This window comes from Arthrobacter sp. 2MCAF14 (assembly GCF_052115645.1).
In the GTDB taxonomy this organism is placed as follows: Bacteria; Actinomycetota; Actinomycetes; order Actinomycetales; family Micrococcaceae; genus Arthrobacter.
Window position 1 is genome coordinate 57672 of the sequence record NZ_JBFRHB010000009.1, and the last position, 57671, is coordinate 115342.

Genomic DNA, 57671 nt, shown 5'->3' on the forward strand with positions numbered 1-57671 from the left:
CAAGTACGGGACTCATGCGGGCAGGCTCACCCAGCAGTTTGCCGGAAACATTGTCCAGCCTGATGGGAGCCGCCAGATCCAGGCGTACAGCGTCTACTCCGATGACCACGGCAAGACGTGGAACATGGGTACACCCACTGGAACAGGCATGGATGAGAACAAGACGGTGGAACTCTCCGACGGCCGCGTCATGTTGAACTCGCGGGACAGCACAGGCGCCAATCCGCACTTCCGCAAGGTGGCGTATTCCTCCGACGGCGGTGTCACGTACGGCACGCCGGTTGCCGAGGCCCAGCTCCCGGATCCGCGCAACAACGGCTCCATTACGCGGATGTATCCGGACGCGGCTGCGGGATCGGCCGATGCCAAGAAACTGCTGTTCTCCAACTCGCCCACACCCACCGCCGGCGGTGCACGCGTGGACGGAACGGTCCGCTACTCCGCCGACGACGGCAAGACGTGGGGCTCCTCGCGCGTCTTCAAGCCCGGAAGCATGTCCTACTCCACCTTGAGCGCCCTGTCGGACGGTACTTTCGGCGTCCTGTACGAAGGCGACAACAACACCATCACCTTCGGGAAATTCGACACGGCCTGGCTTAACCCGGTTGCCGCCGTCGTTGTCCCCGGCGCCGCCACCGTCACGAACGGTGGGAGCACCCAGCTCAGTGTGACCGTCACCAACAAGGACAGTTCACCGTTTCCCGCTTCGACCGTCAGCCTCGACGCCCTGCAGGATTGGACGTCGACGACGGCGCAGCTCGCCTCCCTCGATCCGGGCGCCTCGGCGACTGTCCAGCTGACTGTCACGGCGCCGTCGTACGCCAAGGCAGGTGCGGTACCCCTGACCGCAAGGTTGAACGTCGGGGCGTCATCGATTACCGCGCCCGTCTCGGTGACGGTTGCGGGTGGTTCCGCCAGCAACGTGGTGGGCGCCTACATTTTCGGCGCCCGCAACGACGCCGGAAGGGACCTGGCAACCAAGCCGTATGTGGCAGGGAACACCGTGCCCTACAAGTTCCGGGTGTACAGCACCGGCAATGTGACGGAATCCGTTGTCCCGCAGTCCGGCAACTTCCAGCCGTTCCTGCCGCCGGGTTCGGGCAACTGCCGGTTCAGCTCCCTTGGCGTGTGGGGAAATTACCTCTGCGGCACCCCGCAGCACACCGTGACGGCAGACGAAGTGGCCCAGGGATTCTTCGTCCCCAGAACCGTCTGGCAGGTAACGGGGAGTGGGGCTGCCACCCAGAATTACACCGTTACGGGCGACGAGGTGGACCTGCTGGTCCGCAATCCCCAGTTGAGCGGAGCGGTGGTGTCCACGTTCAACGATGTGGACGGAGACGGGTTTGCCGGTCCGGGCGATACGGTGACCTTCGCCTACACGGTCACCAACAGCGGCAATGTGGCGTTGACGGACCTTTCGGCTCCGGCCATTGGATTGTCCAAGCCAACCCTGGCCTTGGCTGAGTCGGTCAGCCTCACCTCCACTTACACTCTGAGCGACGCCGACATCGCGGCAAAGCAACTCCCGGCGATGACCGTCCCGGTCAATGCGAACAACGGCGCCAAGGTTACGTCCCTTCAATTGGCCAGGCAAGCGCTCGCGCTGAAGGTCAAGCCGGCAATGCCCGGCTCGGAGCCTGCCTTGGCTGCCCAGGATCTCATCGGCACGAATCCGCCGCTGGACTTGGGGCTCGGAACGGATAAATACCGTACTGGACAAGCCGTGACGGTCCACAACGTCGAGTATGGCCAGTGGTACTACGTCTACCTGAACAAGCGTGGATACCGTCTGGGCTGGTTCTTCCCCACGCAGCAAAACACCCTTTCCTTCGTGCTGCCCAACGATGTCAAAAACGGAATGGACAGCCTCGTCGTGCTGGACTCGGAAGGCCACCAAGTGTCATTCGGAGACTTCCAAGTGACGCCCTTTGGGGGCAAACAGCCCGCGAGGGAGCATGGAGTGACAAGCTGGGCCGGGCTCTTGGGGGAGCCCGGCCCGGTCTTGTTGTGGGGAGTTTGGTGGTCTTTGTTGGTGTAAACAAGTGATGCATATAAGGCAACTTTGAGTGTATGATTGGTGTCACAGTCACTGTCCGATCCACCTATTCACAAAGGAGTGGCGCATTTTGGAAGAGCTTCGTATTGAGGCCAACGGCAACCTTGGTCCTATTGATTCGGCCCGAATCCCGCGCTATGCCGGTGCTGCCACCTATGCCCGCTTGCCCCGCCTGGACCAGGTGTCCAAGGCCGATGTGACGGTGGTCGGCGTCCCCTTCGACTCCGGTGTTTCCTACCGCCCCGGCGCCCGCTTCGGCGCCAACCACGTGCGTGAAGCCAGCCGTTTGCTGCGCCCGTACAACCCGGCCTGGGACGTCAGCCCCTTCGAGAACATCCAGGTTGCCGATGCCGGCGACATGGCCGTGAACCCGTTCAACATCAACGAGGCGATCGAGACCATCCAGCAGAACGCACTGGATCTGACGGCCAACGGAAGCAAGCTCGTGACCCTCGGTGGCGACCACACCATCGCCCTGCCCCTGCTCCGCGCCGCCGCAGAACGCGCCGGCGAGCCGGTTGCCATGCTGCACTTCGACGCCCACCTCGACACCTGGGACACCTACTTCGGCGCCGAATACACGCACGGCACCCCGTTCCGCCGCGCCGTCGAAGAAGGCATCCTGGATACCGAGGCCATCAGCCACATCGGTACCCGCGGCCCTCTTTACGGCAAGAAGGACCTCGACGACGACCACCGCTTCGGCTTCGGCATCGTCACCTCGGCGGACGTCTACTACCAGGGCGTCCTCGAAACCGTGGCAAAGATCCGGGACCGCATCGGCAACCGCCCGCTGTACATTTCCGTGGACATCGACGTCCTGGATCCGGCCCACGCCCCGGGTACCGGCACGCCTGAAGCAGGCGGCATCACCAGCCGCGAGCTCCTCGAAATCATCCGCGGTTTCCGTGGCATGAACCTCGTGGGCGCAGACATCGTCGAGGTCGCCCCGGCGTATGACCACGCTGAGATCACAGGTGTCGCGGCCAGCCACGTTGCCTACGAACTCGTCACCCTCATGGCGGACAACGCAGTCGAAGGCAACCGCCACGGCGCCCCGAACGGCTACGCCGCACAGGCCCTTGGCCAGGAATCCCGGCGCCCGGCCGGTTTCGCCGCGGCGGTCACGAAGTGACGGACCAGCGCAACGGCGGGGACCTCGTCGTCGAGACTCTCGAGGCGCTCGGCGCGAAGACGGTCTTCGGGATCCCTGGCCAGCACGCCCTGGGCCTGTTCGACGCGATGGGCCGCGGCAATCTGCATTTCGTGTCCTCCCGAGTGGAGAACAACTCCGCTTTCGCCGCGGACGGGTATTCCCGTGCCACGGGCGAGGTCGGCGTGCTGTTCCTGTCCACCGGTCCGGGCGCGTTGACGTCCCTGGCCGGCTTGCAGGAAGCGTACGCGAGCGGCGTGCCGATGGTGGTCGTGGCGAGCCAGATCCCCTTGGAGGGTTTGGGTGCGCGCCGGAAAGGCATGCTCCACCAGCTCGATGACCAGAAGGCCTCGGCCGCGAACGTCACCAAGAGCCAGCGCCTCATCCAGCACGCTTCCGGGATTCCCTCGGCCATCCAGGATGCCTGGACCGAGGCCATTTCCTCCCCGCAGGGTCCGGTGTGGATCGAGATTCCGCAGAACGTGCTCCTGGACCCCATCATGGTCCCGCCGGTGGAGGACGCCCTCGCCGAAGCGGCCGACAACCCGCCGCGTGTGGAGCTGATCCGGGAAGCGGTCAAATGGCTCTCGACGGCGGAGCGTCCGGCCATCATCGCCGGCGGCGGCACGCGCCGTGGCCGGGCCGAGAAGTCGCTCCTATCGATCGCCGAGAAACTCCGCGCCCCGGTGATTTGCACGCCCGGTGGCAACGGAGCGTTCCCGTGGACCCACGAGCTGTCCCTGCAGTCCTGGATCGAAGACCGCCACATGACGGACGTCCTCGAAGATGCCGACGTGCTGATCGTCATTGGTTCCTCCCTGGGCGAGGTGACGTCCAACTACTTCACCTTTGAGCCGCGCGGGCGCATCATCCAGATCGACGCCGAACCGAGAGTCCTGGAGTCCAACCGGCCCGGCCTGGGCATCCGCGCCGACGCCGGCCAGGCGCTTGCCGCGCTCGACTCTGCCTTGGATGAGGCGTTGTCTGCGACGGCGGCGGTACCGGATTGGCACGGCACTACGCCCGAGGACCTCGTCAAGGAGTCCCTCGCGAAGGTCAAGGCTCGCCTTGAAGAGCAGGACCTCGGCAAGGAACTGAAGTTCATGGCCGATATCCGCGAAGCCGTTCCGGCGGACATGCAGACCTTCTGGGACATGACGATCTCCGCGTACTGGGGATGGAGCTGCTGGGATTCCCGCGAGGGCCAGTTCCACTCGGCCCAGGGCGCCGGCGGCCTCGGCTACGGCTTCCCGGCGGCTATCGGCGGTGCCGTGGGACTGGAAACGGTGGGCAAACCCAGTCGCGTGCTGGCCGTCTCCGGCGATGGATCCTCCATGTATTCGATCTCCGAGCTGGCCACCGCCAAGCAGCACAACGTCCCGGTCACGTGGCTGATCGTGGACGACGGCGGCTACGGCATCCTGCGCGAATACATGGTGGGTGCCTTCGGCAAGGCCACGGCCACGGAACTCGCCCGCCCGGACTTCGTCAAGCTCGCCGAGGCCTTCGGTGTCCCGGCCCGCAGGGTGGACCCGGGCGACGTCGGGGACGCGCTCAAGGAAAGCTTCGCCGCGGACGGCCCCAACGTCGTCGTGGTTGAAACCCTCCTGAAGATGTTCGGCCCCACGCACTTGGGCGACTGACACTCCGGACGCCTCAAATCCCAGCGCGAGCTGGCAGATAATGACCCCTTTTTCGAAAGATGAGGGCATTACCTGCCAGTTCGCGCTTGGTGTTTAACGCACCTCACACATCATTAGTTTCCCAAAGCAATCAGTTTCGCGTATAGTTGCTTTAGGCAAACAAAAGTGAGGTGTCTTCCATGGCTGTCGCATCGAGCACAGCAACCGAACTCGTCCATCAGATTTTCGATCTGCAGCGGGTGTTGCGTTGCATCGTGACCGCGAACATCGCGAAAGATGCCGACGTCGGGTTCGCCCTGCAGGGTGTCATGCGCTTCATCGGCGAGGGGGAGTCCCGGGCCACGAAGCTCGCATCCCGACTTGGCGTCAGCCCCCCGGTGCTCAGCAGGCACATCGCCGAACTGGAGGAACTCGGTTTGGTGGTCCGGCGTCCCGATCCCGCCGACGGCCGCGCACAATTGGTGGCCCTCTCCGAATCCGGGATTGAGAAGGTCCGGGACTTCGAAGAACAGCGCAGCCTCAATCTACGGGCCTACCTCGCGGAGTGGAGCGAGGAAGACGCCCTGGAGGCAGGGCAGGTCCTGGAGAAATTGACCACATCACTCAACCACTCAGTCCGGGCAACGGCGGCCGGCTCCCACCACTCGAACCACACAGCTTAGGAGCAGCAGCAATGGCAACCCGAATACAAGAACGTTCGACGGCGGTGCCGGCGTCATCCGCGCCCATGACGCACCGCCAGATCATGGAAGCCTTGACCGGCCTCCTCGCGGCATTCTTCACCGCTATCCTGAGCAGCACCATCGTGGCCAACGCGCTGCCGACCATCATGTCCGATCTCCACGGCACGCAAACGGACTTCGCGTGGGTCATCACGGCCGCACTGCTGGCCAACGCCGCCACCACGCCCATCTGGGGCAAGCTCGCCGACCTCTTCGACAAGAAGCTCCTGGTCCAACTGAGCATCGTGATCTTCGTGGCCGGCTCGGTCATGGCCGGGTTCTCCATGAGCATTCCCTTCCTGCTGACCGCCCGCGTCATCCAGGGCATCGCCTTGGGCGGCCTCACCGCACTGGCCCAAGCGATCATCGGCACCATGATTCCGCCGCGTGACCGTGGCAAGTACTCGGGCTACATGGGCGCAGTCATGGCAGTCGGTACCGCAGGCGGCCCGCTCCTCGGCGGCTTCATCGTTGACAGCTCGCTCGGCTGGCGCTGGACGTTCTTCGTCTGTGTGCCGCTCGCCGTCGTCGCGCTCATTCTGCTCCAGGTGACCCTCAAGATCCAGCACATCAAGCGCCCGGCCAAGATCGACTGGCTTGGCTCCATCCTGCTGACATCGGGCGTGAGCCTGCTCCTGATCTGGGTTTCCTTCGCCGGCAACCCGGACTACTACGACTGGATCTCCTGGCAGTCAGCCCTCATGGTAGGCGGCGGCGTGCTTCTGCTGGCACTGCTGGTACTGGTCGAATCAAAGGTGGCCCAGCCCATCATCCCGCTGAAGATCATCTCCCAGCGCACCACCGCCTTGGCGATCCTGGCCTCCGTGGCCGTCGGTATCGCGATGTTCAGCTCCTCGACATTCCTGGGCCAGTACTTCCAGGTTGCCCGCGGCGCCACGCCCACCGAGGCAGGCCTTCTCACGCTGCCCATGATTGCCGGCAACCTCTTGGGCTCGGTGGCTTCCGGCCAGCTCATCAGCCGCTTCGGCAAGTGGAAGCGCTTCCTCCTGGCGGGCACCGTGTTGCTGGCGGGGGGCCTTGCCTTCACCGGCACCATCGACCACACCACTGAACTGTGGATCACCTGCTGCTACACCGCCATCTTCGGCCTGGGCCTTGGCTTGCTCATGCAGAACCTGGTCCTCGCGGTCCAGAACACCGTCCGCGCCCAGGACATCGGCACGGCCAGCGCGTCCGTGGCGTTCTTCCGCTCCGTCGGCGGTGCGATCGGCGTTTCGGTGCTCGGTGCCATCATGGCCACGCACGTCAAGGACCTTGCCGCCCAAGGCCTCGCTGCGGCACACATCCCGGTCAGCGGCGGCTCCAGCAACGCGAGCATGGATCTGACGGACTTGCCCGCCCCGATCCGCGACATCATGCGTGCCGCCTATGGCGACGCGACCGCCCAGATCTTCCTCATCTCCGCAGTCATTGCCCTGGTCGCGTTCATCGCCGTGCTGTTCATCAAAGAAGTTCCGCTGCGGAAGACCGTGGATGCATCGCCGGAGAAGGAGCTGTTGGCAAACGCCTCCGGCGAGGCCGGCATGACTCTGGACACCTCCGCGCTTCCTGTTGTCGAATCCGCTGAGTTTGCCCAAGCAGCCGACGACGGCGGCACCCCCTTGGGGGCCAGCCGCGCCCGTGCGGCGGCCGAGAAGGAGCACGATGACCTGGACCTGGAGTTTGCCCGGATCCTGACGCAGGAACGGCCTGATCCTGCCGCCGGCCTGCGCGAGGTCCAGGACCAGCTTGCCCGCACCCAACGGCTGCTGGCCGAGCAACAGCTTCAGCTAAGCAGGGCGCAGCGCGAGCTCCAGGTACGCGTGCAAGAACAACTTGCCACCGCCGTCGAGCAGTCGCGGATCGCCGAGGAGTTGGCCGCGCTGCGCAAGGAACTCAAGCGTGAACGCCGTCGCCAGGAAAGGGCTGCCTTGCTGCTCCTCGCCGGCGACGCCTCGAGGGCAGGGGAAACCGGGCGGCACGCCGGCTAAGCGCCGGCGGGCAACCGCCCCGGAATGTGTGGCGGGAGCCGCTGCAGCGAGTTTGGAAGCGCTGCAGCGGCTCAGCTACGCCGCAAGGATGATATTCGGCTATCGATATTTCGCTGAGGCAACGGATTTCGTAGAGTTGAGGGACTAATACTGTCAGCGCCTGCTGCTACCTATGTATTTAGTCATTCGCAGCATTTAGTCATTCGCATTAATTCATTCGCGCACTCTCATTAAGGATCCGTGGGCATGCTTGTCACCCTGATACGGCGCTACTCCAAGCCGTATTTGCCGCAGATACTGGCCGTCATCATCTTCCAGTTGGCGTCTACCATTGCCACCCTTTACCTTCCAAGCCTCAACGCAAAAATCATCGATGAAGGGGTATCCCGGGGGGATACCAACTACATCTGGCAAACCGGAGCCCTGATGCTCGCGGTCGCGCTCGGTCAGGTCATTGCGGCCATCGCGGGGGTCTATTTCGGATCCCGCGTTGCCATGGCCATGGGCCGCGACCTGCGCAGGGACGTCTTCCGCAAGGTCAGCAGCTTCTCGGCCAAGGACGTCAACAGCTTCGGCGCACCCACGTTGATCACCCGCGGCACCAATGACGTCCAGCAAGTCCAGATGCTCATGCTCATGGGCCTGAACTTCATGGTGTCCACGCCCATCATGTGCGTCGGCGGCATCATCATGGCCTTGCGCGAAGACCTCAGCCTCTCGTGGCTCGTCTGGGTCTCGGTGCCTGTCCTCGTGGCGGTGGTTGGTTACATCGTGGTCAGGCTCATGCCGCTCTTCCGCTCCATGCAGAAGAAGATCGACGTTATCAACGGCGTCCTGCGCGAACAGATCATCGGCATCCGCGTGGTCCGGGCCTTCGTTCGTGAACCGTACGAGGCTAAGCGCTTCGGCGACGCCAACAAGGACCTCACCCTGGTTTCCGTCAAGATCGGCAACCTTTTTGTCTTGATGTTCCCGGCCATCGGAATGATCCTGCACCTTTCCACAGCGGCAGTGCTGTGGTTCGGCGGCCAAAGGGTGGATGCGGGCAACATGCAGGTGGGTTCCTTGACGGCCTTCCTGCAGTACCTCCTGCAGATCCTCATGGCCGTCATGATGGGTACCTTCATGGCCATGATGATCCCGCGCGCCTCCGTGTGCGCGGACCGCATCGGCGAGGTCCTCGACGTCGAACCCTCCATCCACGATCCAAAGGCGCCCGTAGCCCCTGCGGAAAAGAAGGGGCGCGTCGAATTCCGCGATGTCACCTTCAAATACCCCGGCGCCGAAGCTCCCGTGTTGAGCAACATTTCCTTCACCGCGGAACCGGGCCAGACCCTCGCCATCATTGGCTCCACCGGCGCAGGCAAGACCACCTTGGTGTCGCTCCTGCCGCGCCTGTACGACGTCGCGTCCGGCGATGTATTGCTCGACGGCGTTCCGGTCACCAGCCTGGACCGCGATGAAATCACCAGTCGGGTGGCCGCCGTGCCGCAGAAGCCGTACTTGTTCTCCGGAACCATCGAGCACAACCTGCGCTTCGGCAAGACTGACGCCACGGACCAGGAACTCTGGGATGCGCTGGAAACCGCCCAGGCCAAGGACTTCGTCATGGAAAAGTCCTCCGGCCTCAACCGTCGGGTCGCGCAGGGCGGAACCAACGTCTCCGGTGGCCAGAGGCAGCGCCTCTGCATCGCCCGGGCCTTGGTGACACAGCCCAAGGTCTACCTCTTTGACGACTCCTTCTCGGCCTTGGATGTGGCCACGGACGCCCGCCTTCGCAGGGCGCTCAAGGAAAAGACGCAGGATGCCACGGTCATCATCGTGGCCCAGCGCGTCTCCACCATTGCGGACGCGGACCAGATCCTGGTCCTGGACAACGGCAGAATCGTTGACCGCGGCACCCATGAAGAACTCCTGGAAACGTCACCCACGTACCAAGAGATCGTCGAATCCCAGCTGAGCGCGGAGGAAGTGGCATGAGCGAACAGAATCAGCAAAAGCGCGGCTGGGCCGCGAAGGCCGAAGCAGCGAAGGCTGCCCGCGAAGCCGCGGAAGCAAACGATGCCGACGCAGCCGGTACCGTAACGGCCGTGGAAGATGACGACATCGAAGAAACCGAATACACCCCGGGCGAAGCCGACGGCGGCATGTTCGGCAACCTGCCGGCCAAGAAAGCCAAGGCTTTCGGACCGTCGGCCAAGCGGCTTCTCGGGCTGCTCAAGCCGGAGGCTGCCGGGGTAGTTTTCGTCATCGGCCTCGTGGTGGTCTCCGTCGTCCTGAACGTCATCGCCCCGAAGATCCTCGGCAGCGCCATGGACGTCATCTTCGGCGGCGTCATGGGCAAGCAATTGCCTCCCGGCGTGAGCCAAGCGGCCTTCGCCGAAGGACTCCGCCAAGCCGGCCAGAACAACTTCGCCGACATGGTCTCCAAAATGGAGCTCACCAACGGGATCAACTTCTCCAAGCTCACGTTCCTGATCTCGATTGTGCTCTTGATGTACTTCGTGGCCAACATCTTCCTGTGGGCCCAGGGCTACATCCTGAACAAGATCGTCATGAAGGTCATCAACCGGCTCCGCAATGACGTCCAGGCCAAGCTCAACCGCTTGCCCCTGAACTACTTCGACACCCGGCAGCGCGGCGACATCCTCTCCCGCGTGACCAACGACGTCGACAACGTCCAGCAAGGACTGCAGCAGGCGTTCGCGCAACTGGTCAGCTCGGTGCTGACAGTCTTCGGCATCACCATCATGATGTTCATCGTGTCCTGGCAGCTCGCCCTGATCGCACTGGTTGCCTTGCCGCTCTCCGGCGTCCTTGCCGGCGTGATCGGCTCGCGCAGCCAGAAGCTCTTCGCCGCCCAATGGAAGAACACCGGCTCGCTCAACGGCCAGATCGAGGAATCGTTCTCCGGCCACGAGCTCGTCAAGGTCTTCGGGCGTGACGCGGACATGCTGGAGCGTTTCGACGAACGCAACGAAGCCCTCTACAAGGCCTCGTTCGGGGCACAGTTTGTTTCGGGCATCATCTTCCCGGCGATGAACTTCGTCTCGTACCTCAGCTACGTGGGCATCGCCGTCGTCGGGGGTTTGCGTGTGGCCTCGGGTTCCATGAGCCTCGGCGACGCCACGGCGTTCATCCAGTACTCGCGTGAATTCACCCAGCCGCTCGGCCAGATCGCCGGCATGGCCAACATGCTCCAGTCCGGTGTGGCTTCGGCTGAGCGTGTTTTCGAGTTCCTGGATGCCGATGAGGAAATGCCGGAGAACGCGGTCCGTCACTTGCCCCCGCGCACGGACGGCCATGTCGAGTTCGAGAGCGTGTCCTTTAGCTACGTTGCCGACAAGCCGCTCATCGAGAACCTTTCCCTCAGCGCGGAGCCCGGACACACCGTGGCGATTGTCGGCCCCACTGGCGCGGGCAAGACCACCCTGGTCAACCTCGTCATGCGGTTCTACGAGCTCAATTCAGGGCGAATCACCTTGGACGGGGTGGACATCAAGGAGCTGAGCCGTTCCGAGCTTCGTTCCAAGGTGGGAATGGTGCTCCAGGATGCCTGGTTATTCGGCGGCACCATTTACGACAACATCAAGTACGGCAACCTCGACGCCACCGAGGAACAGATCATGGAGGCGGCCAAGGCCACGTACGTGGACCGATTCGTGCGTGCCCTGCCGGATGGCTACCAGACCATCATCGACGAGGAAGGCAACAACGTCAGCGCGGGCGAGAAGCAGCTCATCACCATCGCGCGGGCCTTCGTTTCCGATCCCTCGCTGTTGATCCTCGACGAGGCCACAAGCTCCGTTGACACCCGTACCGAGCTGCTCTTGCAGAAGGCCATGGCTGCCCTCCGCACCGATCGCACCAGCTTTGTCATCGCCCACCGTTTGTCCACCATCCGCGACGCCGACACCATCCTGGTGATGGAAAACGGCAGCATCGTGGAGCAGGGCAACCACAACCAACTGCTCACATTGCAAGGCGCTTACTATCGCCTCTACATGTCGCAGTTTGCTGGTGAGGATGCCGGGGAAGCCGTTGTGGATGACTCGACGGCGGTGCACAGCTGAGCGCGCGAATTACGGTCCAGGTGCCGATGCGTTGGGGAGACATGGACGCGTACGGGCACATCAACAACGTCCAGATCGTGCGCATGCTCGAAGAGGCCCGCATCGCGGCTTTCGGTCCGCCCCGCGGTGCCGGACTCCCCGGAGTGGAAGCGCCGGTCTCCGTCTTCGACTCGGTTGAAGACGGGGTCATAACCCTTGTGGTGGAGCACAAGGTCCGGTACGTCCGGACCTTGGAATACCGGAACATACCGGCCGTTGTCGAGATCTGGGTAGGCGCCGTGAAGGGGGCAAGCTTTGACCTCCATTACGTCATCAAGGATCCCGTTACCGGCCAGGACTGCGTCAACGCGAGTACCCATCTGGCGTTCGTCGATGAGTCCACGGGCCGTGTCCGCAGGCTCACTCCCGAGCAGAAGGAGCAGTTGGCGCCCTATCGGGCCTAGCGTGTCCGCTCGAGATCGTGGGTGCGGGCCGTGGACTGGGTTCCCGCCCGAACGCAGTCCACGGGCCACATCCACGGTCTCGGCACCACCCACGCCCTGTGCATCCCGGTGGCCGTAGAGTTTCCCCATGAAACTCGAGATCGTCGCCGTCGGTGCCCAGGGCGCTGCCGTTGCCGCTGAAGAAGGCGCGGACCGGATCGAACTTTGCAGCGCCTTGGAGCTCGGGGGACTGACCCCGAGCCAAGGGCTGATGGAAGCGGCGCAGGAGGCTGCCAATGGGCGGCTGGAGATCCACCCGTTGATCCGTAGTCGGCCGGGAGATTTCCTGTATTCCGGCGCGGATCTGGACACGATGGACCGCGAGATCCGGTTCTTGCTCACCCAAGGGGCTCACGGAGTGGTGATCGGAGTCCTCACGGCCGCCGGTGATATCGACGTCCAAGCCACGCGAAAGCTCGTCGTCACCGCCTTGGAGACCAACCCCGACGCCCAACTGACCTTCCACCGGGCCATCGACCACACCCCGGACCCGGCGGCCGCCGTCGAGCAGCTCGTGGAACTTGGGTTCACGCGGGTGCTCAGCTCCGGCGGCGCCGCGACGGTGGGGGCGGGGATCGCGACCCTCGAGCGTATGGTCCAGCGGGCAGCGGGCCGGCTTGAAGTCATGGCAGGCGGCGGACTCGCCCTGGACGATATCCCCGCCCTGCACGCGGCAGGACTGAGCGCGGTCCATTTGTCAGCCAAGACCACGGTTTCGACGTGGAAGAACCGGGGGGACTCCATCGGTACACCCGGCGATTCGGACCCGACGGCGTACATGGTCACCAACCGGGACCTGGTAAGGGCCGCACGCGCCGCCTCCCGGTGACATGCCCAACTCACTGGCAGTTGATGCCGTTTTGGGCGCTGTAAACGACATTAACTGCGAGCTAGTTGGGTGGTTCCCTTTACACAGCGGTGACTTGGGTCAAAGATGGGTGAAGCATTGCGATCGAAAATAGCCCCCAGGAGTCGCAAAGATGCAAAACCTGAGCTTCTCCACTATCACCCTGAACATGGCGGAGTTGGGCCCCAAGAGCCCGTTGCCCGTGGTCACGGCTGAACTGGACCAGCCCTACAGAATCGGCGACGGGGTTCCGGAGGAGCTGCAGGCCGCGGCCCGCTACGGCCAAGTGCCGAACATGTTCCCGTACCTGATGCAGGACGGCTACTCGCGCGAGCGGACCGCCCACGAAGTGCCCGCCGTCGTGCTTGAGAACAGCAGACTGCGCGCCGTTGTCCTTCCCACCTTGGGCGGCCGGCTGTGGGAGCTCTTCGACAAAGGGTCGGGAAAGCAACTCCTCCACACCCACGGGACCCTGCAATTCGCCAACATCGCCCTGCGCAAGGCCTGGTTCGCCGGCGGGCTCGAATGGAACATCGGCACCCGCGGGCACTCGCCCACTACATGCGATCCGGTGCACACTGCCATCGTCAAGACTCCCGAAGGCCACGACGTCCTGCGCATGTGGGAGTTCGAACGCCTCCGCGAGGTGGTTTTCCAAGTGGACATGTGGCTTCCCGAGGACTCGGACGTCCTCCTCACGGCGGTCCGGATCCGGAACCCCCATGACCACGAGGTCCCCATGTACTGGTGGAGCAACGCGGCCGTTCCCGAGACGGCGGAAACGCGCGTGATCGCGCCCGCGACGGAGGCTTTCGGCAGCGATTACACCACCGACATCGCCCGCGTCCGGCCCACGGAACACCAAGGCACGGATGCCACTTGGCTCGTGAACAGCCCGCACGCAGCGGATTTTTTCTTCGACATCCAGCCGGGCCATCGGCACTGGATCGCCGCGGTAGACAACGACGGCGACGGCCTCGCCATGCTGTCTACCAGCCTCCTGCGCGGGAAGAAGTTATTCGTCTGGGGTCAGGGCGACGGCGGGAAACGCTGGCAGGAATGGCTCAGCCCCGGGGCCGGCCCCTACGCAGAGATCCAGGCCGGGCTCGCGCAGACCCAGTTCGAGCATCTGGCCATGCCTGCCGGCGCCGAGTGGAGTTGGGTGGAGGCCTATGGCAACGCGAAGCTGGATCCGCTGACGTCGCACGGCCAGGATTGGGACGCAGCCGTGACCCACGCCAGCGCTCGGCTCGAAGAGCTCGTCCCGGACGAGGAGCTCGAAGTCGCCCTCGCCGAAGCCGCACGGAACTATGCCCTGCCTCCGGACGAGATGCTGGCGCGCGGCAGCGCTTGGGGTGCTTTGGAGAGTGCCCGACGGCGACACTCAGGCCGCGCGTGGCTGGACGAAATCGGCACTCCCTTCGCCGACGATGCAACCCCTGAGGCCATCGAGGAAACGGGCCCGTGGCACAGCCTGCTGGATGGGGCCAGCTTCCTGGGCGCCGGGACCTTCGTGACTGGAGCCGATTGGGAAGAACTGCTGGCAAAGGATGGCGGAGCGGAAGCGCAGTTCCACCTGGCCACGATGAAGCACGCCCGCCAGGACCTCGCCGGTGCGATCGCCGGGTACGGTTCCGCCTTGGTTGCCGAGGACCTCTCGCCCCGTTCCAAGGTCCTCGCCACAAGGGGCCACGCCCTAGCGCTGCTTGCCAGCAACAAGACTGACGAGGGCCTGGCTGAGCTTGCGGCAGCGAGCCGGTTGGAGCCCTCCAACCTCCCTTTGCTGAGCGAAGTGATGACCCTCAGTATCCGGCACGGAAACGCCGCCCAAGCACTCGCCCTGGCGAGCGAGGCACCTGCCGGAATGTCCGACGTCGGGCGCATCCGTTTCCTGACGGCGCTCGCCCTCGCGGGCGTCGGCAAAGGCCAGGAGGCCGCACGGATGTTGCGGGACGGCGTCGAGATACCAGACATCCGGGAAGGCGAGGACGGGATCGCCGAGCTGTGGCAGGAAGTGTGCCCCGGGGAGCCGGTGCCCGCCAGCTACCGCTTCGGAATGCACTGACTTCCGGGGGTGCGCCGGCTCGGTGCGCATGCGGCAGGAGGCAAGATGTGGGACGCATGTGGCAGAACGCAAGAGGCGGGACGCATGTGGCGGGGGTGCCGACTTTGCTGATGCCAGCACCAAGATAAACCATGTAAGTTGGCATGGTGACTCCCTCCACCAAAACCCCACTGACCCGCGCCCCCGGTATCTCCAAGGAGATCGAAGATGCGGCCTGGTTCGTGCTGGGCCCGGGGCTTCAAGGCAAGGCTTCGGCGCTCGACGCCAGTACCCGCACTTGGACGGTGGACGCCGCCGGCGAGCTCCTGGAGCGCCTCGAACGCGGCGTCGGAGACGCCAAAGCGCCCATGATGACCAACCTGCGCCAAAACCTGGAAGGGGCCTCGCGTGAGGCCAAGTTGCTCGCCGTCGAACTCCTCTTCCTGCAGTCTCTGCCCCTGGCACACGAGGTCAAATCGCTCAAGGTGAAGCGTGCCCGCGTTGCCGAAGCCGCGTCCTGGCTCGATCCCGAGCTCGAGCTCCCCAAGGAGCTCTACCAGGGGATGACCGATCACGGCGTCATCCGTGACCGGACAGCCGAATTCAACTGGACCATCTGGGACCATCTGACGTGGCTGTGCCGCTTCGTGGCGCACGTCGATGGCCAGTCCAACGCGAGCATCAACAAGGCCCTCAAGGACCCGCTGAAATTCCACGAACTCGCGGCGGCAACCCCCGAGGACCAGCCGGCCATCCGGCGCAGCATCGAATACTTGGCGTGGCCCAGCTACTTCGAGCCAGTGGTCGCCGACGTTGAACGGCGCGAAATCCGGGACGCTTTCGCCTCGCTCGTTGGTGGCGCCCACGGCGAAACGGAAACCGACATCACCGCGGACGTGCACCGCATCCGGCTGTACCTGGACGAACAGGCCGGCCAGCGCATCGACTGGTACGATCGCCAGCTCGTCAGCCAATGGCGCAAAGTGGGAGATCCCGGACGCCGCGCCTGGCTGCTGCGCACGCACCAGGACTCCGCCGAGCTCCTCGCCGCTTGGCGGGACGAGGAAAAGGCAACACTCGACGTCGAACACCTCCGCGAACTCACCCCCGGCGTGACGGCAGGCCTCGTCCAGCATGCGGTGGACGAGGACTACAAGCACCTCGGCTACGTGGAGCGGGAAGACACCAAGACCGCTGTTTTCGCGTTCCTGACCGTGATGAAGCCCGGCGACCTCGCACTGTTCCAGAACTCAGGAGCTATCAGGATCGGCGTGGTCCTGGGCGAACCGGAACACAACGAGGACAACCGCCGGCTCCGCCGCAAGGTGCGTTGGTTCGATGAGACCCACCCGATTTCCGAGGCTCCGCGGCACGTCCAGCGCCAGCTCTCCACTTCGGGGATCGTCGTGGACGTCACCAGGGTCATCCAGTCTCTGCAGTCCCTCCTGCCCGCCGAAGCCGAATCCGACGGCGAGGAAACCGCCGCCCCGGACGCCGTCGTCGAGCCCGTGATTGAAGGGTTCCGGCCCCTCACTGAAGAGTTCGCAGCTTCCCTCCACATGGAGCTCGAGCCACTCACCGAGATCGCCGAACTCCTCGAGGAGAACCGCCAACTAGTGCTCTACGGCCCTCCGGGAACGGGAAAGACCTACCTCGCCAAGCACTTGGCGGCCCAGCTCGCCGGCGACAGTACCGACGAGCGCGTCAAGCTGGTCCAGTTCCACCCGTCCTATGCGTACGAGGACTTCTTCGAGGGGTACCGGCCGGACAAGACCGATGACGGCCAGGTGTCGTTCAAGCTCGTGGCCGGGCCGCTGCGTCGCCTCGCTGAAGAAGCTGCGAAGCCCGGGAACTCCAACAAGCCGTACTTCCTCATCATCGACGAGATGAACCGGGCCAACCTGGCGAAGGTATTCGGTGAGCTGTACTTCCTGCTGGAATACCGCGACGACCGCATCTACCTGCAGTACAGCCCCAACGAACCGTTCAGCCTGCCGGACAACCTCTACATCATCGGCACCATGAACACGGCGGACCGCTCTATCGCCATGATGGATGCGGCCATCCGCCGCCGCTTCGCGTTCGTGGAACTGCACCCGAAGGTGGAACCGATCCGCGGTTCCCTCCGACGCTTCCTCACGGCCCGCGGCCTGGACACCCTCAACGCGGACCTGCTTGACGCCCTGAACGGCTCCATCGACGACTGGGACCGGGACCTGATGATCGGCCCCTCCTACTTCATGAAGAACGCGGCCCAGAACCCTGCCGGGCTGCGCAGGATCTGGAAGTACGAACTCATGCCACTCCTGGAGGAGCATTACCACGGTCAATTGAACCGGGCCCAGCTGGAGGATCGCTTCGGTCTGGACCAGTTGTTGGGTCGACTTGCGGTCCGCTAAGACCGCGCCACCGCGGCCGGCCCGAGCGCCGGGCATCGGAAAGCCAGCGGTCCGCGCTTCCACGAAGGCTCCGGCTGTGCGGCACATCGTCATGGACGAGCTCTCCGGTGGCCTCGTGGACAAGCTTGATCCGGACGCCGCCGCCCTCCTCAACTCGAGCGGGCTCGCGAAGGCCTCGCCCATGGGAATGGGCCTCTACCGCATCGAGCCTGTGGGCAAGGTCGGGTCTGTGCGGACGCCGACCGTCCAGTTCGAGGTACGGCCCAAGGACCGCTTGGGCTTGAACCGGCTGCTCTTTCTGCTCAGCTACGCCGGGGACCAGGGATTCCGCGAGGATTCCGTGGCCGCCGTCGAGCACAAGGACTTGTGGAGCGCCCTCGCGGAGTCCCTCGCCCAGTTGGCGGAGCGGGCCCTCAGCAGGGGTCCGCTGCAGGGGTACCTCACCGTGGACGAGTCCCTCAGGACGGTCAAGGGCCGCATCCGGATCTCCGACCAGATCTCACGCCGCCCCGGGATGCTTGTTCCGCTGGAAGTCTCCTATGACGAATTCACCGAGGACATTGCCGAGAACCGCATCCTGCGTGCCGCGCTTGAGCGGATGGGCAAGGTTCCCGGCGTGCGGCAAAACGTCCTGAGCCGCTTGCGGCAGCTCAAGGGAAAGCTCGACGCCGTCACGCGGCTGCAGTCCGGAGCGCCCCTCCCGCGGTGGCAGGCCAACCGGATGAACCTTCGCTACCATCCCGTCCTCCGCTTGGCCGAGCTCATCCTGCGGAACGCCTCTGCCGAAGCGGGAGAGGGCAAACAACAGACCGCCTCGTTTGTCGTGGACATGTCCACTGTGTTTGAGGAATTCGTGGGCGTGGCTTTGCGGGCGGCCATGCGGGCACATCCGGGTGAAATGCGGCTCCAATACGGCGCCACCCTCAACGAAGCTGTCCGGGATTCGGACCGGCTCACAGTGCGCCCCGACGCCGTGCATTTCCTGGGAGGCAGGCCCGTAGTGGTCTACGACTCCAAATACGCCTCGGCCACGGATTCCGGGGCTTCGCTGAACGCGGACCACTACCAACTCCTGGCCTACTGCACCGCGCTGCAAGTTCCCACGGCGTGGCTGGTCTACGCGGGCAAGGGAGAGATGAAGCTGCGGCGGATCCTCAACACGGACATCGACATTGTGGAGTACCCGCTGGACTTGTCCCGGCCACCGGCGGAGATCCTTGCCGCCGTCACCGACTTGGCCCAGCAGTCCTGGGGAGAAGTGGTCCGCCAGGCGCGACTATAAGGGGCCTCCTCAGCAGGGCGGTGGGGACCGGTTCCGTCCGGGCGGTGGGCGGACTAGCCTGAGAGAGCAAGTCACCGCAGATGGAGGCATCATGCACGGCAAGAAAAAGAAGAAGTCCTGGAAGGACATGACCCCTGGGCAACGGGTGGGCATGCTCGTGGTGGGTGCAGGACAGTTGGCGTTGCTGGTCGCGGCACAACGCAGCATTTCCAAGACCCCCGCGGCCCAGATCAGGGGTAACAAAGCCGTATGGCGGGCCGCAAGCTTTATCAATTTCTTTGGGCCGCTGAGCTACTTCCTGTTCGGCCGCCGTCGAGGAACTGCGTGAGCTGATTCTCCAAAGCCGAACGGTCCCGCAGTTCGCATTCCCACACGGTGAGAACCTCCCAACCTGAGGCTCTCAGCAGTTCGCGCTGTCCGGCGTCGCGCTCCCGGGTGCGATTGCGCTTCGCTGCCCAGAAATCCGCGTTACCGCTCGGTGCGTGCTGGCCTGCCTTGCAATCGTGGAAATGCCAGAAGCATCCGTTCACGAAAATCACCTTGCGCCGGCCGGCGAACACGAGATCCGGGCTGCCGGGCAACTTCCCGCCCGCGGCCCGGCCATGGAGCCGGTACCGGTAACCCTTGGCATGCAGGAGCCGACGGACCAAGAGCTCGGGCTTGGTGTTCTTGCCCCGGATCTTGGACATGTTCAGGCTGCGTTGCTCAGGCGTCAGCAGGTCGCGGCTCTCGCCCATATCCTCAGTCTACGCAGCGCACCCTGCGACGCTCGCTCACATATGCGGGTCCTTCCTCGACGTTCGCTCACGTATGTGGGTCTTTCCTCGGACGCTCGCTCACGTATGGCGCCCAAAACCAAAAGGGGGCCGCAGTTTGTGAGCGAGCGTTGGTTGGGGGTGGCTTGTTTGTGAGCGAGGGTCAGGCCGGAACGCGGAATGTGAAGGTTGTTCCTTCGCCGGGGATACTCTCAAGGCCGATGGTCCCGCCGTGGGCATCGACGATTGCCTTGCAGATGGAAAGACCCAAACCGACCCCGTGAATGGCCGTATTGCGGACGTTTCCGGCCCTGAAGTACCGAGTGAAGGCGTCCGCCTGGTCCTGCTTGTCCATACCCATGCCGGTGTCTTTGACGTGGCATACCACCGCGCTTTCCTCCTGCAGCAGCGTGACGCGGACGTCGCCGCCGTCGGGGGAGTATTTGATGGCGTTGGAGATGAGGTTGTCCAGCACCTGGGAAATGCGGTTGGCATCCACGTGCGCCTCGAGGCGTTCGGGGGCGTCGACGTGAAGCCGCACTCCGCCGTCGTTCGCTTTCGGCTCGGCCGAGGCGACACTCGACTTGACCAGTTCGGATACGTCCACCGCGTGTGGCTGGACGATCATGTGGCCCGAACGGACTGCCAAGAGGTCGGAGACGAGGGAGAGGAGCCGGTCCGCGTTTCGTTGCACAATCTCAAGTTGCTGCACCGCCCAGGTCGGGAGGTTTTCAGCCTCCTCCAGCACAAGGTCCACGTACCCTGTGATGGACGTCAGCGGGGTGCGGAACTCATGGGAGACGTTTGAGACGAAGTCGTCCCTCGCAGCGAGAGCGTCCACAAGTGCCGTGACATCGCCGAAAACGACCACTGAACCCAGATAGCTGCCGTCGCAGTCCTTCATGGACCGCGCGCTGGTGGTGAAAGCGCGCTGTTCCCTGCCCGTCCCAACCCAGACGAGGTAGTCAGTGAACTCCTGCCGCAACGCAGCACGGCGCATCGGCTGGCGATCCGACGCCGTGGGGGTCACGCGGTCGGCGTCGAAAACCAAGAGCTCTGGCTCGCCGTGGCGATCGGTGTCCCCAGAAGCCTCGAGCACTTGGTTCTCCCGCTGCTTGCGGTTCGCCATCATTTCGCGGCCGTCGGCGTCAATAGCCACGACACCAAGGTGGACGGTTTCAAGAACCGTGTTGAGCAGTCGTTCCTTCTCCTGGCTGTCCGCCAAGGCGCGGAGCAGCGCGGCGTCCCTTTCCTCAAGACGGTTCTGCTGGGCGACCATGCTTTGGGTCATCACGCCGATGGAAACGCCGATGCCGAGCATCATGATGGGCAGCAGCAACCCGCGTAGCAGATCCTGCGGTGTGTACGTTCCATGGATGAATTGCGGCGTCCAAATCATGGCGAGCGGCCCCAGGAAGGAAACAACCAGGGCAGAGCGTAGATACAACCCCGAGGCGCAAAGCCAAATGACGGGAAAGACGGTCAGGAGGCTGATTCCGATGGGACTGTCTTGTCCTCCCTCCCGCCCTAGCCCGATGGACACCAAGTCGAGGAGCGGGATGGCCAGGAATGTCGGAAAGGGGAGTCTGTCCCACGGAACTGCGTAGCAGAGCACCCACGCTGCCGCTTGGGTAGCCAGGAAGATGACAAAGAGGGGGTTGCCGAGGGTTGCGGGGAAGTAAAGGCCAACCAGGACCGCAGTGAGGCACACCGTCACGGTCAGCGGCAATTGGCTGAGCGCGACGCGATCCTTGAGTGAGTACTCATGGAAGGCATGTTGAAAGAACATCACCCGGCCGCTTTTGGCATCCCATTCAAACGGACGTTTCATAAGGCCAAAATTCGCAATTGTTCAAGGTCGCGTCGCATGCCAGAAAGGATACCGGCAGCCCGATATACTTCCATTCGTAGCGGGCTGGGAGGGCTGCAAATGACTGAATTACGGGTTGGGCTTGTCATAGAAGACGATCACGACATCCGGGAATTGGTCCGCGTTGTCCTCAGCCAAGCTGGCTTCGAGGTTCATATGGCGACGAGCGGGGCAGCCGGTATCCGGGCAGCGCGTGATTTGCAGCCACATGTCATCACCCTGGACTTGGGCTTGCCTGATATCGATGGCTTCGAGGTGGCACGCCAGGTCCGGAACTTTTCCGATGCATATATCGTCATGTTGACGGCCAAGGCCGACGAGCTGGATACCCTCCTGGGCTTGGAGTCCGGCGCCGATGACTATTTGACCAAGCCTTTCCGGCCCCGGGAGCTTCGCGCCAGGGTGGCCGCGATGATGCGTCGCCCGCGCTCAGGAGCCACGCCAATCCATCAAGGGGAGGCTCCGCCTTCCCAACGGACTTTCCGGCACAACGGGCTGGTATTCAGTTATGCGACGCGGACCGTTTCCATCGACGGCCAGGACGTACGGCTGACCCCCACGGAGTTCGATCTCCTGTACTCCTTGCTTGAGGCAGGTTGCACGGTCTTGAGCAAAGCGGACCTTGTGCGCGGCCTCCGGAACGAACCTTACGACGTCGGGATCTACACGAGCGACGCCGAAGAACGGTCCGTCGAAGTCCACATTGGAAACCTTCGCCGCAAGCTCGGCGACGACCCGCAGAACCCGCGTTGGCTGCAAACAGTACGCGGCGTGGGATATCGGCTGGCTCCGGCAAGGACTTGAACGCCTTCGGCAACCCATAAGTAAATCTTGGGGCACGGACGCGCGCTCGTCAGATGTGAGCGAGCGTTGGGGAATTTGCCGTTAGATGTGAGCGAGCGTCCGGGAATTTGCCGTTAGATGTGAGCGAGCGTTGGGGAATTTGGGGTCCACCGACTTCCTCAAATCTCGACGCTGACCGTCCTCGGCGCTTGGAAGGACAACAGGCGGAGCCACTCGGGGTTCGGATCTGCCAAACGAACGCCTTGCAGCGCTGCCGCGGTTTCCTGCACGACGACGGCGGCCTCCAGTTCCGCGAGCTTCGCACCAAGGCAACGGTGAATCCCTGAGCCGAAGGCCAGCCCGTACGCCGTACGACCCTGCTCCGACAACGAGTGGTTCCCCGTGAGCTCCAAGAGGATTTCGGCACCAGCCGGGATGTGCTCGCCGTCGAGCACGGTGTCCTCTGCAGCAACCCTACGCCACGTCGGAACCGAAGATTCCGTGGCCAAAATGTGCCGGATGAGATCCCGGGCCGTGGTGCCGAAAGCTGCGTCTTTCCAGGCAAAGCCTGTGGACCCCCCGGCAAGCCGGAATAGTGCCGTGCTGATGAGCTGAGTGGTGGTTTCCTGCCCCGCGATGAGCAGGAAGTAGCCGAGGGAGCAGATCTCTGGAGTGCTGAGACCGTGTTCCGCCAAGGAGTTGAAGAGATTCCGCCCGGGTGAGGCCACAGCTTCGAGGACGAGTTCCCGCAGCCAGCCGTAGAACTCTGCCGCGCTGTGTGCCAGTTCCAGTTGCCGCTCAGGATCCGGCCAGCCCCAGAAGAGTTCGAGGGAGTCCAGGCTCCAGGCTTTGAGCTCCGGAAGGTCCCGCACGGGGAGACCCAAAAGCTCCAACATCACGATCGCCGGCGGGTAAGCGGCCACGGCCTGCACCAGATCCACCTGTCCGTGCGCATTCAAGAGCGCGGCCGCGTCGGAACCGGCATCCCGCGCGATGCCGCGAATACGTGGCTCGAAAGCACTCACCGTTGCGGGGGTAAAGTACCCGGCCACTACTTTGCGGATGCCTGCATGGGAATCGCTGTGGTTGCTGGCCAGCACGGGCGGCAGGGCGAAGCGGGCACGCTGCAGGACGCGCAATGACGGTCCGGACAACGGTGTCACAGCGATGAGGGCGTTCGCCGAGCTGAAGTCTTCGGGCCGGTGCAGGACCTCCCGCACCGCAGCGGGCTCCCGCAGCACCATATACGGGCACGTCTGGACGCCGGCGGAAGCGGCGCTCATGACGAGGCCCCGTTCAAGCAGTCCAAACCGCTCAACCAGTGCACACTGGCCGCCCTGAACGTGACGGGCGGGAGGTCCGCGGCGCGCTCGGGGAGCACTCCAAGGAGCGGCCGCAAGGCGCCGAGCGTCGCCCGGTTGCCGTGTTCCAGGACGCCCGGGTCGTCCGGCCAGGTTCCCAGAATCACGCCATGGATGGCCAGGTCCCTGCGTTCCAGGGCCTCGAGTGTCAGTGCCGTGTGGTTCAGGGTTCCCAATGCGGGGCGGGCGACCACAACAAAAGTCGCGTCACTTCCAAGGTGACTGCCCAGATCTGCCAGCGTGCCGCCGTCGGCGTCCAACTCCACGAGGAGACCGCCGGAACCTTCCACGAGAACGTGGTCATGCGTGCTGGCCAGTTCGCGGACGCGTGCGGCATGTGCCGCAATCGGCGGCAGCATGATTCCGTCCAGCGCGGCTGCGGGCACTGGGGCGAGGGGTTCTTGAAGCACGACGCCGGCCTCGGCCGTGAGCGGTCCAGCCAAGCGGGCGATTTCGGTGCAGTCGGAGTCGCCCACCACATCGCCGCTCTGGCAAGGCTTGTACACGGACACCGAGCGGCCCTCAGCCTGCAGCGCGGACGCAAGCGCCGCCGTCGTGACCGTCTTGCCGACGCCGGTGTCCGTTCCGGTGACCAGCACTATGTGGGGCAGTTTCATGGCGTTTCCTCCAGGATGCGGCGCAACGTTGCGCACGCGTAGTCGATGTCGTCGGAAGTGAGGGTGGCGCGGGCGGTCAGCCTGAGGCGCGAGACGCCGTCGGGAACCGAGGGTGGCCGGAAGCAACCGACCCGGACACCCGCCACATGTGCCGACCGGCTTGCCGCAAGCGCCGCCGCGGCAGAGGGCATGGGGATGGATTGCACGGCGCCGGCCGCCTGAAGCGACGCGCCAGCGGGCCCGACGGCGGCGCCGCGCCGCTGTGGTGTTGGCGCGTGTAGCGCGGGTGCCAGTCCCGCTGTGAGGCTGGCCGCGTTCCGATGGACGGCCGCCGCACGCCAAGGTTCAGCGCGGATGATTCCGACGGCGGCCAGCGCTGCCGCAGCCGAGGCTGGTGCGAGCCCTGTGTCGAAGATAAAGCTGCGGGCCCTGTTGACGAGGTGTTCGCGGAGCAGGGAACTGCCAAGCACGGCACCACCCTGGCTGCCGAGCGACTTGGAAAGGGTCGCGGTCAGCACCACGTTGGGGTGGCCCGAGAGCTCCGTTCCCGCTACCGAGCCAAAGCCCTCGAACGCTCCGTGGCCCGCAACCCCGAGGCTATGGGCTTCGTCCGCGAGGAGCATCGCGTCGTGCTCTTCGGCCAATGCCAGCAACTGGGGGAGCGGGGCAGCGTCGCCGAAGACGCTGTAGATGGACTCGACCGCGATTAAGGCTCGGGGTTCCGCGCGGGTCCGCAGCTGGTGCTCGGTTGCGCCGAGATCGTTGTGCGGGACCATTTCCACCCTCGATCGGCTCAAGCGAAAACCGTCAATCAGCGAAGCATGGCAATGTTCGTCGGCCACGATGAGAGTCCCGGGGCCGCCGAGCGCGGTAGTGACCCYCAGATTGGCCAAGTATCCGGAAGAGAAGACCAACGCGGATTCCATGCCGGCGAGGCTCGCAAGCTCGGATTCGAGCTCCAGGTGCAGCGCCGTGGTACCGGCAACCAGTCGCGAGGACGTGGCGCCGGTTCCCCAGCGGCCGATCGCTTCCCGCGCAGCCTCTGCCAGCCTCGGGTCCGTCGCGAGGCCAAGATAGTCGTTGCTCGCCAGGTCCACGGCCGAGTCCCCATCGAGGCGCGTCATGGGTGTGCGGACGAGGCCCCGGCGCTCGCGGACTGCGGCCTGCTGTTCCAACCATGCGGTCATGGATCTGCTCATGGGCCGTGTACCTCGGCCACGGCCGCCACCATGCCTTCGGCTATCCGCCGGACCTCCTCGGCGGAGCTGATGTAGGGCGGCATCGCGTAAACGAGATTCCGGAAGGGCCGCAGCCAAACGCCGCGCCCGACGGCGGCACTCGTCACTGCGGCGACGTCCACCTCCGTGTTCAACTCGATGACGCCCACGGCGCCGATAGTGCGGACCTCCTTGACGGCGTCGAACGCGTTGGCGGCTTCGAGCCCGGCCGCGAGCCCCGAGCCGATCCGGGCCACATCGCTGCGCCAGGCGCCACCGTCGAGAATTCCCAGGCTCGCATTGGCCACGGAACACGCTAGCGGATTGCCCATGAAGGTGGGTCCGTGCAGCAAGGCACCCGCGCCGCCGCTCGAAACGCGGGCCGCCACCTCGCCCGTGCAGAGCGTCGCGGCGAGCGTGAGGTAACCGCCGGTGAGGGCTTTGCCCACGCACATGATGTCCGGAACCACGCCGGCATGCTCCGCGGCGAACACCTCGCCCGTGCGGCCGAAGCCCGTTGCGATCTCGTCCAGGATCAGGAGGATCCCGTGTCTATCGGCGATGTTCCGGAGGATGCGCAGGCATTCGCCGGCGTAGATGAACATGCCGCCGGCGCCTTGAAGCACGGGCTCCACGATGATCGCGGCGAGTTCGTTGGCATGTTCCGCCGCGAGGTCCTCGACGTGCGCCCGCCACTCCGCGATTTCCTCGGGTGGCGCGCCCGCGGCGGGTGGCCTCGCGGCGAACAGATTGGCAGCGAGTAGCCCGGGGAACGCTGAATGCATGCCGTCCACGGGGTCGCACACGCCCATCGCCGCGAAGGTGTCGCCATGGTAACCGCCGCGGATGCTGAGGAACCGTTGCCTCTCGGGGAACCCCGACGCGGTCTGGAACTGCACCGACAACTTGAGCGCCACCTCCACGGACACCGATCCCGAATCCGCCAGGAAAACCCGCTCCAACCGCGGCCGATCCGCCGCAGCAGGGGCCATGGCCACGAGCCGTTCGGCCAGTTCGACGGCGGGTTCATGGGTGAGGCCGCCGAACATCACATGGCTGAATGTGTCTAGTTGGCGCTTCGCCGCGGCGTCCAAGACGGGGTTCCGGTAGCCGTGGATGACTGCCCACCAGGAGGACATGGCATCGAGCACCTCATGGCGTTGGCCGGTTTCGTCGCGGAGCCGCAGCGTCACGCCGTCGGCGTCTTCGACTTCCCACAACGGCAGCGTGCCCGACGCCGGAGCGTACGGATGCCAAAGGCTCGCGCGGTCCCGCTGGATGACGCTCATGTTGTCAGCCTTCCGTGGCGCGAGCATTCGGCGGTCCAGCCGAGTGGTGTGACCTGGACTTTCATGCGGCGCCGACAAACAGCGCAATAGCGGGGAGGCTCCATCGCGAGGCGCTGTTGGCAGCCCCGGTGAGCGTCCGACGTCGGGCGCTCGCCTTGCGTTTCCGGGTCGCCTTGCGCGGCGGGCTCGCCGCAGAGACCGCAGTAGCTATGTGTGACTGTAGTGGTCACAGCGACTTCTGGAGTTCCTTGATGGGCATGTTCAGCTCGACGAGGAGGTTGAGGTCTGCGTCGGCGGGACGGCCCAGGGTGGTGAGGTAATTGCCGACGATGACCGCGTTGATGCCGCCCATGAGGCCTTCGCGGGTGCCGAGGTCGCCCAGGGTCAGTTCCCGGCCGCCGGCGTAACGCAGCACAGTCCGGGGCATGGCGAGGCGGAACGCCGCGATCGCGCGGAGGGCGTCCTTGCCGTCCATGATTCCTTGGTTTTCGAGGGGAGTCCCGGGGCGCGGATTGAGGAAGTTCAGTGGGACTTCGTGGGGTTCGAGGGCTGCGAGCTGGCTGGCGAGTTCGGCTCGCTGGGCGGTGGTTTCGCCCATGCCGATCAGGGCTCCGCAGCAAAGTTCCATACCGGCTGCCTTGACCATGTTGCAGGTGTCGAGGCGTTCCTCGTAGGTGTGGGTGGTGACGACTTCGGGGAAGTAGCTGCGCGCGGTTTCGAGGTTGTGGTTGTAGCGGTGGACACCCCATTCGGCGAGCTGGTCCACTTGGCGCTGGGTGAGCATGCCCAAGGAACAGGCGATATTGATGTCCACTTCCGCGTTGATGCGGTCGATCGCGAACTTGATCTGGTTCATGAGTTTGATGTCCGGTCCGCGGACGGCTGCGACGATGCAGAACTCCGTGGCCCCCGTGGCGGCGGTTTCCTTGGCGGCCTTCACGAGCTCGGGGATGTCGAGCCAGACGCCGCGGACCGGACTGTCGAACAAGCCCGATTGGCTGCAGAAGTGGCAGTCCTCAGGGCACCCTCCAGTTTTGATGGAGACGATTCCCTCTACTTCCACGTCCTCCCCGCAGTGCTCGAGGCGAACTTCGTGGGCGAGCTGCAGGGCTTCGGGGATGGCCTCGTCCGGAAGCTCCAGGATCTCGAGCAGTTGGGATTCGCTGAGGCCTTCGCCTTTCGCGAGGACCTGCTCGCGCGCTGTTTCCAGGATCTGATATGTGGACGTACGCCTTGGGTTTGGCTGGGTGGTCATGATGCTCCTCGGCCGTTACTTGCGGGGGATGGTGCGTTCCTTCATGACGGTAGTGGGCTTGTGTGGACGTGATTTTGTTGGACGTCCACAAACCCGGAGCTGCAATCTTGGCGGCCGGCTCGCTGGATAAGTTACAGCGCGGAAACATCGTGGAGACTCCGTAGTTTCATCCCGCCGATAGCGTCAAGGCCATGTTCAGAGGGGAAACATGTCCAGACAAAGGAAGTTGCGGGGATGACTGACGATTCGAAGACAACTCAAGTGCTTGAACCCCCGGCGGCAGGCCGCTCACCGGAGGGGGTCGCCGTCGTCGAACCTTCCGACGCGCTAGCGACCGGGAGCCGTACGGCGGGCAATGCCGATGCGATGAGCGCAGCAAAGGAGAGCCTGGAGGACTACACGCTCAGGTTCGCACCACGGTCCTCCCGCAAGTGGGGTGCGGGCGTGGTCGCGACGAGTGCGCTCGGTGGAATCGCCTATTTGGCTGATTTCTCTATCGGCGCGAATATCGGTATTTCTTATGGCACCGTGAATGCTATTTTCGGAATTGTGGTGGCGGCCGTCGTCATTTTCGCCACCGGATTTCCTCTGGCGTACTACGCGGCGCGCTACAACATCGACCTTGACCTCATCACACGAGGGTCCGGATTCGGCTATTACGGCTCGGTGGTCACGAACGTTATTTTCGCGACCTTCACGTTCATCTTCTTCGCGCTTGAGGGCTCCATCATGGCGCAAGGCCTGGAACTTGGGCTGGGGATTCCGCAGTGGCTCGGCTATGCGGCGTCCACGCTTATTGTCATTCCCTTGGTGATTTACGGGATGAAAGCCTTGTCCAAATTGCAGGTGTGGACCACCCCGTTGTGGCTCCTGCTCATGGTGGTTCCCGTGGGGTATTTGGTGATTTCGCACCCGGACAGCATCGGGGAATTCTTCGCTTTCACAGGCAAATCCGGAGCGGAGGGCACCAACTTGGCCTCCGTGATGCTGGCCGCGGGTGTCTGTCTGTCACTCATGGCGCAGATCGCGGAACAGATTGACTACTTGCGCTTCATGCCGCCCAAGACTGCCGAGAACCGCAGTGCCTGGTGGCGTGCCGTGATCCTGGCTGGCCCGGGCTGGGTGATCTTCGGCGCGATCAAGCAGATCGTGGGCATGTTCATTGCGATCTATCTGATCGCGAACCTGGATCCGGCCGCATCCGTCCACGCGAACGAGCCTGTGCACCAGTTCCTTGGCGTGTATCAGGAAATGATGCCGGCGTGGTTGGCGATGACTTTGGCCGTGGTGCTCGTGGTCATTTCGCAAATCAAGATCAACGTGACCAACGCGTACTCCGGCTCGCTCGCGTGGACCAACAGCTTCACGCGGATCACCAAGAGTTACCCGGGGCGCATGGTGTTTGTGGTGGTCAACCTGGTGATTGCGCTGGTGCTGATGGAAGCAAACATGTTCGAATTCCTCAATACGATCCTTGGCTTCTACGCGAATTGCGCCATGGCCTGGGTGGTTACCGTTGCGTCCGATATCGCCATCAATAAATACTTGCTCAAGATTTCGCCCAAGGTTCCCGAATTCCGCCGCGGCATGCTTTACGCCGTCAACCCGGTCGGTTTCATCTCGATGCTGGTGTCAGCGGTTGTCTCGATTGCGGTGTTCTTCGGCGCTTTCGGTTCGGCTGCGCAGCCATACTCGCCGATCTTCGCCGTCGGGCTGGCGCTTGTGCTGCCGCCCGCGCTGGCCTTGTTGACTCGCGGGAAGTACTACCTGCGCCGCTCCGACGACGGCATCGATCTGCCCATGTTCGACGCCGACGGCAACCCGAGCGACGCCAAGCTGTTGTGCCACGTCACGGGACTGGAGTTCGAGCGTCCGGATATGGTCCGTTCCGCCCAGGACGGGCCCGACGGCGAACCGCAGTTCATCTCTTCGCTCGCCTTGTCGACGGATAAAACGGGGGAGTTGGTCCTGCCGGCCCAGAAGTAGGCGGGAGTTCAAAGGCCCCATGGGCCTCGACGACGGATGGGCGGCCTGGCCGCGGTCCCGTCGTCGAGGCCTTTGGTTTGTGTTTGTTGTGTTGGGCCGCGCTGGTGAAGTGATGCGGGGTAGTGAAGGTGAGCCTGTGGATAACTCTCCCGCCAAGATGGGGAAGTAAGCTACCATTTTGGGAAACGTTTAGTCTTGAAAACTATTTGGGGATAGCAAACCATGACTCCACGCACTTCGTTTTCTGCTCGCAACCGCCTGTTCGTCATTGTCAGCCTGGTAGCGGCGTTGACGCTGACCGCCTGTGGGAACACTACCCAGCCGGAGTCTGCGTCACCCACAGTTTCCGCAAGTGCCACCGCTAAGCCCTCTCCGACCCCGACGGCAGCCTACAAACCCGCGGACGCCAAGGGGAAAGCCGAGAACGTGCCGGTTCCCGTGTTGCCGGACGCCGCGAAGGCGAACAGCAAGGAAGGGGTGGAGGCGTTTGCGAGGTACTGGTTCCAGGCGCTTTCGTATGCTTATGAGACTGGGGACGCCTCAATAGTCGAGCGAATCTCGGGCCCAGATTGTGTTTTCTGTACAGGATTGAAAGACACGATCAAGATTGCTTGGGCTGACGGGAAGTGGATAGCCGGCGGGACTCTCCAGACGCCGTCCGTCAGCGCGAAGTTCGTCCCCGGGGCGGAATCGCAGCATGCCACAGTTCAAGTGATCCACCAGCCTGTCGCCATACACAAGCCTGATGGGACTCTCTATCAAGAACCCACAAAGGGTTCAAACAGGGCCAGCCAAATGGTTACAAAATTCGACGCGAACGGTTGGACGGCTATAGACCTCGGACTGATTCGCTAATGATGCGGAGGTTGAGCGTCCTTTCCGCTGGAGGTTTGGTGTTCTCAGCGACGCTGTTTTGCCCGGTCCCAGCGACGGCAAGGATCGCGGAGAGCCCGATTATCGCCGACTTCGAGGAACACGGCGTGAACGTTGGTTCTGAGAATTGGATCCGTGACCCCCAAACCGGCGAAATCGTCCCCGCCCCACCTAACCACGTCAGCGACGACCCCAACCAATACAAGGCAGAGCTCCAATGCCAGGTTGACGAGGATGCCTTAGATAAGAAGTGCCTTCCCGGACAGGTGCAATGCCCGCCCCGCGAGCCAGGTGGAAAGTCTGGAACTCCGGTTATTTGGAAGGTCGCACCTAAAGCGATTTCAAACCCCACGTGGGTCGACTGGAAATCGGGTAACAACGGTCCGTCCTGCCTGTACGACCAAAAGCCAGAGGATCTCTTTCAGCGCATTGCGGAGAGAATTGACAGCGACTTCCGCAACCTTCCGATCAAACCGGCGGATCTGACCGCCCAGCCTAGCCCGCACACACTCAAGGGCGCTGAAACCAACATCTTCGCGGACGCCGTTGAGCAGCAATTCGATGTGACACTCCTCGGCCAGCGAGTCCACGTAGTCGCTACCCCCGTGGAGTACACCTACGCCTACGGGGACGGCAACAGCCTCGGGCCAACACCTTTTGCAGGCGGGGCGCTCCCGGAGGCGGAATGGGGCCAAAAGACCAGAACAAGCCACGTGTATCAACAGGCCGGTGACTTTCAGGTATCCGTGACCACAACCTTCCGCGGCACCTATTCCGTAAATGGTGGCCCGAACATGCCGATTCCTGGCACCGGGCAGTTTGCGTCGCCGTCACAGAAGGTGAGCGTCTGGAGGTCGATCACGCGCAACTACGCCGACAACTGCATCGTGAATCCGCGGGGCGAAGGCTGCCCGGGCGTCCCCTAAAGCGAAGTGCCTACGTCCGAAGTTCCCTGTCGATCCTGTCCATTCGTGCCCGTACCAGCTGGAACCGTGAATCGTCCGGAGTCATGAGCCTCGCCAAGGCCATCGCGGCTTCGGAATCGTCCGAGCCCATGTCCGTGGAACACCAACGGCTGATCAGCTCCGCGTCGCCGCTTGCCCGAACCGACGCGGCGACGGCCTGGTCCAACTCGTCGCGCATCAGCTCTATGGCCATGGTCGCTGAACGGTTCAGGATGCGCCCGGAGTAGGCGGCCACTGCATCGTGCACCCGCCCGGCCCGCAAATGCTGGGCGACCAGCATGGCGTCGGTCAGCACTGTCACGCCAGAGGCAAAACGGTAAGGATTCGCCTCCACCACATTGCCGAGCAACGCGCGGATCCGGTGCATCTCCGTCCGGATGGCCGTGGCGGCACCATCTTCGCCATGCAGCTGATAGGCGAGCTCGTCGGCGCTCCACCCCTGCGTCCTGGAAGCGAGCAACGCCAAGATCTCCGCACGGCGCAGTGTCACCGGGAGCGCACCGCGGCCGTCGAGCTCTGCTGTCGGCTTGTCGCCGAGCAGCCGCAAGAACAGCGTCGAAGCGGAGCCGGGACGGGGGTGCCCGACGGCGGCGCGCTGACCCGGGTACGCCGTCGCGCCTTCCGAACGCAAGAGTTCCTCCGCGAGGCGGACGCCGCAACGCACCATCCGCAGGCTGTCCGGCGTCACCGAATCGATCGGCCCCGAAACATCAAGGATCCCGACAATGTCCCCGGTGAAGGGGTCGCGGATGGGCGCTGCGGTGCACGCCCAATCGTGGTGGGTCCGGACGAGGTGCTCGGCGGAGAAGAGTTGGGCGGCGTTGCCCGAGATGAGGGACTCGCTGATGGCGTTGGTGCCGACTCCCGCCTCGGACCAATCGGCGCCCTCAACGAATTCGAGGGAATCGGCCTGCCGCAGTGCGGAACCGCTGCCGATTCTCCAGAGCACCTCGCCGTAGTGGTCGGTGACGATCACCAGGTGCCGGCCCGCGGCGGACTCATCGGCTAGTAGCTGCGAGAGCGCCGGAACCACGCTGGCCAAGCGGTGCCCTGCCCCGAGCGAGCGGGCTTCGGCAACTTCGTGGCGGTGGGCCGGGCTGTGCCGATCGGGGTTGATGCCCAGTGCGATGGACCGCTGCCAAGACTCCACGAGTGAGGCAGGCAGGAGGGGGTGCGGGGCGCCGGACAACGTAGCTTCGTGGGCAGTGCGGAGCGTCTTGGCGTACTCCAGCGGAGAGGAGAATCGCAGTCCCGGATCCGGGATCAGCGCGCTCGGGCCATGACGCATGCGCAAACTCCCAACTCACCATTGAATTGCTGGATCGAACGGCCCTCACCCGCGTGGGAACAAGGAAAAGAGCCCGTGTCACCCGATTGTAACCCCCTGAGACATCTACTTGTGATGCGAGTCACTCACCGGACAGTTGCCACGGAACCGGGAATTGGCTCATCGTCAGCGATGGAAAGAGGAGAAAATGCCTGAGACCGCAAACGGCATAGCCGAGGCTTGGCTGGCGCAGTTCGATGAAGCGCTGCGCAGCAACAACACCGAGGCTGCGCTGGAACTGTTCGAGGACGAATCGTATTGGCGCGACTTCGTCTCCTTCACGTGGAACTTGAAGACCCTCGAGGGCAAGCCCGAGATCAAGCGCATGCTCGACGCCACGCTCCCGAACGTGCGGCCAAGCAACTGGAGACTCGCCGAAGATGCCACTGGCGATGCCGCCAACGCGGAAGCCTGGGTCGACTTTGAAACCGCGCAGGCCCGTGGCCACGCGCACCTTCGGCTGCGCAACGGCAAGTGCTGGACCCTTCTCACCACCATGCAGGAACTCAAGGGTTTCGAGGAAAAGAAGGGCCCCAACCGGGACCAAGGAGTGGCCCACCACATCAGCAAGGGCCGCAAGTCCTGGCTCGAACTCAAGGAAGAGCGGGAAGCCAAGCTTGGCTACGAGGAGCAGCCGAACACTGTCATCATCGGCGGTGGCCAAGGGGGGATCGGCCTCGGAGCGCGGCTGCGCAGGCTCGGAGTGTCCACCATCATCGTCGAGAAGAACGAGCGCCCGGGCGACTCTTGGCGCAACCGCTACAAGTCGCTGCACCTGCACGACCCCGTCTGGTACGACCACCTGCCCTACATGAAGTTCCCGGACGACTGGCCCGTCTTCGCGGCCAAGGACAAGATCGGCGCTTGGCTGGAGCACTACACCCAGATCATGGAACTGAACTATTGGTCCAAGACCGAGTGCACCAACGCCCGCTGGGACGAGGACCGCGGAGAGTGGGAAGTCAGCGTCGTGCGCGACGGCGAACCAGTCACGTTGCGTCCGAAGCAGCTGGTGTTCGCCTTGGGCGTCTCCGGCTACCCGAACGTCCCCGTGTTCGACGGCGCCGAGAGCTTCCTGGGGCAGCAGTACCATTCCTCCAAGCACCCGGGCGGGGGAGACTGGACGGGCAAGAAAGCCGTAGTGATTGGCTCGAACAACTCGGCCCACGATATCTGCGCGGACCTCTGGGAACACGGCGCCGATGTCACGATGGTCCAGCGCTCGTCCACGCATATCGCCCGCAGTGAGTCCCTGATGGACCTGGCACTCGGCGATCTATACTCGGAAAAGGCACTCGCCAACGGAGTCACCACCGAGAAGGGCGACCTTCTCTTCGCTTCCTTGCCGTACCGGATCCTGCCAGAGGCCCAGATCCCGGTCTACCAGCAGATGGCGGAGCGCGACGCCGAGTTCTACTCCCAGCTTGAGGCAGCCGGTTTCGATCTCGATTTTGGAGTGGACGGCTCGGGCCTGTTCCTCAAGTACTTGCGACGCGGCTCCGGCTACTACATCGACGTCGGCGCGTCCCAGCTGATCATCGACGGACGCGTGAAGCTCGCGAACGGACAAGTCAGCAAGATCACGGGCAACGCCGTCGTGATGGACAACGGTGCGGAACTGGAAGCCGACGTCATCATTTACGCCACCGGGTACGGTTCCATGAACGGCTGGCTCGCCGACCTCGTCTCGCCCGAGGTGGCGGACGCCGTCGGGAAATGCTGGGGATTCGGTTCCGACACACCCAAGGACCCGGGCCCCTGGGAAGGGGAACTGCGCAACATGTGGAAGCCCACCAACGTGCAGAACCTCTGGATCCACGGCGGAAACCTGCACCAAAGCCGGCACTACTCCACCTACCTGGCTCTGCAGCTCAAGGCCAGGGCGGAGGGCCTGCCGACCCCCGTGTACGAACTCCAGCCATCGCACCACACGCGCTGAAAGGCGGTATCCCATGAAAGCTGCACGATTCCATGGTCAAAAGGACATACGGGTGGAAGACATTCCCGAACCCACCCTCAGGCCCGGCGCGGTAAAGATCGGCATTGCCTGGTGCGGTATCTGCGGAACAGACCTGCACGAATTCCTGGAGGGTCCCATCTTCATTCCGCACGCGGGCCACCCGCACCCGCTGGCAGGCGAGGACTTGCCCGTGACCATGGGGCACGAGTTCTCCGGCACGGTCGAGGAGTTGGGCGACGGTGTTGTAGGCCTAGCGGTAGGGGACGGTGTGGTGGTGGAGCCCTACTTCGTGTGCGATGAGTGTGGACCATGCAAAGCCGGGAACTACAACCTGTGCACCCGGATGGGATTCATCGGCCTCGCAGGAGGAGGCGGTGGTCTTAGCGAGAAGATCGTCGTGGACGCACGCTGGGTCCACCGAGTGGGAGACATCCCGTTGGACGAAGCCGCACTCATTGAACCCTTGTCGGTGGCCTATCACGCCGTCTCGCGGGCGGAGCTGACGGCGGGTACGGTCGCCGTCGTCGGGGGTGCCGGACCTATCGGGCTGTTGACCGCGGCGGTGCTGAAAGGACTCGGCGTCACCACGATCGTCACGGAGCTCTCCGCCGCCCGGAAGGACAAAGCGCTGTCCTCGGGCGTTGCAGACTACCTCGTTGACCCCAGCGAAGAGGACGTCAAAGCGCGGGTACTGGAATTGACTGACGGGGCCGGTGCGGACGCCGCCTTCGAATGTGCGGGCGTGAACGCCGTCCTGGACACGATGCTGGATGTCGTGAGGCCTGCCGGGGTGGTGGTCAACGTGTCCATCTGGGGCAGGCCGGCCACGGTGGATATGCAGAAGATCGTGCTCAAGGAGATCGACCTTCGGGGAACCATCGCCTATCGCGGAGATCATGCCGCTGCGATCCAACTGGTCCAGGAAGGCAAGGTGGACCTCAAGCCGTTCATCACGGGACGCATTGCGCTGGAAGACCTGGTGGACAAGGGCTTCGACACCCTGATCAATCACAACGACACCGCCGTAAAGATCATCGTGCACCCCTAGCAAAAACGCAGCGTTCGACGGCGGCACTCGACCTTTCTGCGGAAGGCGGGGCGCCGCCGTCGTCGTGTGATCCCCGTCTCAACAGGAATAGTTGCAGGCGCGCGGCAGTTGCCGCCAGTGGACCTGTTCCCGTTTGAAAGGCACTGCCCATGTTGTTTTCCCCTTTGGCTCTCGGCGAGATTGAACTTCCCAACCGCTTGGTCATGGCGCCGCTGACCCGCCTCCGTTCGGGCGTCGAGGGTGTTCCCGGCCCGCTGGTCGCGGAACACTATCGGCAGCGTGCTTCCCTCGGGCTGATCGTCAGCGAGGGCACCTACCCCACGCCTGCAGGGCAGTCCTACCCGGGGCAGCCCGGCCTCGTCACGGAGGAACAGATCGCGGGCTGGAAGAAGGTGACGGACGCTGTCCATGCCGAGGGCGGTCGGATTTTCGCCCAGGTCATGCACGGCGGCCGCGTTTCCCACGCGGACATCACCGGCGGTCACGAGATCGTGGCACCCAGTGCCGTGGCCATCGACGGTGAAGTGCGCACGCCGAACGGCAAGAAGCCGTACCCGGTGCCCCGCGAACTGAGCACCGATGAACTTCCCTCGGTCATTCAGGAAATCGTCACGGCATCCCGGAACGCCATCGAGGCAGGATTCGACGGCGTCGAGCTGCACTCGGCGAATGGCTACCTGCTACACGAATTCCTGGCACCGAACACCAACGTCCGCACTGACAGCTACGGCGGTTCTCCGGAAAACCGTGCGCGTTTCGTGATCGAGACCGTCAACGCGGTGGTTGAAGCCTTGGGCGCCAACCGGGTCGGCATCCGGATTTCCCCGGAGCATTCGGTCCAGGGGATTGCTGAGACCGACCCCGCCGATGTCCGCGCCACCTATGAAGTCCTGGTTGACACCATCGCCTCGCTCAACCTCGCCTACCTCAGCATCCTCCACCATGAGCCCAAGGGTGAACTCGTGCAGGATCTGCGCGAGCGGTTCAACGGCACGTTCCTCGTGAACACCGGCTTCGGTGTAGTGACCACGCGGGAAGAAGCCCTGGCGCTCGTGGCCGACGGTCACGCCGACGCCGTCGTGGTCGGCCGCCCGGCCATCGCCAACCCGGACCTTGCGCGCAGGTGGCGTGAAGGCCTCCCGCTCAACGAGCCGGATCCGTCCACGTTCTACGGTGAAGGCGCCAAGGGGTACACCGACTACCCGTTCTACGCCAACTAGAACCCCCGAACCGCGACGGCGGCACCTGCGAAAGGTGCCGCCGTCGCGGTTTAACCCCCTCGCGGGCCCCCTCCTGCCGGATTTCCGGGCTGGCGCAGAGCGTCCGAAGCCGCCACAAACAGACCATTCCTATAGGATTTGTCTATGAAACTCGCTTCCTCACGGGACCGCGCGCCCGGCCGACCCGTCAGCCGCCAGGTTCTCGCCGACCACGTCTACGAGGAACTTCTCGCGTGGCTCATGGACGGCCGGCTCGAACCGGGAGCCGCGGTCAGCATCGACGGTACGGCGCGGGAACTGGATGTGTCCCCGACCCCTGTGCGCGAAGCGCTGGCGAGGCTGGAGCACACAGGCATGGTTCGCCGGGTTGCCCTCAAGGGTTACAGGGTAGCCCCGGTTTTCACGCGCGAAGATTTTGCCGAGCTCATGGAGGCCCGGCTCGCGATTGAGCCCGTGAATGCCCGTCTGGCGTGCAGCCGGATCACTCCTGACGGATTGGCGGATTTGCGAGCGGCCGTGAAGGACCTGGAGACGGCTCCCCGAGGCCCGTCTTTCATGGAATTCCGGGACTATCTCGAGGCCGATGAGCGCTTCCATAAGCTGATCGCCGAGCAGTCCGGCAACCAATTCATGCTTGCCGCCTACACCGCGCTGGGCGGCCAAGTCCAGCGGTTCCGGCTGTTCGGGGGAGTGGGCATCACCGACGCTGACCAGGCCATCGCGGAGCACCAAGTAGTGCTCGACGCGCTGGCGAGCGGTGACCCGGAACAGGCCGCGGCCGCCATGGCCGACCATGTGCACAAGGTCCGGGCCCGGGCTATTGCCGACGCACCTGCTGAGTAAGACGTCGCCGGACGGCATCGCTGACGCCCGCTGACTTGTTCTCCTGCCGCCCCAGGCCGAGTCCGACGGCGATCCAAGACGGCGACCCGACGCCGCCAGACCCTCAAGACCCGTCTAACGGCGGGCCTTTTGTGTGCGTTGCGAACTCGATACCTCGTGACCCTCTTCACAAACATATGTAAGACATATAGGATCTTCGATGACGCGGGGTAAGGGTGCGGAAAGCCGGGGCCGGCCTGCGGAAGTCCGAATAAATATGTTGACAGCCTTGCTCGGATAGTAAATCCTATAGGAAACAGGATTCCACGAAGGAGTGAAAACTATGGCTTACACCGCCGAAACCTGGCCCATCACCGCGGCCCTGCTGCAGTTCCCCGGCACGGACGCCACGGGACAGCACATCAACGACGCCGATGCTGCCGCTTGGGCCGAGGTCCTGCAGGAAGTCAAAGACGCAGGAATTGCCAACGCGGACCTCACGGACAGCTGGGTCCGTCCGGGAGACCTCAGCAAGGAACGCCTCGCCGAGTTCAAACAGACCGCGGAGCACGTAGGTATTGGCATCCCGGTCATCTCGGCCATCCGCCGCAGCATCATCCACGCCCGCGACTGGGCTGAGAACCTGGCGTACAGCCACCGGACCATCGACGCGGCAGCCGAATTGGGCTGCGAGGTGGTCTCGTTCGGACTCCATCAGGCCATCACCGCAGAGCAGCAAAAGCAGCTGTGGTTCTGGACGGTGGAAGGCTACAAGGATCCGGTGGGGGACAAGGAGGCCTGGGGCAACGCCGTCGCACGCTTGCGGGAACTCGGCGAGCACGCCGCAGAAGTCGGTGTCCTCCTGTCCTTGGAAATGTACGAGGACACCTACCTCGGCACGGCTGATTCCTCGGTCCAACTGGTCCAGGACATCGGGCTGGACAACGTAGGCCTCAACCCGGACCTCGGCAACCTCATCCGCCTCCACCGTCCCATCGAGGACTGGCGCGAGATGGTGGCCAAGACCCTCCCGTACTCCAACTACTGGCACATGAAGAACTACATCCGCGACGAAGACGCAGCCCGTGACAGCTACATCACCATGCCCGCACCGATGGAGAGCGGCCTCATCAACTACCGCGAGGCCTTCAAACTCGCGCTCTCGGTGGGTTTCCAAGGCATCCTGTGCACCGAGCACTACGGCGGCGACGGGCTCAGCGTCACGGCGAGCAACCAGAAATATCTCCGACGACATGTTCTTCCGAAGACGGAGAACTACATCCTCGGCCAGAGCCAAGTCGCCCAGGGCCGGCAGCAGCCTTCCGGCTCCGCCCACTCCGCATCCTCCCAGCTGGCTGGCGTCTAGAACCATGACAAGGATTTTCGATAACCCCGCAGACTTCGCGGACGATGCGCTGGACGGATTCGTCGCCGCCAACCGCGGCTATGTTGCCCGAGTGGACGGCGGAGTGGTCCGTTCCACCGAAGTCCCCACCGGACAAGTCGCTCTTGTAGTGGGCGGCGGCTCGGGACACTACCCTGCTTTCGCCGGTCTGGTCGGGCCGGGCCTGGCAACCGCCTCGGCTTGCGGCAACATGTTCGCTTCCCCGGCGGCCGGCCAGGTCTACCGCGTGGCCAAAGCAGCCAACGCCGGAGGCGGCGTCTTGCTCAGTTATGGCAACTACGCCGGCGACGTGCTCCATTTCGGCCAGGCCCAGTTGCGCCTCAATGCCGAAGGCATCGAGACCCGCACCGTGACTGTTACCGACGACATCGCCAGCGCAGCGCTGGACCAGATCGAAAAGCGCCGGGGGATCGCGGGCGACCTCACGGTCTTCAAGATCGCCGGCGCCGCGGCCGAAGCGGGACTGGACCTCGACGCCGTCGAGCGCTTGGCCATCAAGACGAACTACCGCACGCGCTCCCTGGGGGTGGCCTTCGACGGTTGCACCCTTCCGGGCGCCTCGGATCCGCTGTTCCACGTTCCGGCGGGCCAGATGTCCCTCGGCCTGGGCATCCACGGTGAGCCGGGGATTTCCGAGCACAAAATGCCCACCGCTTCCGAGCTCGCCGAATTGCTCGTCTCCAAGCTCCTCAACGACAAACCGGACGACGCCGGAAAGCGCGTGGTGGCCATCGTCAACGGCCTCGGCACCGTCAAGTACGACGAACTCTTCCTGCTCTTCGGCAAGATCGAAAAGCTCCTCAGCAAGGCAGGACTCACGGTGGTCGAGCCCGAGTGCGGCGAGCTCGTGACAAGCCTGGACATGTCCGGTCTTTCGCTGACGCTCCTGTGGCTGGACGAGGAGCTCGAACAGTATTGGGCAGCACCCGCGGACACCCCGGCGTTCCGCAAGGGCAACCTCGCGCCCCGCCCGCCCCGCAACCAAGCGAGCGTCACCGCGGTGGACGAGTGCGACGTCGAGCAGCCCACCGCGGCTGCTGCCGGACTCGGCCGACAGGCCGTAGCCGTGCTCGCCCAGGTGCGGGACGTCGTCGTCGAGCATGAAGAAGAACTCGGCAAGCTGGACGCGATTGCCGGCGACGGCGACCACGGCATCGGCATGCGACGCGGCGTTGAAGCGGCCTTCGCCGCCGCCGAAACGGCAAGCGGAGCCTCGGTCGGCCGGATCCTGGCGGCGGCAGGGGAGGCCTGGAGCGAACGCGCCGGCGGTACCTCGGGCGCATTGTGGGGTTCGGCGATCATTGCGGCCGGACAGGCGCTCGGCAACAAAGCGGGCTACTCCGGCGAAGACGCGGCGGCCGCCGTCACGGCGTTCGTTTCAGCGATCACCGAACTCGGCAAAGCCGAACCTGGCGACAAGACCATGGTGGACGCGCTGCTGCCGTTCCGGGACGCGTTCCTCACAGAGTTCGACGCCGGAGCTCCGGTTGACCGGGCGCTCGCGGCTGCCGCTGCGGCGGCCGAGTCCGCGGCAGCTGGGACGGCGCGGTTGCGTCCGCTCAAGGGCAGGGCCCGTCCGCTCGCAGAGAAGAGTCTCGGCCACCCTGATCCCGGCGCGTTCTCCTTCGGGCTGATCACGGCGAGGATCTCACAACACATCGATTCACAACTGGCGTCCCCGGCAGGAAACGGAGTTCAAGCATGAGCGCATCAGAGGGCTGGCGGATCATCGTCGGCAATGACGAAGCTGGCGTCGAATACAAGCAAGCGCTCGTGGCGTTGCTTGAAGCCGATCCCCGGGTGGCGTCCGTCACCGACGTGGGCGTCGGCGCCAACGACTCCACGGCGTACCCGCACGTTGCCGTGGACGCGGCGCGCAAAGTTGCCGAGGGCGAAGCAGACCGTGCCCTCTTGATCTGCGGCACGGGCCTTGGCGTGGCCATCGCGGCCAACAAAGTTCCCGGAATCCGGGCCGTCACCGCGCACGACAGCTACTCCGTTGAGCGCTCGGTCCTGAGCAACAACGCCCAGGTCCTGACTATGGGACAGCGGGTGATTGGCTTGGAACTGGCCAAGAAACTGGTGGACGAATGGCTGGGCCACCACTTCGACGAAACATCATCCTCCGCCGCCAAGGTGGACGCCATTTGCTCCTACGAGCCCGATTACACAAAGGCAGTGTGACATGACTGAATCAACAAGCACCACGACGGCGGCCCGAAAGATCGCCGTCGTCGGATCCGGTTACATGGGCGGCGGGATCGCGCAGGTCCTGGCCCTCGGCGGGGCGCGCGTGGCGCTGGCGGATGTGTCCGCCGAAATCGCGCAGAAGAACTACGACCGCCTGCTCGTCGAGTCGGATGAATTCGTGGCCGCGGGCCTCTTTCCGGAAGGTTCCACGGCAATCCTGAAGGCCAATCTGTGGGCCGCAAAGGACATCGAAGAGGCCGTGGCGGACGCCGACTTCATCGAAGAAGCCGTCCCGGAGATCCTCGACATCAAGCACCAGACCCTGGCCCGCATCAGCGCAGCTGCCCGTCCGGACGCGCTGATCGGCTCCAATACTTCCACTATTTCCATCGCCGATCTCGCCGAGGCCGTCGCGGGTCCGGAGCGGTTCCTGGGCGTCCACTTCTCCAACCCGTCCCCGTTCATCCCGGGCGTCGAAATCATTCCCCACGCCGGCACCACGCCGGAGACCGTGGCTGCGTCCCGCGAACTCGTCCACGCGGCCGGCAAGCAAACCGCCGTCGTCAAGGACGTCACCGGTTTCGTGCTCAACCGGCTGCAGTACGCGCTCTTCCACGAGGCCGCGCAGCTGGTGGAGCAGGGGATCGCAACAGCCGACGACGTCGACACCCTGGTCCGTACGACGTTCGGCTTCCGCTTGCCATTCTTTGGTCCATTCGCGATCGCGGACATGGCCGGACTGGACGTCTACAACTTCTGCTACAAGTCGCTCCAGACCGGATTCCCGGAGCGCTTCGCGACCCCGAAGATCCTGAGCGACCTCGTGGAGGCGGGAAAGCTGGGCACCAAGACCGGGGCAGGCTTCCTCAACGTCCCGGCGGAACGGACGCCCGAACTCATCGCCTACCGGAACAAGGCCTACGTGGCCATGCAGAAGCTCCTCGACGAGCTCGGCCCGGCCCCCATCAACTAGTCCCGACCTTCACAGGAGAATACCCATGAGCACCTTCCCCGCAGAACGCACCGCAATCGTCACCGGCGCCGTCTCCGAGCGCGGCATCGGCCGGGCTACCGTCAACTACCTCGCAGCACAGGGCTGGAACATCGGCATCATCGACCTCGACGACGCCCTCTGCAAGAGCACCGCCAAGGAAATCGCCGCCGAATACGGCGTAAAGGCCTATGGCGTGGTCGCCAACGTGGCCGATGAAGCATCCGTACGCACGGCTATCGACACGCTCGAGGCCGAGTTGCCGCAAATCGTAGCCCTGGCCAACGTTGCCGGCGTCAGCTCCCCGATTCCGTACCTAGAACTCGAGCCCGCCGAATGGAACCGTGTCCTGAGCATCAACCTCAACGGCGTCCACTACGCCACCCGCCGCGTGGCCGAATCCATGGTCAAGAACCGGATCGGACGCATCGTGAACATCTCCTCGGTTTCCGCGCAACGCGGGGGCGGGACGTTCTCGAAGACTCCGTACTCGGTAGCCAAAGCCGGAGTCATCGGGCTGACCCGCGCCACCGCCCGCGAACTGGGGGAGTACGACATCACCGTCAACGCCATTTCTCCCGGCCCCATCGACACCGACATCATGGGCGGCACCCTCAGCGAGGAACGCAAGGACGAACTCACCAAGGACCTCGTGGTGAACCGCGTGGGCTCCACCCGGGACATCGCCGCCGCCATCGCCTTCCTCATCAGCGAAGACTCCGGCTACATCTCGGGCCAGACGCTGAATGTCGACGGCGGCCTGTACATGCACTAATGCCTGAAACCTGATTACTCAACACTGATTACTCAACACTGATTACTCAACGGTCATTACTCAAAGAGGAGTTTCGATGTCCCTTGCCACTTCATCCACGAAGGAGATGCTGGATTCGCCGGTCCTGAAATCGGCGATCCGGAAGGCTGCCACACGGCTCATGCCGATGCTGGTCATCCTCTATGTGGTCTCCTTCCTCGACCGCACCAACGTCGGTTTCGCCGAAGCTGCGCTCGGCGCCGACAAGGGCGTCTCAGCCGGGGCGTTCGCGCTCGGTGCCGGTATCTTCTTCATCGGGTACGCGATCTTTGAAATCCCCAGCAACCTGTTGCTCAAGAAGGTCGGCGCGAAGATCTGGCTCGCACGTATTGCGATCACGTGGGGCATCGTCTCTGCTTGCTTTGCGTTCGTGCAGGGTGAGACGTCCTTCGTGATCCTGCGGTTCCTGCTCGGCGTGACCGAGGCGGGCCTGTTCCCGGGCGTCATCATGTACCTGGCCGAGTGGTTCCCGAACAAGGTGCGAGTGCAGATGTTCGCGATCTTCTACCTCGCGCAGCCGTTCTCCCAAATGATCGGCAACCCGCTCTCGGGCTGGCTCATCAACATCGGCGACCAGCTTCCCGGCGTCCGCGGCTGGCAGGTCATGTTTTTCACCGAGGGCATTCTGGCGGTGCTCGCCGGCATTGCGGCGTTCTTCTTCCTGATCAACGGCCCGGAGAAGGCCAAGTTCCTCAACGTTGACGAGAAGTTCGCGCTCAAGGAGATCATGACTCAAGAGGACACGGTCAAGGATGAAACCGGGCCGCGGGGCGTGTTCGCCGCGATGCGCAACGGCCGCGTCTGGTACTTCACCCTCATCTACTTCTGCCTGCAGATCGCCGTTTACGGCGTCACCTTCTTCCTCCCGCAGCAGGTTTCTTCTCTGACAGGCCAGAAGGTGGGCCTCGCCGTCGGCCTGCTGATCGCGGTTCCGTGGTTCTTCGGCATCTTCTCCTGCTACCTGATCGGCCGGGCAGCCAACACGGTTGCCAAGCGACGCATGTTCGGCACGGTGCTGTTCGTATCGACAGGTCTGTGCATCCTTGGTTCGGCGTGGGCCGGCACCAACCACCAGCCGGTGCTGGGGATGATCTTCATTACCCTCGCGGTATGCAGCTTCCTCGCCGTCGGACCGGTCGTCTGGGCCTACCCCACGGCGTTCCTTGCCGGTTCGGCAGCCGCGGCCGGCATCGGCTTGATCAACTCGCTGGGCAACCTTGGCGGTTTCGTGGCTCCGATCCTTCGGACCGCGGTCAACAGCGCCACGGCAGACCCCACCGGATCCGCCGGGGTTTACGCCCTCGGAATCCTGCCCTTCCTGGCGGCCGCCATGATGTACGGCACCCGGGCATTCAGGAACAAGGCCGACGATCTCCTGGGCAAGTAGCCCGTTGTACATCGGGGTCAGCACCAAGATGTACATGGGCTACCGGCACAGCATGTCTTGGCTGGAGCAAGTGCGAAGTGAAGTGGACGCCCGTCCGGCCCTTGTGGCCGGGCGGGTGGTCCCGTTTGTGATCCCGTCGTTCCCCATGTTGCCGGACGCCGTCCGGATTCTGGAAGGCTCTTCGCTGCGCCTGGGCGCGCAGAACTGTGGCTGGGCTGAGGGTCCGTGGACGGGTGAAGTGTCACCGTCGCTGCTGGCGGAGCTCGGTGTGCGGCTCGTGGAGATCGGACACGCGGAACGACGCCGGCACTTCGCCGAGGACGACGCCGTGGTCGCATTGAAGGTCCGGGCCGCGGTGGATGCAGGGTTGACCCCGCTGCTGTGCGTCGGCGAGGAGTCCGTCGCCGATCCGGCAGTGTCGGCGTCGTTCGTGTTCAGGCAGATCTCGGCCGCTGTACGGGACGACTGGGCGACGGCGGCCTGCCTGGTTATCGCGTACGAACCGGTGTGGGCCATCGGCGCTGCCGAGCCAGCCCGCGCGGCTTATGTGTCCGACGTCGTCGATCACCTCCGGGGCTTGCTCGCCGAACATGGCCTCGCCGGGCTGCCGATCATCTACGGTGGCTCCGCCAAACCGGGGCTCCTGCCTGAACTGCGGGGCGTGTCCGGACTTTTCCTAGGCCGCTTCGCCCACGACGCCGCGAACTTCGGGGCTGTACTGGATGAGGCGCTGGGCTTGCCCAACTAGCTCGCAGTTGTTGTCGTTTTCAGCCCTCAAAACGACAACTAATGCGAGTCAGTTGGGCTGCTGCGCTGGCACAGTCCCACAAAACCGCCCAGGTGCTCCAGCCCTTCTGGTTGGGTGGGCAGGTAGTTGGTCAGCTCCGGTGAGCGTACGACGACGGCCCGCCACTGACCGCGCGACACCGCCACATTGATCCGGTTGCGCGAGAGCAGGAACTCCATGCCGCGGGGCACCTCGGCGGCAGCGGATGCAGCCATGGACACGATCACCACGGGAGCTTCCTGGCCCTGGAACTTGTCCACGGTCCCGACCCGCACGCCGCGAAGTCCAGCCGCCCTCAGTTCGTGCTGGATGAGCTGCACTTGGGCGTTATAGGCAGCAACCACGAGGATGTCCTTTTCAAGCAGTGGCCGTTCCTCGGCTGATTCCCGCGGATCCAGCCAAGCCAGGCCAAGGTGTGCCCTGACTTGGCGGACTACCTCCGCGGCTTCTTCCGGAGACTGCGTGGAATTGCCGCTGTGCTGGACGTAAACGCACTCGACGCCGGCCCGAACTCCGGACAGACGCCGCGTCGAAGCAGCCGGTGCTGAATGCAGCCGGCCATCGTAGGACAGCTCCGACACCGCAGCGCACAGATCCGGGTGCATGCGCCACGACGTCGCCAGGAAGTAGCCGAGCTCCGCGGGCAGCGTGTGCATGCCGTTGGCCAGCCAGCCGAGTGCGGACTCATCGACCGGTTCGGGGTGCTTGCCCTGGGTGACTTGCGGTAGTTGCTGCGGGTCGCCGAGGAGCAGCAGTCGCTTTGTTGCCCGGCTCACGGCGAGGGTGTTGGCGAGCGAGAACTGTCCGGCTTCGTCGATCACCAGCAGATCCAGGGATCCTGCAGGAACGGTTCGGCCTGTCATGGTCCACGCCGTGCCGCCGATCAAGCAGCCTTCCGCGGAGGCCAGAAGCCGCTCAAGGTCATCCTTGGCCTGCTTGTCCCATGGGACGGGGTCATCATGTTTCATTTCCTTGGCGATGAGCGTAGGGTCCACCCCGGCCTTCACCGCAGCGTGCAGCAGGTTTTCGACTACTGCATGGGACTGTGCAACAACCCCTACCTTCCAACCTGCACGCACCAGCCGCGCGACGACGTGCGAGCCAACGTACGTCTTGCCCGTGCCGGGAGGCCCCTGCACTGCCAGGTATGACTGGTCCAGATCCGATACTGCGGCGGTGATGGCGTCCGCATATGCATCGTCGCCGGATCCGACGGCGGGCAGTTCCGGAAGCGCGGCCAGCCTCGGGGGGATCCGGCGCAACAGGTCCAAGGCCGGATCTTTTGGCCATGACGGCAGGGTGGAACGAAGCTTCATGGCCAGTTCGCTCAAGGCCTTCCTCTGCCCGTCCGTATTGACTGGAGCGTCGGGCGTCAGAGCCATGGGAAGCTGCGAGTATTCGTCGGCACCCTTGGGCAGTCGCTCCGAAATGGTCACCGCATCCGAGGCGCCGTCGTCGGGCCCCGAAAGCGCGCCGCTGTCATCAAGGGCGTCGGGATCGCCAACCTCGATCACCTCCGTGCCGGACATTCCCGATCTGCCGAGAGTGCTTTCGTTCTTGCCGAGGAAGGCATCGGGGAGTGGAGGCCCGTACATCCGGAAGTACTTCTTACCGGGCGCGAAACCGGAGCCATCGGCGGCGTGGCCGAACAGCCGTACCTTCCGTGCCGGGTTGCTGCGGGGAGTCGGCTTGGCCCAGTCTTCCAGCACTTCGCCGCCTTCCACGATGAAGCAGTCCCTCGTGTCTTCCCATTCGGAGACAGGCCGGTCCAGGCGGTCGAAGTGTCCCCACCAGAATTGCTTGTCCTCACGCCGGTGAAAGCCGACCGCGGCCGCCACCATGGCCACCGCCCGGTTGTCGTTGGAGCGGAGGGAATCGTCCGGCAATTCCGCAAGGTAGTCGAGGAGGGCTGTTTCCTCGGGCGCGGCCTCGTACTTGTCCGGCTCGGTCTCCGCGGGTAGCTCGGGTCCCGAAGCGGCCGGAAAACCGGGCTCAATGGAGCGTTCCGCTGCCAGACCCAGTAGCCAATTCCGCAGTTCCAGGGTGGAGAGGCAGTCGTATTCGTTGTAGTCGGAGATGCCCGCCAGGATGGTTGCCGCTTCATCGTCGCGGTTCGCGTCCCGGGCCGTGCAGTAGTTGGCGTAGGCAACCACGGAGGCTCCGGCGTCGGTCACGTCGCCCGAACGCAAATGCTTGCCCATATACAGCGGCTCGAGTTTCTTGATGCTGTAAGAGTCTTCGGAGATGCGGATGCTGTGCCGCACCGTGTCGTAGAGGTCCACCAACACGCCTTCGCGGAGGAGGTTGTCCACGGCGGCTTCGCCCACGGTGTGGATGACCGATAGGTTCCGCAGCGCGGTTTTCTCATAGGCCGCGTAGTGATAGATCCGCATGTCCGGATACTTCATGCGGCGTTCTTCCACGTAGTCGAGGAAATCGAGGAACGCCTGCCGTTCCTCAGCCCGGGAATGTGCCCAGAACGGTTTGAACACCGGAGATCCGCCCGGCTCCGTCGGATTTTCCACGACCCCGAACAAGTACTCAAGTCCCCAGCGGCCCGTTACCGGGTCTTGCCACAGGGGGTCTCCCTCGAAGTCGAAGAAGATGTCTCCCGCGTCGGGCCGGGGGAGCCGGGCCAGGGAGTTGGACTCCAGGACGGAGTAGCTGATGCTCTTCGCAGTGCCCGTCTTGTCGTTGTAATTGACTGTGCCATCGGGTGTGGCTGTTCCGGTTTGCAGTCGGGCTTGTTCCTGCAGTCGCCGCGTGGCGGAATCCGCGGCGTCGGGCATCTCGCCAAGGGCGTCGATGGTGAAGATGCCGTTTTCCATGAGCTTCTTGCGCCGAGTGATCCTCATCCCCGCCACCATCAGCAGGTCCCGGTTGAGGCGCACTTGTTCTTTGCAGTAGTCGCAGCGCCCGCACGCGGTGACTCCGGGCGTGCCCCATTGGATAGGCTCCAGCCGCGATCGGTGCGCGTCCGTCAATGCGAGGAAGCGGTCCCGGCGTTCACGGAAGACCGGCAGCACATCGGCGAGCCGGTGGTTGCTATGCACATAGTCGAAGCCGCCACGGCCGTTCGCTTCAGCAGCGTCCGGACCGGCAGCGTCCCGCTGGATGGTAGCCCCGAGAACAAGGGTCAGATCCGGGGCCGGAGTGATTCCCGCCTTGAGCAGCTGGTCGCCGTAGGCAGCCAGTTGCAGCAGCGCAGTGACCTTGGCGTGGCGCGCGAGCTTGGTGTCGTACACCGCGTAGCTGCCGTCCTGCTCCTTGACGAGGAAATCGGACCGTCCGTGAAACTGGCCGTCGAAGAATGCCGCCTGGAAGACCACATCCGCGCCCGATCGCAGCGCCTCGATCGATTCCGCATGCTTGGCTTGCAGGGTGGCGCGGTCCATCGCTTCGGCGGGAACGACGTCGAACACGCCCGTGTGCGCAAGCGGATCCCAAGCGCCGAACTCAGCCACGAAACGGTCCAGCACCCTGTGCTCGTGAACGTCGCCCAGCGCGGCGGTCCGCTCCAGCATTTCATCGACGGCGAAGGACGGCTTCTGCGAGAGGCCCAGCTTCTCATCCAACTTGCGCAGCAACTGGTACTCGCACGTGGAGGCCGTGACGAGGTCGCTGGCGGAAAACACCAGATCCCGCTCGTGCCCTGCGTCTACTGAATCGAGAAAAAACACCGTGCCCCCAGACCGTTGAGCTGATGAAGCCAAGCTATCAGTGCGGTCCGACAGTAAGGCAGCCCTGGCAGTGGGGGTCAGCCGCTGAAACGGAGGGTGACCACCAGGCCGATGAGCGCCACCACGCCGGCCAGGATCATGGCTGCCTTGGGATTGCCGAAGTTGAGGGTCCATCCCAAGCCGAAGCGCCGCGGAACCATCAGCGCGTGGTCTTCTCGGTTGACGTAGAACAAACCGCTCCGCCAGTATTTGTCGTCCTCCCGATGGGTTAGCCCGGTGTCCTCCTCGCCCTCGTCACGCGCGCGGTTGTTCCTGGCGAAGACGACGACGGCTACCGCGACGGCGGCCAGGATCGGGAGCGCGACCACCAGCGGCGCCCATGGCGTGACAGTGCCCGTCCACATCAGCAATGATGACCCCAGCATTGCCAGGTCGATCATCGCGAGCAATCCGAGGAGTGCCTTGGCGCCGAGCAGCATGTACCGGCGGTGCCAGTGCGCCGAGCCTGCCGGGTGCGCCGGGTCGATGTCGGGCCGGCTGCGGAAGAGGATCGCCGCGGCGATGCCCACGAGCAGCGCGCTCACGCCGATCTGCACGAATACCAGTGAGAAGGCGGTGCCGATCGATTTGGCGGCCAATCGGTTGGGCATGCCTTTTGCGCCGTAGTGCACCGCGAGCACGTCCGGCATGGACGGGTAGATGATCACGCCGATCACCAGAGTGGCGATTGTGATGATCAATGCCGGCGCCAGCCAGAGCCAGGGAAAACGCGGTGGATCGGTCCGCAATTCGGTGTCCACCGCGATGACTTGGCGGACGCCCTCATACCAACCTCCGGCGGCTTTGGCCGCCCGGATTTCGTGGTTGGCCAGGAAGAAGCAGCCGTACCAGAAGCCGACGAGCACCAGCACCGACAGCGGCAATAGCAACGTTTCGCCTGTCATTCCGTAAATGGCAAGGCAGACCCCGATGGCGACGATCCCGCTCAGGAGAACCCGCCAACGATAGATGCGGGTCTGCCTGACCACGGTCGGGTCGTCGGCACGCTGGGCCGGTACGCGGACCCCGAAGGGAACAGTCGGGCTGTTGATCGCGGGCAGGACCAGCGCGATGGCGAGCACCAGTGCCGCCAACGCGGAACTCAGGACAATAGCAACGGTCATGGTGTTTCCTCTGGCTGCGTGGTTCCAAATGAATCGAGTATCGACCGGCAGGAAGTGAGAACTTCGTCGGCCGATAGTCCCCTCGCGACGGCTTCGGCCAGCAGGGTCCGTGCCCTCGTGGTCCATTCCGCGCCAAACGACGGGTCCGCGACCGTCGGGGTCACCACCGCGCCGGTCTTGCGGTTGAGCTGGATCAGGCCCTGCTGGCGCAACAGGCCATAGGCTTTGTTCACGGTGTGGAAGTTGATCCCGAAGTCCGCGGCGAGCGTCCTGGTGGCCGGCAACGAGCTGCCCTCGGCCAGCACGCCGTCGGCGATCGCCTCCACGATCTGGTCCCGCAACTGCAGGTAGATCGGCACGTCGCTGGCTAGGTCTACGTTGAGGATCATCACTCACACCTCCGTCTTTATTATATAAGTTATAGAACAAGTAGCGGAAGATCCCCACTACCCGGAAAGCAGGCTCCGAATGACCCAGTCTGACGCCCCAACCTCCCAAGACCCCGCCTTCGAAGCCGCATACCAGGCAGCCCAAAAAAGCCTTCGCGAGGGCGGCATTCCCATCGGCGCAGCGCTTGCCCGCGGTGGGGTGGTGATCGCGAGCGGGCACAACGAACGCGTCCAGAAAGGCGATCCCATCGCGCACGGGGAAATGTCGGCCCTTCGCGCCGCCGGTCGGCAGAAGAGCTACCGGGACACCACCCTCTACACGACCCTCGCACCGTGTGCCATGTGCACGGGCACCATCATCCAGTTCAAAATCCCGCGCGTGGTGGTGGGGGAGGCCCGCACCTTCGACGGCGAATTCGAGCTGCTGCGGTCCAGAGGCGTGGAGGTGGTGGTCCTCGATGACCAGCGGTGCGTGGACATGATGCGCACGTTCCAGGAAGAGAATCCGGAACTGTGGGCGGAGGACATCGCCGAGTAAGACCAGCGGAGCGCCGAGTAAGACCGGCGGGAGCAAAAAGAATCTGGCCACAGCCAAACCCCAAGCGTAGGCTGGCAGCATCGGCGTCGGTGCCGGGGGTCCGCGTCGATACCCAATCGATCAAGGAGGACTCATGAGTGTTGTGCGCGAATTCATGTCCACCAATGCCCAGTGCGTCAAGGAAGAGCAGTCGCTGCGTGACGCGGCTGTCCTGATGCGCGATCTGGACGTCGGTTCCCTGCCGATCTGCGGCAGTGATGGAAAACTCAAAGGATTCATCACTGACCGCGACATTGTGGTCAAGTGCGTTGCTGAGGGATTGGATGCTGACCGGCTGACCGCGGCAGATCTTGCCCAGGGCACGCCGATTTGGATCGATGCAGATGCCAGCATCGATGCCGCTATCGACCTGATGGAAAAGCACCAGATCCGGCGCCTTCCGGTCATCACCGACCACAAGTTGGTGGGCATCATCAGCCAGGGCGATATCGCCCGCAACTACACCGAGGAGCGCGTAGGCGAATTGGTGGAGCACATCTCCGCCAAGACCCCCATGGCGCAACTGGGCTAACCGCAACTTTCGCACCCATCAAGCGTCACGGCCCGCGGGCCGTGACGCTTCCCTTTGTGGGTCAGGACTTGAGTGCCGGAAGCTAGAGAAACGCTTCCCGCCCCGTGCCTTCCCGCATCACCAGTTCCCCGTCCTCGATGGAAACCAGCAGGCTCTTTGCTTTTCCATGCAGTTTCTTGCTTGCGCTCAGCTGACGGCTGGTGACCTCGACGCCCACGGTGGATCCCTTCGCGGGCAACTCCACGGAGATCTCCGCCGCCATTCCCAGCATCTCCCTGGTCGATACGTCGCGCTCGTGGTGGGCCTCTTTGTGGTTGACGGTGACTTCTACGTCATCTGCGTCAAAGCCGTCCTGCAGGATGATGAGCAGTTCTTGCATGATGCGCCTCTTCCTTGAGTAGCATTCCTGACCGGATCAACGGCGGCTCTTTCAACTACAGCACTCCGCGCCGTCTTTAGGTAGGGCAAAATGTCAGGGTGACTCATCTTCCCCAGCACCAGTCAGTAGACGCCGCCATCCACGCACTGATCGCCGACGAGCTCGGTGTGAAGGCCTGGCAGGTCAAGGCCGCGGTTGACTTGCTCGACGCCGGATCCACCGTTCCGTTTATCGCCCGGTACCGCAAGGAAGTCACCGGGACGCTCGATGACACCCAGTTGCGCGAGCTCGAGGAACGGCTCCGGTATCTGCGGGACCTGGAGGACCGCCGTCGAACTGTGCTTGAGGCGATTGCCGCTCAAGGCAAGCTGACTCCGGAACTGGAGGCTGCCGTCGTCGGCGCGGATACCAAGTCCCGGCTGGAAGACATCTACCTGCCCTTCAAGTCCAAGCGCCGCACCAAAGCGCAGATCGCCCGCGAAGCCAGCCTCGAACCGCTCGCCGATGCGCTCCTCGCGAACCCGCAGCTTGAACCTGAGCGCGAGGCCGCCACGTATCTCAACGCCGAGCACTCCATCGACGATGCCTCTGCGGCGCTCGCCGGCGCGCGTTCGATCCTCGTGGAGCGGGTCTCCCAGGACCCCGATCTCGCCGAAACGCTGCGGGAGCGGTTGTGGACGCAGGGGCGGATGGTGTCGCGCGTGAAGAAGGGCCAGGAAACCGAGGGGCAAAAGTTCAAGGACTATTTCGAGTTCTCCCAAGTGCCTTCCGGAATGCCCGGCCACCGCGTGCTCGCGCTCTTGCGCGGCGAGAACGACGGAGTCCTTGAGCTTGACCTCGCCGAAGCAGAACCAGCCGACGACGACGCCCTAGCCGCCGCGCGCGGCCGGTACGAGAACGCTGTGGCCAAGTGCCTCGGGGTCGCCGAGCGTGGCCGCCCCGCCGATTCGTGGCTTGTCCAGACCGCGCAGATCGCCTGGCGCTCGCGCATCCTGGACCGTTTGAGCAACGATCTGCGCGGCCGCATGTTCGCCCAGGCCGAGGATGAAGCCGTGCGGGTGTTCGCCGCCAACCTGCGGGACGTGCTCCTTGCGGCTCCTGCCGGAAACCGCGCCACGCTGGGCCTGGACCCTGGACTGCGCACCGGGGTGAAGGTGGCCGTCGTCGATGGCACCGGCAAAGTCGTAGCCACCGACACCGTCTATCCCCACGCCCCGGCCAAGAAGTGGGACGAGGCCTTGGTGACGCTGGAGCGCTTGGCGCGGCAGCACGGCGTCGAGCTCGTCGCGATCGGCAACGGCACGGCGTCGCGCGAAACCGACAAGCTCGCCGCTCAGCTCATCAAGTCGCTGGCAGCATCCGGCGGTCCCACGTTGCAGAAACTAGTGGTCTCTGAGGCCGGTGCTTCCGTGTACTCGGCGTCTGCGCTCGCGGCCGCTGAACTGCCCGGCATGGACGTGTCCTTGCGCGGAGCCGTTTCCATCGCCCGACGCTTGCAGGATCCGCTGGCCGAATTGGTGAAGATCGAACCGAAGTCGATCGGCGTGGGGCAGTACCAGCACGATGTCACGGCTGCCAAGCTCGACCGTTCGCTGGACGCCGTCGTCGAGGACTGCGTGAACGCGGTGGGCGTGGACGTGAACACGGCGTCGCCCGCGCTGCTGGCCCGGGTGGCCGGCGTCGGGCCGCTTCTCAGCGAGAACATCGTGGCGTACCGCAACGAGAACGGCCCCTTCGCTAAGCGGGCAGACCTCAAGAAGGTGCCGCGGCTGGGTGCCAAGGCGTTCGAGCAATGCGCTGGCTTCTTGCGGATCACCGGGGGAGCGGAACCGCTCGATGCGTCCAGCGTCCACCCGGAAGCGTATTCGGTGGCGAGGAAGATCGTGGCTGCTGCTCACGGAGCTGCCGTGTCCTCGCTGAATCCTCAGGCGTTCGTGGACGGGACGTTCGGCCTGCCCACGGTGCGCGACATCATGTCCGAGCTCGAAAAGCCGGGCCGCGACCCTCGGCCGGCATTCGCGGCGGCGACGTTCTCCGAAGGCATCGAGAAGATTTCGGACCTCAAGCCCGGCATGATCCTGGAAGGCACCGTCACGAATGTAGCGGCGTTCGGGGCTTTCGTGGATGTCGGAGTACACCAGGACGGACTGGTCCACGTGTCCGCGCTGTCCAACAAGTTCGTGTCCGATCCCCGCGAGATCGTGAAGTCCGGACAGGTCGTCCGCGTGAAGGTCCTTGAGGCGGACCCGGAGCGGAAGCGGATTTCGCTCACCCTCAGGCTCGACGACGAACCCGGCACCGCGGGCGGGTCCGGTTCGCGGGGCGGTGGGCGTGGCGGCGAGCGCGAGCGGCGCCCGGCGGCGCCGCAGGGTGGACAGGGCGCGAAGGCGGTTCTTGCTAAGGGTGCGCCTGCTCGCAAGGCGGTTCCTCCGAAAGTGGCCGCCCCTCAAGCGCCGGTCAATACGGCCATGGCCGAAGCGTTGCGACGGGCCGGGTTGGGGAAGTAGCCGCACACCCGTCGTCCGGCCCCGACACTCGAAGGCTGATCATTCTGAAGGGATGCTGCTGATTCCCGACGTATGAGTGGCATCATGTAGGAGATCAGCAGCGTTAGCTTGTGCCAGGGGGGCCATGATTCGAACGCGCGGGCAGGGGAAGAGGACACGGACCTTCAGGCCTAGATGGTGGTTGTATGCCATCTTCGCCATGGAGTTGTGTGTTGCCTTGGCGGTGGGGATGCCCTACCTCTTCGGCGATGATTCTTGGGAAGCCTGGGGATGGCCGGTCTGGATTTCGGATGCTTTTTCGTTGCTCGTGGTGCCGGCAGTCGTTTTCGCATCATTTTCTTTGGTGCGCCAGCAGCTCCGGGAGCGGGCTGAAGCCTCCCGGACCACCCGCTTGATGGACACGGTGCTAACCACCAGCAGGGAATGGCTATGGACCATTGGACCTGACGGGCGCTTCACCTTCTCCAGCCCGGCGGGTGTGGATTTGATCGGCTACGAGCCTTCAGAGCTACTAGGCAGGCACTTCCGTCTGATCATTGACCCTGATGATCTGGCCGACGCCCTGCAGGGAAGGGCCTCCACTCAGGACGCTGCCGCCGGGTGGTCCGGACTTCACACCGTGTGCCGTCACAAGGACGGCAGCAGGGTTCTGGTCGAGGTGTCCGGAAGAGCACTTCGCGACGCCGCTGGACGCCCAAGTGGTTTTGAGGGGACCAGCAGGGCCCTTGATCCCCGGACACGGGACTCGCTGGCTACCGGCGAGATCAGGAGCCGGATCGAGGCGGTGCTCGCCAGGCGTTCCTTGATGACGGCATTCCAACCCATCCGCTCCCTGGAATCAGACTCAATCGTTGGGGCTGAAGCCTTGACGCGGTTCCCGGGATCTCCGAGCATTTCCCCCGAGACGATGTTCGCCGAGGCTACCACCGTTGGACTGGATGTTGAGCTTGAGATTCTTGCCCTCGAGACCGCCCTCGCGGCTGCGAAGGGGCTGCCAGTCGCGTTGTCGGTCTCCGTGAATCTCTCACCCCGGGCATGCCTTGACGCGCGACTCTCCGATATTCTTGCGCACTGTGGAATATCGACGGGCCGGATCGTGCTCGAGGTGACGGAACGCCACCACGTTGTTGACTATGGTCCCCTCGCAGCGGCGCTTGCACCTTTGCGCTGCCGCGGCTTGAGAATCGCCGTTGATGACGCAGGTGCTGGCTTTGCGTCCATGCGCCACATCCTGTTGCTGAAGCCCAATGTGATCAAGCTGGACAGGGAGATCATCGCCGGCATCGACACTGACCCGGGCCAGCGGGCCCTGGGGGCGGCCATGGTCGGCTTCGCGAAGGAAATCGGGGCAGCCCTGGTCGCCGAAGGGATCGAAACCGAGGCTGAGTTAAGCGCAGTCGCCAGGCTGGGCATGACCGCAGGGCAGGGCTACCTTCTCGGGCGTCCCTCGGTGCGGCCAGAGGAATGGGCACAGTGGGTGCAGTAATTTCCCCACTATTGATGTGGGAAAGCGCTTGCGACACGACAAGTCGCCTCCTTTTGGGGCTTCGCAGCCTCAAACATGGGGAGAATGCTCCGGTTCCTCTCAAAGGAACCCGAGTGCCATGGGGCTCTCGAAATACTCACTAATCTCACTTGGATGACACTCAATTTGGTGCTTTTCAGCACCCAATTTGGCAATTAGACCACTCATTCCAAACTATCGTTACGCCCGTGGGCTTAGATTTATCACTCGTGCTGTAACTCAAGGGGAGAGAAATGAGCATTGGGAAGAAAATCGCTTGGGCCGCCTACGGTGCGGGTGTCCTTTTCGCGGCAGGAGGGGTGGTCATTTCTTGTGGATAAGGTGAAAACCACGCCTTGGTTGGCCATCGTCACGACCCAGTTGGGTGCAGCGCTTGGGCTGCTGGCGTTGCTCGTCCGATTCGACGCCCGCTGGTATGACTACATTTGGGTCGTCGCCTTGGTGGCCTACGAGATCTTGGTTATGCGGGCGCTCGTCCGTCGGCAGAACAAGTAGCCGCAACGACTAAAACGACGGCGGCACCCGGGTTCCTTTCCTCAGGAACCGGAGCGCCGCCGTCGTTCGCGTCTAACTCGAGCCGCTAGGGTGCCGGGATCGGGAAGAACGCCCGCGGATCCTGCAACAAGGCCGGGTAGTCGAAGTCCGTGCGGTCGATGATCTTGGTGACCTCGAAGTTGCGACCGAAACGGCCGTCTTCCAGTGTGATCGGGCGGCCGAGGATCTTGCCCAGGGCAAACTTGGCGCCGCCCTTGACGGGGACGAGGACAGGCGTGTTCCCGGGGAGCGTCCGGAAGGCCTCGTCCTGGCGCTGGCGGTTGCGGGTGGGCTTCTTCACCAGTTCCTTCGGGGCCTTGCGGGCGGTCTTGCCCGGGCGACGGGACGTTTCCGAAGCGTAGACGAATTGGTAGCCGTCGCCGTCGATGTTCGCGGCCTTGGCCTTGCCTGCTGCCGGCATCCCCACCTTGTCGATCTTCTCGGGTTCGACGTCGCCCACCGGAGCGCGAAGCACCCAAATGAAGTCGTCGTAGGGGTCTTCGGGGATGAACTCGTGACTGGGCTCGGGCCACAGGTACTCAAGGTCGTTCGGAGTGTCCGGAAAAAGCTCGGCGTAGAAGCGGGGCTCTTTCTGGAGCAGCTTGGAGCGGTGGCTCAAGTGGAAATCGGCGTCGCCGAGCCACGGCGGCATCGGAATCTTGGAGGCGTAGTCCGGGTGGGCTGCCTGGGGTGCGAACTCGGTGATGCTGGCGCGGGTGTTGTCCGGATTGCCGCGGGCGACCCACTCGTCCACCATGGCCAGGCCGT

Annotated in this window: 47 protein-coding genes (2 of these 47 cut by a window edge); 33 read left to right on the forward strand and 14 right to left on the reverse strand. The window is 64.0% G+C overall.

The features are described from left to right. The 13 genes from AB4074_RS08840 to AB4074_RS08900 form a co-directional block, all read left to right on the forward strand. A protein-coding gene (locus tag AB4074_RS08840) for an exo-alpha-sialidase (protein ID WP_441413052.1) crosses the window boundary here: on the forward strand, window positions 1-2041 show its 3' portion. It extends 716 nt beyond the left edge of the window; 2041 of the gene's 2757 nt are visible here — the last part of the coding sequence; its start codon lies beyond the left edge, outside the window; it ends in the stop codon at window positions 2039-2041. 88 nt (window positions 2042-2129) lie between these two features. Further along, window positions 2130-3194 carry an agmatinase gene (speB, locus tag AB4074_RS08845; protein ID WP_441413053.1) on the forward strand — a complete coding sequence of 355 codons (1065 nt, stop codon included), beginning with the start codon at window positions 2130-2132 and terminating at the stop codon, window positions 3192-3194. After that, a complete protein-coding gene (locus AB4074_RS08850; protein WP_441413054.1) occupies window positions 3191-4855 on the forward strand; it encodes a thiamine pyrophosphate-binding protein in 1665 nt (554 codons plus the stop codon). The genes speB and AB4074_RS08850 overlap by 4 nt, the downstream gene beginning before the upstream one ends. Window positions 4856-5034: 179 nt before the next feature. Beyond that, entirely contained in the window at window positions 5035-5517 is a 483-nt protein-coding gene (locus tag AB4074_RS08855; protein ID WP_078106157.1) for a MarR family winged helix-turn-helix transcriptional regulator, read from the forward strand. Window positions 5518-5528: 11 nt separating this feature from the next. Next, window positions 5529-7568 (forward strand): MFS transporter, encoded by a 2040-nt coding sequence (locus AB4074_RS08860; protein ID WP_441413055.1) that lies wholly within the window; start codon window positions 5529-5531, stop codon window positions 7566-7568. 246 nt (window positions 7569-7814) lie between these two features. Next, a complete protein-coding gene (locus AB4074_RS08865) occupies window positions 7815-9548 on the forward strand; it encodes an ABC transporter ATP-binding protein (RefSeq protein WP_441413056.1) in 1734 nt (577 codons plus the stop codon). Beyond that, window positions 9545-11641: an ABC transporter ATP-binding protein gene (locus tag AB4074_RS08870; RefSeq protein WP_441413057.1), complete on the forward strand. Its 2097-nt coding sequence runs from the start codon at window positions 9545-9547 to the stop codon at window positions 11639-11641. Before AB4074_RS08865 ends, AB4074_RS08870 begins: the two co-directional genes overlap by 4 nt. A 26-nt stretch (window positions 11642-11667) precedes the next feature. Continuing rightward, window positions 11668-12084 (forward strand): acyl-CoA thioesterase, encoded by a 417-nt coding sequence (locus tag AB4074_RS08875; protein WP_441413058.1) that lies wholly within the window; start codon window positions 11668-11670, stop codon window positions 12082-12084. Between the two features lie 127 nt (window positions 12085-12211). Next, entirely contained in the window at window positions 12212-12952 is a 741-nt protein-coding gene (locus tag AB4074_RS08880; protein ID WP_441413059.1) for a copper homeostasis protein CutC, read from the forward strand. 151 nt (window positions 12953-13103) lie between these two features. Further along, a complete protein-coding gene (locus AB4074_RS08885; RefSeq protein ID WP_441413060.1) occupies window positions 13104-15035 on the forward strand; it encodes a DUF5107 domain-containing protein in 1932 nt (643 codons plus the stop codon). 143 nt (window positions 15036-15178) lie between these two features. Further along, window positions 15179-17413, forward strand: coding sequence for an McrB family protein (locus AB4074_RS08890; protein WP_441413061.1), 2235 nt, complete (start codon window positions 15179-15181; stop codon window positions 17411-17413). A gap of 91 nt (window positions 17414-17504) precedes the next feature. Next, on the forward strand, window positions 17505-18695 hold the full coding sequence (locus AB4074_RS08895; protein ID WP_441413095.1) for a 5-methylcytosine restriction system specificity protein McrC: 1191 nt from the start codon (window positions 17505-17507) through the stop codon (window positions 18693-18695). A 91-nt stretch (window positions 18696-18786) separates the two neighbouring features. Further along, on the forward strand, window positions 18787-19023 hold the full coding sequence (locus AB4074_RS08900; RefSeq protein ID WP_236815885.1) for a PLDc N-terminal domain-containing protein: 237 nt from the start codon (window positions 18787-18789) through the stop codon (window positions 19021-19023). Here the strand turns inward: AB4074_RS08900 and AB4074_RS08905 are convergent. Beyond that, window positions 18965-19432: a very short patch repair endonuclease gene (locus AB4074_RS08905; protein ID WP_404500088.1), complete on the reverse strand. Its 468-nt coding sequence runs from the start codon at window positions 19430-19432 to the stop codon at window positions 18965-18967. The genes AB4074_RS08900 and AB4074_RS08905 overlap by 59 nt on opposite strands. A gap of 181 nt (window positions 19433-19613) precedes the next feature. Next, entirely contained in the window at window positions 19614-21281 is a 1668-nt protein-coding gene (locus AB4074_RS08910) for a sensor histidine kinase (RefSeq protein ID WP_441413062.1), read from the reverse strand. 99 nt (window positions 21282-21380) lie between these two features. On the opposite strand from AB4074_RS08910, the gene AB4074_RS08915 reads away from it, so the two are divergent. Beyond that, the gene (locus AB4074_RS08915; protein WP_441413063.1) at window positions 21381-22124 is read left to right on the forward strand and encodes a response regulator transcription factor; all 744 of its coding nucleotides are present in this window, start codon (window positions 21381-21383) and stop codon (window positions 22122-22124) included. Between the two features lie 158 nt (window positions 22125-22282). Here the strand turns inward: AB4074_RS08915 and AB4074_RS08920 are convergent, their stop codons facing one another. The 6 genes from AB4074_RS08920 to bioB all read right to left on the reverse strand — a co-directional run bounded on the left by AB4074_RS08920 (window position 22283) and on the right by bioB (window position 27842). Further along, window positions 22283-23386, reverse strand: coding sequence for a cytochrome P450 (locus tag AB4074_RS08920; RefSeq protein ID WP_441413064.1), 1104 nt, complete (start codon window positions 23384-23386; stop codon window positions 22283-22285). After that, complete coding sequence (bioD, locus tag AB4074_RS08925; protein ID WP_441413065.1) at window positions 23383-24081, reverse strand: dethiobiotin synthase; 699 nt, start codon at window positions 24079-24081, stop codon at window positions 23383-23385. Before bioD ends, AB4074_RS08920 begins: the two co-directional genes overlap by 4 nt. Next, entirely contained in the window at window positions 24078-25268 is a 1191-nt protein-coding gene (locus AB4074_RS08930) for an 8-amino-7-oxononanoate synthase (protein WP_441413096.1), read from the reverse strand. Before AB4074_RS08930 ends, bioD begins: the two co-directional genes overlap by 4 nt. 8 nt (window positions 25269-25276) lie before the next feature. Beyond that, the gene (locus AB4074_RS08935; protein WP_441413066.1) at window positions 25277-26587 is read right to left on the reverse strand and encodes an adenosylmethionine--8-amino-7-oxononanoate transaminase; all 1311 of its coding nucleotides are present in this window, start codon (window positions 26585-26587) and stop codon (window positions 25277-25279) included. Continuing rightward, entirely contained in the window at window positions 26584-26691 is a 108-nt protein-coding gene (bsaP, locus tag AB4074_RS08940; RefSeq protein ID WP_441413097.1) for a biotin synthase auxiliary protein BsaP, read from the reverse strand. Before bsaP ends, AB4074_RS08935 begins: the two co-directional genes overlap by 4 nt. Window positions 26692-26813: 122 nt before the next feature. Further along, entirely contained in the window at window positions 26814-27842 is a 1029-nt protein-coding gene (bioB, locus tag AB4074_RS08945; RefSeq protein WP_441413067.1) for a biotin synthase BioB, read from the reverse strand. 234 nt (window positions 27843-28076) lie between these two features. Here bioB and AB4074_RS08950 point away from each other — a divergent pair, with 234 nt between their 5' ends. The 3 genes from AB4074_RS08950 to AB4074_RS08960 all read left to right on the forward strand — a co-directional run bounded on the left by AB4074_RS08950 (window position 28077) and on the right by AB4074_RS08960 (window position 31627). Continuing rightward, window positions 28077-29828 (forward strand): purine-cytosine permease family protein, encoded by a 1752-nt coding sequence (locus AB4074_RS08950; RefSeq protein ID WP_441413068.1) that lies wholly within the window; start codon window positions 28077-28079, stop codon window positions 29826-29828. Between the two features lie 222 nt (window positions 29829-30050). Next, window positions 30051-30683, forward strand: a complete 633-nt coding sequence (locus tag AB4074_RS08955; protein ID WP_441413069.1) for a DUF6318 family protein — start codon at window positions 30051-30053, stop codon at window positions 30681-30683. A gap of 125 nt (window positions 30684-30808) precedes the next feature. Then, window positions 30809-31627 (forward strand): hypothetical protein, encoded by an 819-nt coding sequence (locus tag AB4074_RS08960; RefSeq protein WP_441413070.1) that lies wholly within the window; start codon window positions 30809-30811, stop codon window positions 31625-31627. Window positions 31628-31637: 10 nt separating this feature from the next. Here AB4074_RS08960 and AB4074_RS08965 read toward each other — a convergent pair whose 3' ends face one another. After that, window positions 31638-32954, reverse strand: a complete 1317-nt coding sequence (locus AB4074_RS08965; protein ID WP_441413071.1) for a transcriptional regulator — start codon at window positions 32952-32954, stop codon at window positions 31638-31640. Between the two features lie 187 nt (window positions 32955-33141). On the opposite strand from AB4074_RS08965, the gene AB4074_RS08970 reads away from it, so the two are divergent. The 11 genes from AB4074_RS08970 to AB4074_RS09020 all read left to right on the forward strand — a co-directional run bounded on the left by AB4074_RS08970 (window position 33142) and on the right by AB4074_RS09020 (window position 45578). Then, window positions 33142-34932, forward strand: coding sequence for an NAD(P)-binding domain-containing protein (locus AB4074_RS08970; RefSeq protein WP_441413072.1), 1791 nt, complete (start codon window positions 33142-33144; stop codon window positions 34930-34932). Between the two features lie 13 nt (window positions 34933-34945). Continuing rightward, window positions 34946-36001: a 2,3-butanediol dehydrogenase gene (locus AB4074_RS08975; protein ID WP_441413073.1), complete on the forward strand. Its 1056-nt coding sequence runs from the start codon at window positions 34946-34948 to the stop codon at window positions 35999-36001. 149 nt (window positions 36002-36150) lie between these two features. Next, on the forward strand, window positions 36151-37221 hold the full coding sequence (locus AB4074_RS08980; protein ID WP_441413074.1) for an alkene reductase: 1071 nt from the start codon (window positions 36151-36153) through the stop codon (window positions 37219-37221). Between the two features lie 144 nt (window positions 37222-37365). Continuing rightward, a complete protein-coding gene (locus tag AB4074_RS08985) occupies window positions 37366-38064 on the forward strand; it encodes a GntR family transcriptional regulator (protein ID WP_441413075.1) in 699 nt (232 codons plus the stop codon). Window positions 38065-38386: 322 nt separating this feature from the next. Beyond that, complete coding sequence (locus tag AB4074_RS08990; protein WP_441413076.1) at window positions 38387-39409, forward strand: sugar phosphate isomerase/epimerase family protein; 1023 nt, start codon at window positions 38387-38389, stop codon at window positions 39407-39409. Between the two features lie 4 nt (window positions 39410-39413). Next, window positions 39414-41153: a dihydroxyacetone kinase subunit DhaL gene (gene dhaL, locus AB4074_RS08995; RefSeq protein ID WP_441413077.1), complete on the forward strand. Its 1740-nt coding sequence runs from the start codon at window positions 39414-39416 to the stop codon at window positions 41151-41153. Next, window positions 41150-41632 (forward strand): ribose-5-phosphate isomerase, encoded by a 483-nt coding sequence (locus AB4074_RS09000; RefSeq protein WP_441413078.1) that lies wholly within the window; start codon window positions 41150-41152, stop codon window positions 41630-41632. Before dhaL ends, AB4074_RS09000 begins: the two co-directional genes overlap by 4 nt. A gap of 1 nt (window position 41633) precedes the next feature. Then, a complete protein-coding gene (locus tag AB4074_RS09005; protein WP_441413079.1) occupies window positions 41634-42611 on the forward strand; it encodes a 3-hydroxyacyl-CoA dehydrogenase family protein in 978 nt (325 codons plus the stop codon). A gap of 25 nt (window positions 42612-42636) precedes the next feature. Further along, window positions 42637-43404 (forward strand): SDR family NAD(P)-dependent oxidoreductase, encoded by a 768-nt coding sequence (locus AB4074_RS09010; protein ID WP_441413080.1) that lies wholly within the window; start codon window positions 42637-42639, stop codon window positions 43402-43404. 76 nt (window positions 43405-43480) lie between these two features. Beyond that, on the forward strand, window positions 43481-44830 hold the full coding sequence (locus AB4074_RS09015) for an MFS transporter (protein ID WP_441413081.1): 1350 nt from the start codon (window positions 43481-43483) through the stop codon (window positions 44828-44830). After that, the gene (locus AB4074_RS09020) at window positions 44814-45578 is read left to right on the forward strand and encodes a triose-phosphate isomerase family protein (RefSeq protein ID WP_441413098.1); all 765 of its coding nucleotides are present in this window, start codon (window positions 44814-44816) and stop codon (window positions 45576-45578) included. The genes AB4074_RS09015 and AB4074_RS09020 overlap by 17 nt, the downstream gene beginning before the upstream one ends. Before the next feature lie 38 nt (window positions 45579-45616). Here the strand turns inward: AB4074_RS09020 and AB4074_RS09025 are convergent, their stop codons facing one another. From AB4074_RS09025 to AB4074_RS09035, 3 genes are all read right to left on the reverse strand, one after another. Then, a complete protein-coding gene (locus tag AB4074_RS09025) occupies window positions 45617-49297 on the reverse strand; it encodes a TM0106 family RecB-like putative nuclease (RefSeq protein WP_441413082.1) in 3681 nt (1226 codons plus the stop codon). Window positions 49298-49374: 77 nt separating this feature from the next. After that, window positions 49375-50460: a DUF1648 domain-containing protein gene (locus tag AB4074_RS09030; RefSeq protein ID WP_441413083.1), complete on the reverse strand. Its 1086-nt coding sequence runs from the start codon at window positions 50458-50460 to the stop codon at window positions 49375-49377. Continuing rightward, complete coding sequence (locus AB4074_RS09035; RefSeq protein WP_441413084.1) at window positions 50457-50849, reverse strand: GntR family transcriptional regulator; 393 nt, start codon at window positions 50847-50849, stop codon at window positions 50457-50459. The genes AB4074_RS09030 and AB4074_RS09035 overlap by 4 nt, the downstream gene beginning before the upstream one ends. A 79-nt stretch (window positions 50850-50928) precedes the next feature. On the opposite strand from AB4074_RS09035, the gene AB4074_RS09040 reads away from it, so the two are divergent. Together AB4074_RS09040 and AB4074_RS09045 are read left to right on the forward strand one after the other, a co-directional pair. Further along, a complete protein-coding gene (locus tag AB4074_RS09040) occupies window positions 50929-51387 on the forward strand; it encodes a nucleoside deaminase (protein ID WP_441413085.1) in 459 nt (152 codons plus the stop codon). A gap of 133 nt (window positions 51388-51520) precedes the next feature. Beyond that, window positions 51521-51958, forward strand: a complete 438-nt coding sequence (locus AB4074_RS09045) for a CBS domain-containing protein (protein WP_441413086.1) — start codon at window positions 51521-51523, stop codon at window positions 51956-51958. Window positions 51959-52040: 82 nt separating this feature from the next. Here the strand turns inward: AB4074_RS09045 and AB4074_RS09050 are convergent, their stop codons facing one another. Beyond that, window positions 52041-52337 (reverse strand): hypothetical protein, encoded by a 297-nt coding sequence (locus AB4074_RS09050; protein ID WP_269998052.1) that lies wholly within the window; start codon window positions 52335-52337, stop codon window positions 52041-52043. Between the two features lie 98 nt (window positions 52338-52435). Here AB4074_RS09050 and AB4074_RS09055 point away from each other — a divergent pair, with 98 nt between their 5' ends. The 3 genes from AB4074_RS09055 to AB4074_RS09065 all read left to right on the forward strand — a co-directional run bounded on the left by AB4074_RS09055 (window position 52436) and on the right by AB4074_RS09065 (window position 56864). Then, window positions 52436-54844 carry a Tex family protein gene (locus AB4074_RS09055; protein WP_441413087.1) on the forward strand — a complete coding sequence of 803 codons (2409 nt, stop codon included), beginning with the start codon at window positions 52436-52438 and terminating at the stop codon, window positions 54842-54844. A 229-nt stretch (window positions 54845-55073) separates the two neighbouring features. After that, complete coding sequence (locus AB4074_RS09060) at window positions 55074-56330, forward strand: sensor domain-containing phosphodiesterase (RefSeq protein ID WP_441413088.1); 1257 nt, start codon at window positions 55074-55076, stop codon at window positions 56328-56330. A gap of 360 nt (window positions 56331-56690) precedes the next feature. Continuing rightward, on the forward strand, window positions 56691-56864 hold the full coding sequence (locus tag AB4074_RS09065) for a hypothetical protein (RefSeq protein WP_441413089.1): 174 nt from the start codon (window positions 56691-56693) through the stop codon (window positions 56862-56864). A gap of 85 nt (window positions 56865-56949) precedes the next feature. Here AB4074_RS09065 and AB4074_RS09070 read toward each other — a convergent pair whose 3' ends face one another. Further along, on the reverse strand, window positions 56950-57671 hold the 3' portion of the coding sequence (locus AB4074_RS09070) for an MSMEG_6728 family protein (protein ID WP_441413090.1). The gene runs 184 nt beyond the window's last position; only the last 722 of its 906 coding nucleotides appear in the window; the start codon falls outside the window, past its right edge; it ends in the stop codon at window positions 56950-56952.

Excerpts from the sequence above, each read along its gene's own strand:
- AB4074_RS08955 (WP_441413069.1), top strand. The coding sequence starts at position 30,051 with ATGACTCCACGCACTTCGTTTTCTGCTCGCAACCGCCTGTTCGTCATT.
- AB4074_RS09035 (WP_441413084.1), bottom strand. The coding sequence starts at position 50,849 with ATGATCCTCAACGTAGACCTAGCCAGCGACGTGCCGATCTACCTGCAG.
- AB4074_RS09045 (WP_441413086.1), top strand. The coding sequence starts at position 51,521 with ATGAGTGTTGTGCGCGAATTCATGTCCACCAATGCCCAGTGCGTCAAG.
- AB4074_RS09005 (WP_441413079.1), top strand. The coding sequence starts at position 41,634 with ATGACTGAATCAACAAGCACCACGACGGCGGCCCGAAAGATCGCCGTC.
- AB4074_RS08905 (WP_404500088.1), bottom strand. The coding sequence starts at position 19,432 with ATGGGCGAGAGCCGCGACCTGCTGACGCCTGAGCAACGCAGCCTGAAC.
- AB4074_RS08980 (WP_441413074.1), top strand. The coding sequence starts at position 36,151 with ATGTTGTTTTCCCCTTTGGCTCTCGGCGAGATTGAACTTCCCAACCGC.
- AB4074_RS08900 (WP_236815885.1), top strand. The coding sequence starts at position 18,787 with ATGCACGGCAAGAAAAAGAAGAAGTCCTGGAAGGACATGACCCCTGGG.
- bioB (WP_441413067.1), bottom strand. The coding sequence starts at position 27,842 with ATGACCACCCAGCCAAACCCAAGGCGTACGTCCACATATCAGATCCTG.
- AB4074_RS08985 (WP_441413075.1), top strand. The coding sequence starts at position 37,366 with ATGAAACTCGCTTCCTCACGGGACCGCGCGCCCGGCCGACCCGTCAGC.
- AB4074_RS08910 (WP_441413062.1), bottom strand. The coding sequence starts at position 21,281 with ATGAAACGTCCGTTTGAATGGGATGCCAAAAGCGGCCGGGTGATGTTC.
- AB4074_RS08860 (WP_441413055.1), top strand. The coding sequence starts at position 5,529 with ATGGCAACCCGAATACAAGAACGTTCGACGGCGGTGCCGGCGTCATCC.
- AB4074_RS09030 (WP_441413083.1), bottom strand. The coding sequence starts at position 50,460 with ATGACCGTTGCTATTGTCCTGAGTTCCGCGTTGGCGGCACTGGTGCTC.
- AB4074_RS08890 (WP_441413061.1), top strand. The coding sequence starts at position 15,179 with ATGGTGACTCCCTCCACCAAAACCCCACTGACCCGCGCCCCCGGTATC.
- AB4074_RS08875 (WP_441413058.1), top strand. The coding sequence starts at position 11,668 with ATGCGTTGGGGAGACATGGACGCGTACGGGCACATCAACAACGTCCAG.
- AB4074_RS08935 (WP_441413066.1), bottom strand. The coding sequence starts at position 26,587 with ATGAGCGTCATCCAGCGGGACCGCGCGAGCCTTTGGCATCCGTACGCT.
- AB4074_RS08965 (WP_441413071.1), bottom strand. The coding sequence starts at position 32,954 with ATGCGTCATGGCCCGAGCGCGCTGATCCCGGATCCGGGACTGCGATTC.
- bsaP (WP_441413097.1), bottom strand. The coding sequence starts at position 26,691 with ATGGAGCCTCCCCGCTATTGCGCTGTTTGTCGGCGCCGCATGAAAGTC.
- AB4074_RS08870 (WP_441413057.1), top strand. The coding sequence starts at position 9,545 with ATGAGCGAACAGAATCAGCAAAAGCGCGGCTGGGCCGCGAAGGCCGAA.
- AB4074_RS08990 (WP_441413076.1), top strand. The coding sequence starts at position 38,387 with ATGGCTTACACCGCCGAAACCTGGCCCATCACCGCGGCCCTGCTGCAG.
- AB4074_RS09010 (WP_441413080.1), top strand. The coding sequence starts at position 42,637 with ATGAGCACCTTCCCCGCAGAACGCACCGCAATCGTCACCGGCGCCGTC.
- AB4074_RS09050 (WP_269998052.1), bottom strand. The coding sequence starts at position 52,337 with ATGCAAGAACTGCTCATCATCCTGCAGGACGGCTTTGACGCAGATGAC.
- AB4074_RS08880 (WP_441413059.1), top strand. The coding sequence starts at position 12,212 with ATGAAACTCGAGATCGTCGCCGTCGGTGCCCAGGGCGCTGCCGTTGCC.
- AB4074_RS08865 (WP_441413056.1), top strand. The coding sequence starts at position 7,815 with ATGCTTGTCACCCTGATACGGCGCTACTCCAAGCCGTATTTGCCGCAG.
- AB4074_RS09015 (WP_441413081.1), top strand. The coding sequence starts at position 43,481 with ATGTCCCTTGCCACTTCATCCACGAAGGAGATGCTGGATTCGCCGGTC.
- AB4074_RS08970 (WP_441413072.1), top strand. The coding sequence starts at position 33,142 with ATGCCTGAGACCGCAAACGGCATAGCCGAGGCTTGGCTGGCGCAGTTC.
- AB4074_RS08975 (WP_441413073.1), top strand. The coding sequence starts at position 34,946 with ATGAAAGCTGCACGATTCCATGGTCAAAAGGACATACGGGTGGAAGAC.
- dhaL (WP_441413077.1), top strand. The coding sequence starts at position 39,414 with ATGACAAGGATTTTCGATAACCCCGCAGACTTCGCGGACGATGCGCTG.
- AB4074_RS08915 (WP_441413063.1), top strand. The coding sequence starts at position 21,381 with ATGACTGAATTACGGGTTGGGCTTGTCATAGAAGACGATCACGACATC.
- AB4074_RS08950 (WP_441413068.1), top strand. The coding sequence starts at position 28,077 with ATGACTGACGATTCGAAGACAACTCAAGTGCTTGAACCCCCGGCGGCA.
- AB4074_RS08920 (WP_441413064.1), bottom strand. The coding sequence starts at position 23,386 with ATGAGCGCCGCTTCCGCCGGCGTCCAGACGTGCCCGTATATGGTGCTG.
- bioD (WP_441413065.1), bottom strand. The coding sequence starts at position 24,081 with ATGAAACTGCCCCACATAGTGCTGGTCACCGGAACGGACACCGGCGTC.
- AB4074_RS08885 (WP_441413060.1), top strand. The coding sequence starts at position 13,104 with ATGCAAAACCTGAGCTTCTCCACTATCACCCTGAACATGGCGGAGTTG.
- AB4074_RS08855 (WP_078106157.1), top strand. The coding sequence starts at position 5,035 with ATGGCTGTCGCATCGAGCACAGCAACCGAACTCGTCCATCAGATTTTC.
- AB4074_RS09000 (WP_441413078.1), top strand. The coding sequence starts at position 41,150 with ATGAGCGCATCAGAGGGCTGGCGGATCATCGTCGGCAATGACGAAGCT.
- AB4074_RS09040 (WP_441413085.1), top strand. The coding sequence starts at position 50,929 with ATGACCCAGTCTGACGCCCCAACCTCCCAAGACCCCGCCTTCGAAGCC.
- AB4074_RS09060 (WP_441413088.1), top strand. The coding sequence starts at position 55,074 with ATGCCCTACCTCTTCGGCGATGATTCTTGGGAAGCCTGGGGATGGCCG.
- AB4074_RS08895 (WP_441413095.1), top strand. The coding sequence starts at position 17,505 with ATGGACGAGCTCTCCGGTGGCCTCGTGGACAAGCTTGATCCGGACGCC.